General features: G+C 46.4%; 46 protein-coding genes, 13 tRNA genes and 4 rRNA genes. 19 read left to right on the top strand and 44 right to left on the bottom strand.

What is annotated here, in order from left to right; all coding sequences use genetic code 11:
* The first annotated feature begins 117 nt into the window (after positions 1 to 117).
* Positions 118 to 1,077 carry an ABC transporter permease gene (locus ACR1R9_RS00315; RefSeq protein WP_024631474.1) on the top strand — a complete coding sequence of 320 codons (960 nt, stop codon included), beginning with the start codon at positions 118 to 120 and terminating at the stop codon, positions 1,075 to 1,077.
* Positions 1,078 to 1,089: 12 nt separating this feature from the next.
* A complete protein-coding gene (locus ACR1R9_RS00310; protein ID WP_076291187.1) occupies positions 1,090 to 1,968 on the top strand; it encodes a carbohydrate ABC transporter permease in 879 nt (292 codons plus the stop codon).
* A 61-nt stretch (positions 1,969 to 2,029) separates the two neighbouring features.
* Here ACR1R9_RS00310 and ACR1R9_RS00305 read toward each other — a convergent pair whose 3' ends face one another.
* The 6 genes from ACR1R9_RS00305 to ACR1R9_RS00280 all read right to left on the bottom strand — a co-directional run bounded on the left by ACR1R9_RS00305 (position 2,030) and on the right by ACR1R9_RS00280 (position 6,162).
* Complete coding sequence (locus tag ACR1R9_RS00305; RefSeq protein ID WP_076291186.1) at positions 2,030 to 2,212, bottom strand: aspartyl-phosphate phosphatase Spo0E family protein; 183 nt, start codon at positions 2,210 to 2,212, stop codon at positions 2,030 to 2,032.
* Between the two features lie 230 nt (positions 2,213 to 2,442).
* A complete protein-coding gene (locus tag ACR1R9_RS00300) occupies positions 2,443 to 3,459 on the bottom strand; it encodes a hypothetical protein (protein WP_433921944.1) in 1,017 nt (338 codons plus the stop codon).
* 19 nt (positions 3,460 to 3,478) lie between these two features.
* On the bottom strand, positions 3,479 to 4,477 hold the full coding sequence (locus ACR1R9_RS00295) for a hypothetical protein (protein WP_433921945.1): 999 nt from the start codon (positions 4,475 to 4,477) through the stop codon (positions 3,479 to 3,481).
* 25 nt (positions 4,478 to 4,502) lie between these two features.
* Positions 4,503 to 5,423, bottom strand: a complete 921-nt coding sequence (locus ACR1R9_RS00290; protein WP_433921946.1) for a helix-turn-helix transcriptional regulator — start codon at positions 5,421 to 5,423, stop codon at positions 4,503 to 4,505.
* Positions 5,424 to 5,507: 84 nt separating this feature from the next.
* Positions 5,508 to 5,696 carry a hypothetical protein gene (locus ACR1R9_RS00285; RefSeq protein WP_433921947.1) on the bottom strand — a complete coding sequence of 63 codons (189 nt, stop codon included), beginning with the start codon at positions 5,694 to 5,696 and terminating at the stop codon, positions 5,508 to 5,510.
* Between the two features lie 142 nt (positions 5,697 to 5,838).
* Positions 5,839 to 6,162, bottom strand: a complete 324-nt coding sequence (locus ACR1R9_RS00280) for an ArsR/SmtB family transcription factor (RefSeq protein WP_053780179.1) — start codon at positions 6,160 to 6,162, stop codon at positions 5,839 to 5,841.
* Between the two features lie 211 nt (positions 6,163 to 6,373).
* Between ACR1R9_RS00280 and ACR1R9_RS00275 the strand changes: the two genes are divergently transcribed.
* Positions 6,374 to 7,750, top strand: coding sequence for an MFS transporter (locus ACR1R9_RS00275; RefSeq protein WP_310854716.1), 1,377 nt, complete (start codon positions 6,374 to 6,376; stop codon positions 7,748 to 7,750).
* Positions 7,751 to 7,955: 205 nt separating this feature from the next.
* Positions 7,956 to 9,170: a sugar efflux transporter gene (locus ACR1R9_RS00270; RefSeq protein ID WP_433921948.1), complete on the top strand. Its 1,215-nt coding sequence runs from the start codon at positions 7,956 to 7,958 to the stop codon at positions 9,168 to 9,170.
* 127 nt (positions 9,171 to 9,297) lie between these two features.
* On the opposite strand, the gene ACR1R9_RS00265 is transcribed toward ACR1R9_RS00270, so the two are convergent.
* From ACR1R9_RS00265 to ACR1R9_RS00255, 3 genes are all read right to left on the bottom strand, one after another.
* Complete coding sequence (locus ACR1R9_RS00265) at positions 9,298 to 9,747, bottom strand: nuclear transport factor 2 family protein (RefSeq protein WP_433921949.1); 450 nt, start codon at positions 9,745 to 9,747, stop codon at positions 9,298 to 9,300.
* Between the two features lie 325 nt (positions 9,748 to 10,072).
* Complete coding sequence (locus tag ACR1R9_RS00260; protein ID WP_076291179.1) at positions 10,073 to 10,480, bottom strand: Rrf2 family transcriptional regulator; 408 nt, start codon at positions 10,478 to 10,480, stop codon at positions 10,073 to 10,075.
* A gap of 107 nt (positions 10,481 to 10,587) precedes the next feature.
* Positions 10,588 to 11,424, bottom strand: coding sequence for an AraC family transcriptional regulator (locus ACR1R9_RS00255; RefSeq protein WP_072735596.1), 837 nt, complete (start codon positions 11,422 to 11,424; stop codon positions 10,588 to 10,590).
* A gap of 118 nt (positions 11,425 to 11,542) precedes the next feature.
* On the opposite strand from ACR1R9_RS00255, the gene ACR1R9_RS00250 reads away from it, so the two are divergent.
* Together ACR1R9_RS00250 and ACR1R9_RS00245 are read left to right on the top strand one after the other, a co-directional pair.
* Complete coding sequence (locus tag ACR1R9_RS00250) at positions 11,543 to 12,547, top strand: Gfo/Idh/MocA family protein (RefSeq protein ID WP_175381708.1); 1,005 nt, start codon at positions 11,543 to 11,545, stop codon at positions 12,545 to 12,547.
* Positions 12,548 to 12,568: 21 nt separating this feature from the next.
* The gene (locus ACR1R9_RS00245; RefSeq protein ID WP_076291177.1) at positions 12,569 to 13,516 is read left to right on the top strand and encodes an aldo/keto reductase; all 948 of its coding nucleotides are present in this window, start codon (positions 12,569 to 12,571) and stop codon (positions 13,514 to 13,516) included.
* 318 nt (positions 13,517 to 13,834) lie between these two features.
* Here the strand turns inward: ACR1R9_RS00245 and ACR1R9_RS00240 are convergent, their stop codons facing one another.
* Both ACR1R9_RS00240 and ACR1R9_RS00235 read right to left on the bottom strand, forming a co-directional pair.
* Positions 13,835 to 14,854: a Gfo/Idh/MocA family protein gene (locus tag ACR1R9_RS00240; protein ID WP_063567071.1), complete on the bottom strand. Its 1,020-nt coding sequence runs from the start codon at positions 14,852 to 14,854 to the stop codon at positions 13,835 to 13,837.
* Positions 14,855 to 14,881: 27 nt separating this feature from the next.
* Positions 14,882 to 15,658, bottom strand: coding sequence for a sugar phosphate isomerase/epimerase family protein (locus ACR1R9_RS00235; RefSeq protein ID WP_433921950.1), 777 nt, complete (start codon positions 15,656 to 15,658; stop codon positions 14,882 to 14,884).
* A 144-nt stretch (positions 15,659 to 15,802) separates the two neighbouring features.
* On the opposite strand from ACR1R9_RS00235, the gene ACR1R9_RS00230 reads away from it, so the two are divergent.
* The 5 genes from ACR1R9_RS00230 (at position 15,803) to ACR1R9_RS00210 (ending at position 22,273) form a co-directional block, all read left to right on the top strand.
* Entirely contained in the window at positions 15,803 to 16,621 is an 819-nt protein-coding gene (locus tag ACR1R9_RS00230; protein ID WP_076291176.1) for a helix-turn-helix domain-containing protein, read from the top strand.
* Between the two features lie 198 nt (positions 16,622 to 16,819).
* Positions 16,820 to 17,524, top strand: a complete 705-nt coding sequence (locus tag ACR1R9_RS00225) for a response regulator transcription factor (RefSeq protein ID WP_433921951.1) — start codon at positions 16,820 to 16,822, stop codon at positions 17,522 to 17,524.
* Between the two features lie 21 nt (positions 17,525 to 17,545).
* On the top strand, positions 17,546 to 18,988 hold the full coding sequence (locus ACR1R9_RS00220; RefSeq protein ID WP_433921952.1) for a sensor histidine kinase: 1,443 nt from the start codon (positions 17,546 to 17,548) through the stop codon (positions 18,986 to 18,988).
* A 120-nt stretch (positions 18,989 to 19,108) separates the two neighbouring features.
* Positions 19,109 to 19,867 (top strand): ABC transporter ATP-binding protein, encoded by a 759-nt coding sequence (locus ACR1R9_RS00215; RefSeq protein WP_433921953.1) that lies wholly within the window; start codon positions 19,109 to 19,111, stop codon positions 19,865 to 19,867.
* 3 nt (positions 19,868 to 19,870) lie between these two features.
* Positions 19,871 to 22,273, top strand: coding sequence for an ABC transporter permease (locus tag ACR1R9_RS00210; RefSeq protein WP_433921954.1), 2,403 nt, complete (start codon positions 19,871 to 19,873; stop codon positions 22,271 to 22,273).
* Positions 22,274 to 22,329: 56 nt separating this feature from the next.
* Here ACR1R9_RS00210 and ACR1R9_RS00205 read toward each other — a convergent pair whose 3' ends face one another.
* The 5 genes from ACR1R9_RS00205 to ACR1R9_RS00185 all read right to left on the bottom strand — a co-directional run bounded on the left by ACR1R9_RS00205 (position 22,330) and on the right by ACR1R9_RS00185 (position 28,585).
* Positions 22,330 to 23,532 carry a Ger(x)C family spore germination protein gene (locus ACR1R9_RS00205; RefSeq protein ID WP_433921955.1) on the bottom strand — a complete coding sequence of 401 codons (1,203 nt, stop codon included), beginning with the start codon at positions 23,530 to 23,532 and terminating at the stop codon, positions 22,330 to 22,332.
* Positions 23,529 to 24,626 (bottom strand): spore germination protein, encoded by a 1,098-nt coding sequence (locus ACR1R9_RS00200; protein ID WP_433921956.1) that lies wholly within the window; start codon positions 24,624 to 24,626, stop codon positions 23,529 to 23,531. The genes ACR1R9_RS00205 and ACR1R9_RS00200 overlap by 4 nt, the downstream gene beginning before the upstream one ends.
* A 27-nt stretch (positions 24,627 to 24,653) precedes the next feature.
* Entirely contained in the window at positions 24,654 to 26,348 is a 1,695-nt protein-coding gene (locus ACR1R9_RS00195; RefSeq protein WP_099858522.1) for a spore germination protein, read from the bottom strand.
* A 148-nt stretch (positions 26,349 to 26,496) separates the two neighbouring features.
* Positions 26,497 to 27,417 (bottom strand): methyl-accepting chemotaxis protein, encoded by a 921-nt coding sequence (locus tag ACR1R9_RS00190; RefSeq protein WP_326067302.1) that lies wholly within the window; start codon positions 27,415 to 27,417, stop codon positions 26,497 to 26,499.
* Between the two features lie 334 nt (positions 27,418 to 27,751).
* Positions 27,752 to 28,585, bottom strand: a complete 834-nt coding sequence (locus ACR1R9_RS00185; protein WP_433921957.1) for a MurR/RpiR family transcriptional regulator — start codon at positions 28,583 to 28,585, stop codon at positions 27,752 to 27,754.
* A 204-nt stretch (positions 28,586 to 28,789) separates the two neighbouring features.
* Here ACR1R9_RS00185 and ACR1R9_RS00180 point away from each other — a divergent pair, with 204 nt between their 5' ends.
* From ACR1R9_RS00180 to ACR1R9_RS00165, 4 genes are all read left to right on the top strand, one after another.
* The gene (locus tag ACR1R9_RS00180; protein WP_076291167.1) at positions 28,790 to 29,677 is read left to right on the top strand and encodes a cell division protein FtsQ; all 888 of its coding nucleotides are present in this window, start codon (positions 28,790 to 28,792) and stop codon (positions 29,675 to 29,677) included.
* The gene (locus ACR1R9_RS00175; RefSeq protein ID WP_433921958.1) at positions 29,670 to 31,556 is read left to right on the top strand and encodes an ABC transporter ATP-binding protein; all 1,887 of its coding nucleotides are present in this window, start codon (positions 29,670 to 29,672) and stop codon (positions 31,554 to 31,556) included. The genes ACR1R9_RS00180 and ACR1R9_RS00175 overlap by 8 nt, the downstream gene beginning before the upstream one ends.
* A complete protein-coding gene (locus ACR1R9_RS00170) occupies positions 31,531 to 32,358 on the top strand; it encodes an energy-coupling factor transporter transmembrane component T family protein (RefSeq protein ID WP_076291166.1) in 828 nt (275 codons plus the stop codon). The genes ACR1R9_RS00175 and ACR1R9_RS00170 overlap by 26 nt, the downstream gene beginning before the upstream one ends.
* Positions 32,359 to 32,422: 64 nt before the next feature.
* Positions 32,423 to 33,202: a PHP domain-containing protein gene (locus ACR1R9_RS00165; RefSeq protein WP_175381715.1), complete on the top strand. Its 780-nt coding sequence runs from the start codon at positions 32,423 to 32,425 to the stop codon at positions 33,200 to 33,202.
* Between the two features lie 90 nt (positions 33,203 to 33,292).
* Here the strand turns inward: ACR1R9_RS00165 and ACR1R9_RS00160 are convergent, their stop codons facing one another.
* On the bottom strand, positions 33,293 to 33,736 hold the full coding sequence (locus ACR1R9_RS00160; protein WP_433921959.1) for a VOC family protein: 444 nt from the start codon (positions 33,734 to 33,736) through the stop codon (positions 33,293 to 33,295).
* 88 nt (positions 33,737 to 33,824) lie between these two features.
* Here ACR1R9_RS00160 and ACR1R9_RS00155 point away from each other — a divergent pair, with 88 nt between their 5' ends.
* Complete coding sequence (locus ACR1R9_RS00155) at positions 33,825 to 34,829, top strand: helix-turn-helix transcriptional regulator (RefSeq protein WP_326067296.1); 1,005 nt, start codon at positions 33,825 to 33,827, stop codon at positions 34,827 to 34,829.
* A 105-nt stretch (positions 34,830 to 34,934) separates the two neighbouring features.
* On the opposite strand, the gene ACR1R9_RS00150 is transcribed toward ACR1R9_RS00155, so the two are convergent.
* Positions 34,935 to 36,128, bottom strand: a complete 1,194-nt coding sequence (locus ACR1R9_RS00150; RefSeq protein ID WP_433921960.1) for an MFS transporter — start codon at positions 36,126 to 36,128, stop codon at positions 34,935 to 34,937.
* 161 nt (positions 36,129 to 36,289) lie between these two features.
* On the opposite strand from ACR1R9_RS00150, the gene ACR1R9_RS00145 reads away from it, so the two are divergent.
* Complete coding sequence (locus ACR1R9_RS00145) at positions 36,290 to 37,171, top strand: LysR family transcriptional regulator (RefSeq protein WP_076291162.1); 882 nt, start codon at positions 36,290 to 36,292, stop codon at positions 37,169 to 37,171.
* Positions 37,172 to 37,191: 20 nt separating this feature from the next.
* Positions 37,192 to 37,866 carry a VOC family protein gene (locus ACR1R9_RS00140; protein ID WP_076291161.1) on the top strand — a complete coding sequence of 225 codons (675 nt, stop codon included), beginning with the start codon at positions 37,192 to 37,194 and terminating at the stop codon, positions 37,864 to 37,866.
* Positions 37,867 to 37,909: 43 nt separating this feature from the next.
* On the opposite strand, the gene ACR1R9_RS00135 is transcribed toward ACR1R9_RS00140, so the two are convergent.
* Entirely contained in the window at positions 37,910 to 38,275 is a 366-nt protein-coding gene (locus ACR1R9_RS00135; protein ID WP_076291160.1) for a MerR family transcriptional regulator, read from the bottom strand.
* A gap of 129 nt (positions 38,276 to 38,404) precedes the next feature.
* Here ACR1R9_RS00135 and ACR1R9_RS00130 point away from each other — a divergent pair, with 129 nt between their 5' ends.
* Positions 38,405 to 39,055, top strand: coding sequence for a nitroreductase family protein (locus ACR1R9_RS00130; protein WP_076291159.1), 651 nt, complete (start codon positions 38,405 to 38,407; stop codon positions 39,053 to 39,055).
* 428 nt (positions 39,056 to 39,483) lie between these two features.
* Here ACR1R9_RS00130 and glmS read toward each other — a convergent pair whose 3' ends face one another.
* The 25 genes from glmS to ACR1R9_RS00005 all read right to left on the bottom strand — a co-directional run bounded on the left by glmS (position 39,484) and on the right by ACR1R9_RS00005 (position 57,516).
* Positions 39,484 to 41,316 (bottom strand): glutamine--fructose-6-phosphate transaminase (isomerizing), encoded by a 1,833-nt coding sequence (gene glmS / locus ACR1R9_RS00125; RefSeq protein WP_076291158.1) that lies wholly within the window; start codon positions 41,314 to 41,316, stop codon positions 39,484 to 39,486.
* A 244-nt stretch (positions 41,317 to 41,560) separates the two neighbouring features.
* Positions 41,561 to 41,728, bottom strand: a complete 168-nt coding sequence (locus ACR1R9_RS00120; RefSeq protein WP_310854696.1) for a hypothetical protein — start codon at positions 41,726 to 41,728, stop codon at positions 41,561 to 41,563.
* Positions 41,729 to 42,058: 330 nt separating this feature from the next.
* Complete coding sequence (glmM, locus tag ACR1R9_RS00115) at positions 42,059 to 43,399, bottom strand: phosphoglucosamine mutase (RefSeq protein WP_076291156.1); 1,341 nt, start codon at positions 43,397 to 43,399, stop codon at positions 42,059 to 42,061.
* Positions 43,400 to 43,472: 73 nt separating this feature from the next.
* On the bottom strand, positions 43,473 to 44,954 hold the full coding sequence (locus tag ACR1R9_RS00110; protein ID WP_433921963.1) for a CdaR family protein: 1,482 nt from the start codon (positions 44,952 to 44,954) through the stop codon (positions 43,473 to 43,475).
* The gene (cdaA, locus tag ACR1R9_RS00105) at positions 44,947 to 45,786 is read right to left on the bottom strand and encodes a diadenylate cyclase CdaA (protein WP_063567044.1); all 840 of its coding nucleotides are present in this window, start codon (positions 45,784 to 45,786) and stop codon (positions 44,947 to 44,949) included. The genes ACR1R9_RS00110 and cdaA overlap by 8 nt, the downstream gene beginning before the upstream one ends.
* 424 nt (positions 45,787 to 46,210) lie before the next feature.
* Positions 46,211 to 46,825 (bottom strand): zf-HC2 domain-containing protein, encoded by a 615-nt coding sequence (locus ACR1R9_RS00100; protein WP_062329949.1) that lies wholly within the window; start codon positions 46,823 to 46,825, stop codon positions 46,211 to 46,213.
* A 135-nt stretch (positions 46,826 to 46,960) separates the two neighbouring features.
* Positions 46,961 to 47,527 (bottom strand): RNA polymerase sigma factor SigW, encoded by a 567-nt coding sequence (gene sigW, locus ACR1R9_RS00095; RefSeq protein WP_017692117.1) that lies wholly within the window; start codon positions 47,525 to 47,527, stop codon positions 46,961 to 46,963.
* Between the two features lie 255 nt (positions 47,528 to 47,782).
* Positions 47,783 to 50,575 (bottom strand): phosphoenolpyruvate carboxylase, encoded by a 2,793-nt coding sequence (gene ppc, locus ACR1R9_RS00090; RefSeq protein ID WP_076291154.1) that lies wholly within the window; start codon positions 50,573 to 50,575, stop codon positions 47,783 to 47,785.
* A 575-nt stretch (positions 50,576 to 51,150) separates the two neighbouring features.
* Positions 51,151 to 51,221: transfer RNA gene (locus ACR1R9_RS00085), tRNA-Gly, on the bottom strand.
* A 9-nt stretch (positions 51,222 to 51,230) separates the two neighbouring features.
* A tRNA-Pro gene (locus tag ACR1R9_RS00080) sits at positions 51,231 to 51,304 on the bottom strand.
* 16 nt (positions 51,305 to 51,320) lie between these two features.
* Positions 51,321 to 51,397: transfer RNA gene (locus tag ACR1R9_RS00075), tRNA-Arg, on the bottom strand.
* Positions 51,398 to 51,403: 6 nt separating this feature from the next.
* Positions 51,404 to 51,478 (bottom strand) — tRNA-Gly (locus ACR1R9_RS00070).
* An 8-nt stretch (positions 51,479 to 51,486) separates the two neighbouring features.
* A tRNA-Leu gene (locus ACR1R9_RS00065) sits at positions 51,487 to 51,568 on the bottom strand.
* Positions 51,569 to 51,574: 6 nt separating this feature from the next.
* Positions 51,575 to 51,650 (bottom strand) — tRNA-Lys (locus tag ACR1R9_RS00060).
* Positions 51,651 to 51,666: 16 nt separating this feature from the next.
* Positions 51,667 to 51,741, bottom strand: a tRNA-Gln gene (locus ACR1R9_RS00055).
* A 10-nt stretch (positions 51,742 to 51,751) separates the two neighbouring features.
* Positions 51,752 to 51,827 (bottom strand) — tRNA-Val (locus ACR1R9_RS00050).
* Positions 51,828 to 51,951: 124 nt separating this feature from the next.
* Positions 51,952 to 52,023: transfer RNA gene (locus ACR1R9_RS00045), tRNA-Glu, on the bottom strand.
* Between the two features lie 10 nt (positions 52,024 to 52,033).
* A tRNA-Thr gene (locus ACR1R9_RS00040) sits at positions 52,034 to 52,106 on the bottom strand.
* Positions 52,107 to 52,109: 3 nt separating this feature from the next.
* Positions 52,110 to 52,185, bottom strand: a tRNA-Asn gene (locus ACR1R9_RS00035).
* Between the two features lie 84 nt (positions 52,186 to 52,269).
* A 5S ribosomal RNA gene (gene rrf / locus ACR1R9_RS00030) occupies positions 52,270 to 52,386 on the bottom strand.
* 80 nt (positions 52,387 to 52,466) lie between these two features.
* A 23S ribosomal RNA gene (locus tag ACR1R9_RS00025) occupies positions 52,467 to 55,392 on the bottom strand.
* Positions 55,393 to 55,529: 137 nt separating this feature from the next.
* Positions 55,530 to 55,605, bottom strand: a tRNA-Ala gene (locus ACR1R9_RS00020).
* Positions 55,606 to 55,627: 22 nt separating this feature from the next.
* Positions 55,628 to 55,704, bottom strand: a tRNA-Ile gene (locus ACR1R9_RS00015).
* A 37-nt stretch (positions 55,705 to 55,741) separates the two neighbouring features.
* Positions 55,742 to 55,858 (bottom strand): 5S ribosomal RNA (gene rrf, locus ACR1R9_RS00010).
* A gap of 106 nt (positions 55,859 to 55,964) precedes the next feature.
* Positions 55,965 to 57,516: ribosomal RNA gene (locus ACR1R9_RS00005) — 16S ribosomal RNA — on the bottom strand.
* Together the 16S, 23S and 5S rRNA genes with 13 tRNA genes alongside form the textbook arrangement of a ribosomal RNA operon.
* Between the last annotated feature and the right edge of the window lie 155 nt (positions 57,517 to 57,671).

Below are 57,671 nucleotides of genomic sequence, written 5' to 3'. Positions count from 1 at the left end.
TGTTGTTCTATAGCCCGCCCGTTTCCATTGTTATAATTCAGTTGCTCCACTATTTGCAGAGGCTGACTGGCCTCATTATGCAGAGGCTGGACGATATAAAGGAGGGACCTGATGGCTATGGAACAACCACTAACGACCAATACGCCGGTGCGGCAGGCAACACACAATCCACGCAAACGCACCCGCTGGAATTTCAAACGCAATTGGCCGCTGCATCTGATGCTGCTGCCTTCGGTACTGCTCACATTGCTGTTCGCCTATGTGCCTATGGGCGGCATTATTATTGCGTTTCAGGATTTCAAACCATGGCTGGGATTCACCGGCTCCAAATGGGTAGGATGGGATAACTTCCGATTCATGTTCGAATATCCGGATAGTGTTCAAGTCATCTGGAACACAGTACTGATTGCCGCGATGAAGATTGTGGCCGGACTCGTGGCCCCGGTTGTGTTTGCCATTTTGCTGAATGAAGTACGCAATTCCACGTTCAAAAGGTTCTCACAGACGCTGGTATACCTGCCCCACTTCTTGTCTTGGGTTGTACTGGGCGGCATCCTGCTGGACATGCTTTCCCCCGAAGGCGGACTGATTAACCAGGTTCTGGCGGCCGTTGGCATTGAACCGATCTTCTTTTTGGGAGATGGCGACTGGTTCCGTGTAACCGTGGTCATCAGTGATGTATGGAAGGAATTCGGATTTGGTACCATTGTCTTTCTTGCAGCCCTTGCGGGCATTAACCCTGCTCTATACGAAGCTTCCGAAGTTGACGGGGCAACACGGCTTAAGCAGACCCTACACATTACGCTGCCTGCACTCGTGCCGATGATCATTGTGGTGGGAACGCTATCACTGGGGAATATTCTTAATGCTGGATTTGACCAGATTTTCAACCTGTACAATCCACTTGTATATGATAAAGGCGATATTATTGACACGTTTGTTTACCGGATGGGTATTTTGAATGGCAAAATGAGCTTTGCAACTGCGGTTGGTTTGTTTAAATCCTTTGTTGCCATGTTCCTCGTTATTACTGCCTACCGGATGGCTTACAAAATCGCTAATTACCGCATTTTCTAAGGAGGAATTAAGGTGTATCACAAAACGACCGGATACCGTATATTTAACGGCTTCAACCTGTTCTTCATCGCGGCCGTCTCGCTGCTGTGTGTGCTGCCGCTTGTCCACATTCTGGCGGTTTCCTTCAGCGGTAAAGCGGCAGCTTCCGCCAATCTGGTAACGCTCTGGCCGATTGATTTTACAGTCGATGCCTATACCAAAACGTTTGGTAACAGTAACTTTCTCAGCGCGCTCTGGATCTCAGTGCAACGTACCGTGTTCGGAACGCTGCTGAGTATGGTGCTGGTCATCCTGACGGCATATCCTTTGTCCAAAGAAAGTCTGAATTTCAAGGGACGTTCGCTGTATGCGTGGTTTTTCATCTTCACGATGCTGTTCAGTGGCGGTCTGATCCCTTCCTATATCCTGATTCAGAAGCTGGGACTGATCAACACCCTATGGGCTCTGATTTTGCCGGGCGCTGTGGCGGTCTGGAACCTGATTCTCATGATGAACTTCTTCCGTAACGTGCCCAAAGAGCTCGAAGAAGCGGCGTTCATCGATGGTGCCAACCATATCACCACATTGTTCCGCATCTATCTGCCTGTATCCATGCCGGCCATTGCTACGATCTCCCTATTCACCATGGTGGGGCAGTGGAATTCCTGGTTCGACGGGTTGATCTATATGAATGACGCAGCCAAATATCCGCTCGCTACGTTAATGCAGACCATTATCGTGCAACAGGATTTTTCCAATATGAATGTTGATGCGACGCAGCTTCAGAACATGTCGCAGCGTACCGTTAACGCAGCCCAGATCTTTATTGGGGCACTGCCAATCCTGCTCGTGTATCCATTCTTGCAGCGTTTCTTTGTCAAAGGAATTGTGCTTGGGGCTGTTAAAGAATAGGGTTCGTATACTGAACCTGAATACATTCGCATCATTTCATCCCGAGGTTTATAACGCGCTGTTATTTACTTCGGGATGATTTTCCGCGAATGGCATTGTTATATTGATTAATGAGTTCATCCAGAACCATCGATTGACGAATGACCTCCGGATGCCACAGTTCTTTATGAGCGTTTGCAATCTGGTAGAGCCTCTGTCGTGCCTTTTCGATACATTCCTGAATGGTTTCCGGATTATGCACCATACTCCCGCCCCCTGTTGTCCTTCAATATCCTCCATCCAAAAAAGACCATCTATTATAATATTCGGAACAAAGGGAGCTGCACATTACCCCAAAATCGAAATTATGGTTATTTTTTCTTTTCCAGGTTGAAATAAGGACGAGCAATGGACTAAGATGTGGCAAAACACAAATAAATACCGGATAGGCCTATCAGCCTTATCCGGTATTTTTTGTACCCATGCGCTGCCCATTCATCTTAATCCAATATCCTCAAAACGGTTACCAATCGTCTCTGGGAAAGCCAGTTTAATGGAATCAATGGCGCGCTGTTCCGTTTCCCCTGCTTGCTCAATCAGATGGATTACCCTTAACAGATGCCCTGGTTCCTTCGCATCCCAAGCTGTTGAATCCTCAACTTTCTCCATCATCTGAGCATATAGGTCTGAGAGTAACGCGTACGCCTGTACCACATGATTCATCTGACTGGACAAATGCTTAAGCTCTGCAACATAGGAAGCCATATCCTTTCTCGATTGGGCATAATAGCGCAAAACAATGGCAGCTTGATCCGTTTCATATGTACCAGATTGTAGGACATCAGCAATGGCTGCATATGCAGCAGCTCCGCAGGCGTAATCCTGAGGAGGCAGCATGTAATCATGGGTCTCCCATTTGTACACAGCCTGAATTAATGATTCCTTGCACACTTCCCATATGTCTACGGTTGTATGGGATTCAAGCACCTGATAGTACCAGTATGGTGTACTGTTCCGACCAAAAGAATCATAGGGCAGACAAATGACTTCATTTTCTTGACTCTCACAAATGAACAGCATCTGCTCACCATCATCATATCCAGCACAAATAACAAACTGATCATGCCACAGAATAGCGCCCACACCCCGGTCAATAGAAGCCTTGATATCCAGCAGGGCCTGCTTCTGATAGAGCGGAAAGGTCGGCTCGAACGAAAATCCCCCGTGTTGTCCGGTCGTGACGCCAATGAAATCAGAAGCTACAAAGTTCTCGGCCATCCAGTTGTATGCTGAGATCGATTCTGTCGTTAGACGCCGATCCACTACTAATCGAAATACACTTGCGGTCATACCCGCAATCATGTGACGCGGTAAATCCGTCCACTGCTTGTGCATCAGAATGCGATACATCGCATCGATGTATGAGCCTGCACCGCTCCAGGATCGTTGTTCATCTGCCAAATTCTGAGTCTGTGGAAAACGAATCAAATCCGGCAGTATTTTACTCCTCATCACCTTATCCTCCCTCCCCCTACCTTGCTGAATGTGCTCCCCACCGTGGTACAGTGTTGCGTTTACGATCAGGATACTTCGAGGAGATCAAACGAAAATAATCAACAGCCTGCTCTTCCAATGCTTTCGCTTCCAATAAAACCTGTGCCAGCTTCTCTGTGGCGTCTGCCTGCATAATCCTTCTGTTATGTTCCTGAATCATGCATGCCTTCATCTGTATAATCAATGCTCCAAGCTGTTCATAACATGCATAGGCTTGGTCCAGTTCGGGCCATATCCCCCGCACATCCTGCAAATACATCTGAATTTCAGTTCGGGACTGGCAATAGGATTCCAAAATATACGCAGCACCCGATGCATCGTAATCTCCACCCCGAAGGGCTTGCACCCACACATCATAAGCCATTCTACCCGAAACGATATTCCGATCAGGCAGTAGACGATAAGGGATATCCCAATCCTCAATTGCCAATCTCAATGATTCCAACAGCATCTCTTGTTCAGGGATATGTACCTGGTCACCAAAGACCTGACAATACCAAAACCCGGTGAAGTTTAATCCGAAATTGTCATACAGTATAATCTGTGGTTCCTTGCCCCAGCCATCTTGCACGTAAAAGATGCGATCACTGTCATCATACCCATGAATGACACCAAATTCCGGAATCCAGTAGATCACCCCGATGCCTTCATCCAGACTGCGCTTCACCCAATTTACCGCATCCCGCTGGTAATACCCAAATGTGGGATGACGTGTCCGTCCCCCATCCCAGATCGTGAATATCCCCAAGTTATCGATCCCAGGGCGATGAGATTCTCCCCATTGACCATAGGCTGTAACCGACATGGGCAGTAGTCTGCGATGCACTGAAAGTTTGAATGCCATACCCGTATATCCAGCGAGCACATACTTGGAACCCTGAAACAGACCCGCATGGGTCAATACAGCGTGTAGGCTATCCACATACGATTTGGACTCCCGCTTCATGATCAGGTTGTCTAACGCAACTTCAGTCAAAAAAAATCCCCTCTCCATGGTTGTTCTAATTCACGTTGGCTTTGCGCTGTACGGCGAGCCTATCGATTATGCCTTCCGCACTTTGCTGAAGCTTTCGTCTAAGCCACGTTGGAGACAACAGTTCCTCCCACTCGCTAATGAACAAATGCTGTAGGAAAGCATCCGTATCATAAAATTCAATCCAGTGAACCTGATCTTGCTTCTCCCGAATCCGATATCCTTGCCACAGCTCTGTTTGCTGCGCTTCTCTCAGTCTTATCTCAGCGACAAACGGTTTACGGACAGGCAGCGCCTCTTCCCATGCACCCAGCAACCCGTCTGTCTGACACTGAAACGTCTCGTTCGTCATCTGCACATGAATCATGCCCTCCAACCGGATGGCCGTTTGCTGTAAAGGGTCCATTTCATAACCAACCACGTAATCGGCGTTGAACTGGGACAGCATCTTCAATGGACACCAAGTAAATTGCCGTTCTCCGGCATGATCTCTGTAATGGATATGTACTTTGCGGGATTCGGCAATCGCATGGGACAAAATCTCAAAGAACTGAAGCTGCTGCGGATCTGCTTTAAACACAGGAAGCTGACTGCTTCCTGTTTGCTGTTCCTCGAGCGTAAAACGCTCCAGCAAATGCGCCACACGCTTTACCGCATCTGATTGATCATAATTGTAATGCCGATAACGATGCGCCAGATACTTAAGCACCCGCTGTTCTTCTTCCGTCATATATAAATGGGGCAACCGGTAGGTCTGATCCTCGTAACAATACCCCCGATATTTTGCTATATACACCAGAGGGGCACGCAGAGAAATCGCCATATATTCAATATCACGCTGGGCCTGGCGCCGGGATATTTCAAATTCACGTGCAAGCCAGCTGCTGTTTGGAAAACGTCCACTCCGAATCTGCTCGTCAAACCAGTGAATACGATGCATATTACTCATTTCCCCGCCCCCTGGCTCATTCCGTATTTCGTAATTATATTATACCAAAAGACATGGCCCGTTCCGAAGAACAGGCCTGTTATGTTATACGGTTGCCTTATCCACTCTGGACTGCACAGCTTTGGAACATTTTTTGCATACTTTCAAACTCGTACCATCTGTTTTCGTTTGCGAATACAACAATTTAATCCAGGTGCTGCTGCACACCGGGCAAGTTCCTCTTCCTCGGGATGGTAGATTCCACAGGACGCGTCCTCTTTTTGTTTTTGCCAACGTTTGTGAACCTCTTTTCGATATGGTTTGTGTGTTCACCGTTATTATAGAGGACGTGGTACGACATAGAATGTCGCAGCAGTATGGAATATACCAAACATAAAAAAAATGTCCCCTCTTCAACTTGAAGAAAGGACATTATCTAGGAATCATGTATTTCGGACTGAGCTGCCGCTTGTAATAAAGGCTGCAACAGACCAGGAAAACGCACTTCCAGATCCTCGGATCTTAGCGTCAGGAAATGCTGTGTACCTTGTACTCTCACTCGAATGACTCCGGCTTCCCGCAGGGTCCGAATATGGTGTGACATCGTGGATTTCACAACAGGTGCACGAAAATGACTGCATGGCTGTTCACCATTTCTGGCTGCTTCTGTTACGATCCCAAGACGGATGGGATCACTTAAAGCGTACAATACGGAAGAAAGTTCAATATCCTCCACTTGAGGATGGTGCAAAATTTTCATCGTTGTAGTCTCCTTTTTTTCAGACTATCCATTGTATTTTAGCATAAATCCATGATATATTTCTAATGTTCGATACCAATCGAACTTACAAACATATTTCGTTTATGTATCCCCTGCTGCCAAGCATGGGATTCACTCTATACCACATTTTGCAAATGTTACACACCGTTTCTGAAATGTTGCGAAATACACATCAATCTAGGAGGTTTTTATGAACAACACCGCAACTGCATCATCTGGGGAACGGACAGCAGGAATACAGGAAGGGTTAATCGTAAGTCTGCTGGGCTTCACGGTTGTGCTTGTCGTTATGAATACGATGATGTTCAATCTGGCCCTGCCCAAAATTGCAGCTGAATTTATGCTCTCATCCGTCTCTTCTTCCTGGATTGTCACCGGTTATTCCATCGTTTTTGCTATTTCCTCGATCACGTTCTCACGTCTATCGGATTTTGTACCAATTCGTACCCTGTTTACGACCGGTCTTACACTGCTTGGTGCGGCATCCGTTCTTGGTTTCTTCAGTAACCATTTTATCCTTCTGCTCATTGCGCGCCTGATTCAGGCTGCGGGTGCAGCTTCTGTACCAGGGCTAGCTATCGTTCTTATTACTCGTTACATTCCAAGTGACCGCCGGGGGAAATCCATGGCTGTTGTCATGTCGGCCAGCTCACTGGGTCTTGGACTCGGGCCTGTGATCGGTGGCAGTATTACACAGTTCCTCGGATGGCATGATCTGTTTATCGTTACCGGACTAACCTTGTTTCTGATCCCTGTATTTTTCAGACTGCTTCCAAGTGAGATGCCACAAAAGGGTTCATTCGACTTGCTCGGCGCGCTGTTACTGGCGATCGGAACAACCGGCGTCCTGCTATTCCTGACTTCACGTGAATGGGTAACCCTCGTTGTTGGTGCGGCTGCACTCGTCCTGTTCTGGCTACGAATTCGCCGTGCGGCTGATCCCTTTGTGCAACCAGCTCTGTTCAAAAACAAAAAATATATGATGCTCAGCTCACTGGGGATTGTATCGTATATTAACAACTTCTCGACGCTGTTCCTATTGCCGCAAATTTTGGCACATCTGTATGGCCTGACTCCGGCCCAGTCCGGGCTTGTCATCTTCCCGGGTGCAATCGTGTCCATGCTGTTATCCAATCGGATTGGCCGCATGATTGACCGACACGGCAATACACAACTGCTCAAGTTCGCACCATGGTTGCTGCTCGCTGCGGCCGGATTGTTTGCTCTTTTTGCAGACGACAGCATCTATGCCATTATGGCCGTATACATTCTGCTTAGCGTAGGCTTCTCTGCACTGACAACGAGTGTCTCCAATGAGTTGTCGGGCAATCTGACGATGGATCAGGTAGGCGCAGGCATGGGACTGTTCCAGCTTAGCCAGTTCTTCAGTGGAGCATTTAGTGTTGCCGTAACTGGCGTGGCATTGACAGCCATGCAGCAATTGCCACTATCATCGGCTTATACTAATATTTTCTGGGGCATGACTGTGGTTGCTCTGGCATCCATTGTTTTCTCCCAGGTGTATCTGAGAATGCAGTCACGGAAGAAAAACGTTGCTGCACACTAAGCAGGTTATACAGGTTCTTACTTATAATAGATTCTTCATATAAGAAAGCCAGGATTGGACCGATAGAGTCTGGTCTCTGGCTTTTTTGTTTGTTATTAGACTATAAGATATCAATACGTATTACTTTATCTCTGTTATTCTTATATTATAAACAGATCGTATAGATATTTTGTAAATGATAAAATCAAGGGGATGTCTTTTGCACATGAAGCTTCAACAGTTTAATTCACTATTTCGTATCCCTACATACCGGCTGTTTCTCGTTTGTATGTTGTTGCAAGGTATGGCTATTTCAATCAGCGCGCCCTTTCTTGCGGTCTACTTTACAACCCGCCTCGAAGTATCCATCGCAACATTCGGATTATTCACTGCAGTAACACTTATGGCGGGTGTGCTGTTCAGTTCCTGGATCGCCAGACGATCGGATCAACCCGGGGCTCGCAAAAAAATTCTGGTGTCTGCCATGATTTGCAATGCTCTTGCATTTGCCGGGTATCTGTGGATTCACGACTTCACTTTATTATTCATCTATATGACGGTACTGACTGCACTCGGATCTCCCGCCATGCCACAATTGTTCGCAGCTGCAAGAGAAGCGGTTAATTCCGCAACGGACGTCGATCATGCTGTGGCCAATTCAACCCTGCGCTCCGCGTTTTCATTGGGGTTTATTACGGGACCTTTACTCGGAACTTTACTGATTGCCTATATTGGGTACATCGGCATTTTCAGCTCAACGTGTTTTATTTTTTTGATCAATGCGTTATTATTTTTCTTTCTGTTAAAAAAAGCTCCCGAGCCTCCTTCTATCGGTGCATCTTCGGGTGGCATACACATAAAATTGCATCAGGATGCAAGAATCTACATGCCGTTTCTCATTACCACACTTCTGTATATGGCACACTGGATGAATAACCTGAATGCATCTCTGTTCATTATTCACCATCTGGGCGGGGGAACCCGGGAAGTTGGCTGGATCTCCAGTTTATGCGCGGGGCTTGAAATTCCCATTATGCTAGGTTTGGGTCTGCTCGCCTCAAAATATCCCAACCGCTCACTCATGTTATGGGGCTCCCTGATGGGTGTCGCTTATTATGTAATAGTTTTGTTCTCCACGGAACTGTGGCACTTGCTGGCCGGACAACTATTGCTCGCATTCTTTGTCGCCGTTATCTCTGCTATCGGGATCAGTTACATGCAGGATCTGCTTCCGTCCATGCCCGGCTATGCATCAACTCTCTATTCCAATGCTTCCACGTTGGGAAGATTATTTGGTAGTCTGGTCGGGGGATGGACAGCGGGAGTGTGGGGATATCGAAATTCCTATTGGGTATGTCTACTCCTTGTTCTGATTTCATTAGGTATGCTTGTTGTCACACAACAATTATCAAAAGAAAAACGTCAGACACTTTCACTCTAAGCAATCCGCATGCAATCCTGAGTGAAGGTAACAGCTTGAACAAAACAAAACCCCATGAGGACGCAGCTATAGCGCTCTTGGGGTTTTGTTTATCATCGTTTCAATATCATTTATATGAATACAAACACTATTCAAAAAGATCCAGACGTAGACGCTTCAGGCTGGTATGCTGGATGAGCCATTGACCATCGATTTTGACAAACGTTTCATGGTAATGTCCAAATCCGTGAAAGGATTTATTGACATTGCCTTCAGGGAACGTCACCCAATCTTCCATTGGAGAGATGACTTTGGCTTCATTCTTGGATACAAATTCAACTTCGGCGCTATGTACATGATGCACAGTTACGGCAACATCCACCAAATCCCGGAATACTTGAACGATGGTGTCCCGACCTGTTAATACCGGGATTGGATTGCCTTCTGTACTGAAATCAGCTACGGCATCCGGAGCGAACACTTCACCTAATGTATCCCACTGCTTCGTATCAATATAACGGCAATAGCGCGCTTTGGTGTTCCGAATGTTTTCCAGTGCAAGCAGTTGTTCCAGTTCTGTAATGGTTGATTGGCTCATGTGTTGTCCCTCCAGAAATCTAAGATGTAAGCAAATATGTATTAATAAATTTCTTCCTTATTGTACCATTCCACTCATATTAGGTACAATGGCATATTATACGTTTGTATATTAACTATCTTCTCCTATCGTTGAAGCACTCTGATGCTGAGGGTATACCTTGTATTGCTCTCTTCCAGAGTCCTCTGTAGACTTATAACTTCAACTTCAATCCTCATCCGAGTACAGCAAAAAAACCTTCCATCCCCCTTAAGCGGGGAGGAAGGTTTTTAAATTCGCTGTTCAACAGGCGCAGCTATAGGATCAACTGGACCTCCGATTCAGGTTATACGGAATGTGCAGCTTTCATCTGGGCAGCCAGCTCAGACATTTTTTTATTGTGCAAATAACTCTCCATCTCTTCTTCCGCACGGACCATCACCTGCTGAATCAGGCAGCCTTCGTTATGATCCTGCGAGCATTCGAACAAGGAAGCCTGTCCCTCAATGGCATGGATAATCTCCAAAAATGAAGGGTCCGGATTCTTCCGGCTAAGCCGATAACCACCATTGGCACCCGAAGTCGATTCGATCATGCCGGCTTTGACCAGCTTGGTCAATATTTTAGACAAATAGGTTGGAGATACTTTTTGCATCTCAGCTAATTGATGTACACTGACCAGTTGTTCCGGTTCGGTTGCAACCAGGAAAAGCATGGTGTGCAGGGCATAGTTTGTAGCTTTCGAATATTTCATGAGGGCACCTCATTATATACGGATTTAATTTATCTATAATAGACTTGATTGAACGCTCTGTCAAACGTCGAAGATTTCCACAGAATCAACAAACGGACAACATACCTTTAACTGTGGTAAAGCCCGCGATAATCGGTCGGAGTCATGCCTTCATGGGCTAAAAACTGGCGGTTAAAATAACTGGCATTTGGGTACCCCGCCTCCTCTGCGATCTGTCCAATGTTGGCCGTTGGCCGTTCCAGCAACCACTGCTTCGCCATCTGTAACCGCGAACGGGTTATAAATTCCATCGGGGTCATTTCCACGGCACTCTTGAACATTTTGCAAAAGTAATACGAACTCACACCCGCCATATCCGCCCAATCCTGTAACAAAAACGGTTGGCATGCCTCCTGCTGCATCTGTGGAAGCAGTCCAAGGATACGACTCTCAGCCTTGCTTGTGCGTGTGCTTTTTAGTGGAACCGCATGCTGTACGAACTCAGCCAGCACAGCGTAGGTCAGGGTAGATAGCTGGGCAGGACGCAGCATCCGGTTCTGCTCGGCTTCATTTAGTAGGGCCATATGTGCTTCTTCCCATGGAGCCTGCTGCCGCAGCGTCCACAACAGATTGCGGTGCAACCCCCGTTCTATCATATAATCATGCAGCCGTTCACCGTAAAAATGAACCCATCGTACATCCCATGGATCATCTTCGCTGCTGTAATAATGCTGCCGCTGCAGCGGGAAATACAGTACAGCCTGACCCGCACGAAGCTCATGCACTACTCCCTCCACTTCCACGTACCCCTTGCCCGCAGCAACGTAGTGAATATTGAAGTTGTTAAGTGCGCCAGCCTCACGTAATACGGTGTGCTCAGGGTGGTCAACATAAAGTCCAACAGATTCTGGATAACAAAAGTATGGAATATCCTGCAAGGTTAGCAGTACAGTCTGTCTCATCATGGCCCATTCTCTTTTCTAAACAATATTGTGTTAACTCATTTCAATATATTATCATTTTCATTAATCCATCTATTATTTATAATCACAATATACATTCATTCATAGGAGGAAACAACAAATGAATTCAGATCGAAAACTGCGCTGGGGAATTCTTGGTAGCGCTAGCATTGCCGTAGGATCCGTTATTCCAGGTTTGCAGCAATCCGAGTTGAATGAAGTGACTGCCATTGCTAGTCGAGATGAAGAAAAAGCAAAACAAACTGCTGAGAAACTCGGCATTCCTCAAGCTTATGGTAGCTATGAAGCTTTGCTTGCTGACGATTCCATTGATGCGGTCTACATCCCGCTTCCGAACCATCTGCACCGGGAGTGGACACTCCGTGCCGCAGAAGCTGGTAAACATATTTTGTGTGAGAAACCACTGGCACTGACGGAGCAGGAAGCTCAGGAAATGGTGCAAGCCTGCGAAGACGCTGGTGTACATCTGGCTGAAGCTCTCATGTACCGTCATCATCCACGTTATGATCAGATTAAAGATATTATCGCCAGCGGAGAAATTGGTGAGATCCGCGGCATTCATAGTACATTTTCGTTCAATAGTTCAGGCTCAACAGGTAATGTTCGCTTTCGGCGTGATTGGGGCGGCGGCGCGCTGTATGATATCGGCTGTTATTCCATCAGTGCAGCACGCTTGATACTTGGCCAAGAGCCTTCGGCGGCAACCGTCATCGGCATGTTCTCCCCTGAACATGATCATGTGGATATGATGGCTTCCGGCTTGCTTGAGTTCGACAATCATATTGGCGTCACCTTTGACAGCAGCATGTGGGCAGCCTTCCGCAACACACTGGAGGTACTTGGAACAGATGGCATCATCGAGGTTCCTTCTGCCTTTATCAGCAATCGGGATCGCAGCTCCAACTTCTTCGTAACTGTTGACGGTGAGCGTAAGGAGATTGAAGTCCCACAGGTCAATCACTACTCCCTCCAGGGCGACGATATGGCACGAGCTGTGCTTCAAGGTAAAGCTCTGCGCTTCGATCCATCCGATGCTATAGCCAATATGAAAGTACTCGAAGCTTGCCTTCGTTCAGCGGAAGAACGTACACGCATTACACTATAAGAAGAGAGGATGAACTGAATTATGGAATACATTGAAATTGCTGGTGCAGGAAAACCTATCTCCCGATTGATTAAAGGAACCGATTATTTTTACCATGATTCCTATGAAAAAGCAGCTACGAACATGGATGCATTCCTGGCGATTGGCGGTAATACCGTTGACTCCGCGCATATTTATTGTGGCGGGCAAAGTGAAGAAGTGCTCGGACGTTATATGCAGGAACGGGGTAACCGTAACGAGATCGTTATTTTGACCAAAGGTGCGCATCATGACCAGAACGGCCCACGTGTTAATGCTGATGCTATCCGCAGTGACCTTCTTACCAGTCTGGAGCGGCTTCAAACGGAACATGTGGAGCTCTATGCCCTGCATCGGGATGATCCAAACATCCCTGTTGGCGCGATTCTCGAAGCGTTGAATGAACATATTGAATCCGGCAAAATCGGCGCAATCGGCGCCTCCAACTGGACCTGGCAGCGGCTGGAGGAAGCTAACGCATATGCTGCTGCTAACGGTCTGAAAGGTTTTACATTCAGCAGTCCAAATCTCAGTCTCGCCAAAGCGAACGAACCGTTCTGGGCCGGATGTGTATCGGCAGACGAAGAAACACTGGCATGGCATGAACGCACTAAGCTTCCTTTGCTGTCCTGGTCATCCCAGGCTCGTGGCTTCTTTACCGGACGATTCACACCTGAAGTTCGGGACAATGAAGATCTGGTTCGTGTGTTTTACAGTGACGGTAACTGGGAACGTTTGCACCGTGCTGAACAATTGGCCGAGTCGAAAAAGACTTCCCCCATCCAGATTGCTCTCGCTTATGTATTGAATCAGCCGTTTCCAACCTGTGCGTTGATAGGTGCCCAGAATCAGGCAGAATTGCTCTCCTGTGACGAAGGATCACGTATCACCCTATCTCCTGAAGAATTAGCATGGCTGGATCTCGGCAGTGATGTGAAGCCTAGTATCTAATACAGATATATACGCTTTGAATTAAGTGTAAAGATTAAGGGACTGACTCTTCCGCGATGTAGCGGAGTGGTCAGTCCTTTTTGAAATGCCAGTTAACGGTTCAAACATAGTAACTATCTATAAAACAACGAATCGTTGCTCGTTATGCCCCCCATATCGCCAAACACCGGGTTCCGCTGTCCTCTATACGTATTGCTGATTGTCATGAAAAAAGTAATAAAAAGAGACTACCCGCCAGAAATATTTCTCTGGAGGTAAGCCCCTTTTTAATATGAGATAGTCACACTAATTAAAGTAATGATAATGATATCCTTACGATTACAGCTTCACGATCTGACCAGTCTTCTCAGATTCAAATGCTGCCAGAATCACTTGCAGAGAACGCAAACCTTCTTCACCGGAAATGCTTGGAGGTGTTTGCGTTACAATCGATTCTACAAAAGCATCAATAACGCCGCTTGGTACTTGTTTCTCGTTGGTAGACATTGCGCCAACTTTGTATGTTTCAACCGTGCCGTTAGTCAGCTCAACGATAACCTCGTCACCATCTACCGTTCCGATCTTCATCACACCATTTTCACACCACAGAACTGTACTGTTATCTCCTGCTCTGTATTGTGTCCAGCTCGCTACCAGCGTACCGATTGCACCGCTCTTCATGCGAAGCAGGCATGTTGCGTTATCGTCCACTTTGGTGTTTTCCTTGTGCAGTGTGCTGATGAAACCAGCAACTTCGGATACTTCATCATCCAGCAAATAACGGATAAAGTCCGATTTGTGCACGCCCAGGTCACCCATGGCACCCATAATCGCTTCTTCTTTACGGAAGAACCAGCTTTCTGCACCGTCTACGCTCCAGCCTTCCGGACCCGGATGACCAAAGGAAGTACGGAAATTCAGGACTTTACCCAGTTTGCCGGAGTCCAGAATTTCTTTGGCTTTCACGTGTGGAGGCATCAAGCGCTGGTTGTGTCCAACCATCAGATACACACCGTTTTTCTTGGCAGCTTCAATCATTTGCTCGCCTTCTTCGGTAGTAACCGCCATCGGTTTTTCCACCAGTACATGTTTACCGGCATTCGCAGCAGCAATGGCCATCGAGGCATGCAGGTAGTTCGGCGTACAAACGCTGACTGCATCCACTTCTTCGCTTGCAAGCAATTCTTCGTAGCTAGAGTAAGCTTTACCGCCGTAAGTTTCGGCCATCTTCTCCGCACGCTCCACGATCGGATCGGCAAAAGCGACAAGTTCTACGTTCTCATTGGCAGCGTACTCTGGAATATGTCTGCGCTCGGCAATGGCTCCACAGCCGAATACAGCAACTTTAATTTTACTCATGTACAAATGTCTCCTTTGACAAATAAATTAGAATTGGTTCAAGTAATTCTGCTTCAGCCAGTTATGGCTGTTGGCTACGCTTTCAAGCGGTGGATTCTGGCAAACGTCCTGTTCCACGATCAGCCATTCTACACCTGCACTCGTAGCTGCTTCAATAACAGCTGGCAGATTAACGGAACCTTGTCCCAGTTCCAATGTCTTCATTTGGCCCTGTTCGTCTTTACTGAAGTCTTTCAAGTGAAGCAACGGCAGACGACCTGCATATTTGTTGATATACTCAATCGGATTTTGTCCAGCAAATTGTACCCAACATACGTCCATTTCCACTTGAACTGCTTCAAGTGTCGTTTGTACAAACATTGCATCAAAGGCATTTTCGTCGCCAACCTGACCGTGGAATTCGAAATCATGGTTATGATAACCGAAGATCAGACCTTGTTTAGTCGCTTCTGCACCATATTGTTGCAATTCGTTGAACAGTTTGGTCCAGCCTTCTGCATTCTCTGGACGATCTTCAGGCATCAGGTAAGGGCAGATCATATATTGAGCCCCAATAGTTTTGAGGTAGTCGATTTGTTGTTGCAGATCTTCACGCATAGCATGTAATGAAACGTGGCTGCTGAAACCTTTCAGTCCAAGTTCATCCAATAGCGCTTTCATTTCTTCGGCAGGAATGTCACCATATCCGGCGAATTCGACACCTTCATAACCAAGCTCTGCTACCTTGCGCAAAGTTCCACGGAAATCTGCTGCAGTTTCATCACGGAGTGTAAACAATTGCAAACCAATATTAAGTTTTTTCATAATAGATGCACCTCTGCTCTCAAATTTGCTTTCATTGCTCTATCTGGTATCATCCTAACGCAAAACAGGCTAGAATGAACATATACAATATCGTCAGAACATGAACTATCTGATCAAATTTTTAAATTTGGAGGATTACATCTTTTGGAAACCTCAGTACTGATCTGTGACTATTCCTATCACTATAAGGCGTTTAACCATAATATGAAGGGCGAGTTGCAGACTTATCTGTTCCGTCTGCAAACCGAAGGCTCTTGCAAGGTATATGTGCAGGATGAAGAATTTAAGATGACTGGCGGCGATTTACTACTGCTTAAACCCGGAGACGATTATCACCTCGTGGTAGAAGAACCCCATAAGGAGGGCAGGTTATCCAGCGGAGACTATTATTTGTTCTGTGAAGGGGAATGGATTGATAGTTGGTGGAAGCGTCACCATCGATCCACGGTGAGCCACATTGGGCTGGATGATAAATTGGTCAGTCTCTGGCGCAGTATGCTCCTGGAGAAACGCCGTGGACCGCTGGAGGAAAATATAGAACTGAGTGATGCACTGCTGCGCGGTTTGTGTCTGTATATCGATCGGGCCATCAAGGAGAATATCCAGACGGATCGTTCTGTTTCCTCAACACTGAAGCTGAAACGATTCATTGAAGAGCATGCTACTGTCACATTCAAACTCGAAGAAGCCGCCCGCTACGCAGGACTAAGCCTATCTCGTGCGGTGCGATTGTTCAAGGAGCACTATGGCCAAACGATGATCCAGTATGCGATTGAAATTCGACTGAACGCTGCCTTGGAGCGTATGAAGTACAGTGATATGACCTTGGAGCATATTGCCGAAACATGCGGCTTTGCAAGCTATTCCTATTTTCACAGAGTGTTCCGATCCCATTTTGGAATGTCCCCGGCCGAATATCTCAAATCCCAGGCTCATCAATCCATCGATTTAGAGCATTTATAAGTGTAGTTGTGCTCGATCCTCTTCTTTCTTCATGATGAAAGCAGCTGATTTTCAATCGGCTGCTTTCTTTCAAAAAAACCTCTACTAGATCCCATGACTTCACGAAAACAAACCTGTATAGTTAAAATATAGTATTCTTACAGATTCATACATAAGTTAGTCTTATACTCTACCACTCTACTATTTGGAGAGATTTCAATGGAAACTAAACGTAAAATCTTAATTATTGAAGACGAACATGATATTTCGCGCATTTTGCGAGACTATTTGACCAAAAATCAGTATGAAGCCGGAGTGGCCAGCAATGGACAAGACGGGTTGCAGATGATGGACATGTTGCAGCCGGATTATATTATTCTGGACATCATGCTTCCGGATATGGACGGGATCGATGTATGCCGGGAAATTCGGCGGAGAAACAACATTCCCATTCTCATATTGAGTGCACGAGGCAGTGATACCGACAAGGTACTCGGCCTGGGATTTGGGGCGGATGACTATATGACCAAACCCTTCTCCCTGAGCGAATTACTCGCACGAATTAATGCGCACTTTAGACGATATGACAGTTTAACTTTAGCGAGCGAGCGGGACAGAACAGATCTGCTACGTTTGGCTAACCTGGAAATTGACAAGAAAGCCTATAAAGTTAGCCTAGACGGTAACGAGGTTTCTCTTTCCGCCAAGGAATTTGAGCTGCTGCATTATCTGGCGAGCAATAAAAACCAGGTCTTCTCCAAGTCTCAATTGCTGGATGCGATCTGGGGATATGCTGCATACGGAGATGAAAATACGGTGACCGTGTATATTCGCAGACTAAGAGAAAAAATTGAGGCAGACCCTTCCCATCCTGCTGTTCTAAAGACCGTCTGGGGCGTCGGATACAAATTCAATCATGAATAGGCAAAGATTGGAGGAGGCAACTTGTCACTAAACACATGGTCCGCACGATGGCTCAAAACAACATTCTTCCTCCTGATTATTCTGGTCGGATGCAGTCTGGTTTTATTTCTTAATCTGCTTGAAACCAGAAATTCGACTGAGTCTACATTGTCGATCCAGCAAGTTCGTCTCCGGGTTAACCCCATCCTGCTCAACCTGGAGCAGAACATTCATCTCCTGCAGGAAACAAGAGTACGAGAACATCTTCTTTCCATCGTCAAGGAAATTGGGGTTGAGCTTTCCTATGTTGGATTAGATGGGACTATATTGCTGTCCTCTTCTCCCACCTCCGAAGGAAAACAAGTCAATCTGCGATCAGCCCTGCATTATGATCTAAATCATGCCGTACAGGCCACGAACGGAAACGATTCGCTTAACATCGCTTTTCCTGTTATGGATGGTCCCGAAGGAAGCCAGATTGGCAATGCTCTCTTCACGATTCCTAAGTCCATGGTTACGGTGAAAGAAACGGTGATATTCCCTTTCTTTATTTTGGGTACGCTTTTGATCACCTCTATGGTTCTTGGCATTTATCTGGTGTTGATGAAGAGAAAATTTAAGACACAGCTGCTCTCCCCCATTCATCAGTTGAAGCAACATGCTGAATCCATTCTCAAAGGGAAATATAGTGAACCGATACAGTATAACCGCATGGATGAGATGAGCGAACTATACGCCATGTTTGATCTGATGCGTACAGAAATTATGCATTTAAGCGAACTTCGTATCCGGCAGGAAACTGCGCAAAAAGAACTCATTACCAATATTTCTCATGATATCAAAACACCGATTACAACAGTAAAAGCCTACATAGAAGCTATTCTGGAAGGAATATGCTCCGATAAAGAAACTCTGATGGAGTATATGAAAGTCATGCAGACCAATACGGACAAAACAGCCCGTCTTGTCGAGGACCTGCTTGTTCATGCATTGCAGGAGCTGGGGCAGATTTCTGTGGAGCCGTATGAAGTATATAGCAGCCCCGCCTTTGAGCTTATGTTAAAACCGATCGGACATGTTGTTCTAACCAGTGGAATGATCTATGAAGCACCCAAAAACATTCCAAATGTATTAATCCAAATGGACCCTGTTCGAATTGAACAAGTCATATCCAATCTCGTCTCAAACGCTCTTAAGCATACTGCTCCGGGAGACGCCATTCGTATAAACGTAGAGCTAAAAGGTGACCAACTCAATGTTACAATCGCTGATTCAGGTCAGGGAATACGTGCGCAGGACATGCCTTTTGTTTTTGAACGTTATTTTAAAGGCCAGACTTCCTGGTCAAACAGAAACGCTCACGAAGGAACAGGCCTAGGTTTGTCTATCTGCAAAAGCATTATTGAGGCGCACGGAGGACATATCTCCTTTTCAAGCAAAGAAGGACAGGGGACAATCTTTCAGTTTAATCTCCCGATCTGCTGAGGAATAAGAGACTCAGTCTGGCCATATGGTGCCTGTAATACTTTATTCATAATTTGATAAAGCTTCATCAATATCCCTCCTTTAGAATGAACCCTATATTACAATCGGGAGTGATCATACGTGGCGAAAAAAACCATCATTCGTGCACAGAATCTGTGCAAAACGTACAATACAGGCAGTGAACAATATCATGCCATTCGCAACGTCGATCTTGATATTTATGAAGGGGACTTCACAGTCATCATGGGCAATTCCGGCTCAGGCAAATCAACGCTACTCTATCTGATGAGCGGGCTTGACCATGTGACCACCGGCGAAGTCTATTTTCGGGATCAACGTATTGACGCCTATAGTGAACGGGAAATGTCCGACTTCCGTATTCGCAGGATCGGATATATTTATCAGAGCATCAACCTGGTCCCCGACCTTTCCATCAAAGAAAATATCGCTTTGCCGGGGTACATTGCCGGAACTAAGAAAAACGAAGTACAAACAAGAACCGCTCAACTCATGAATGCCATGGATATTGACGGTCAGCGCAATCGACTTCCTTCTCAAACTTCGGGAGGACAGCAGCAAAGGGCCGCCATTGCACGTGCTCTAATTAATTCTCCGGATATTCTCTTTGCCGATGAACCAACTGGAAGCTTGAATTATGAGCATGGCAAAGCCGTGTTGGATATCCTGACGGATATCAACCGAAAAGGACAATCCGTTGTCATGGTTACACATGATATCAAGGCAGCCTGTCGGGCAGACCGGCTTATTTTCATCCGGGATGGTAAGGTTGGCGGCATTATGGAGTTTGAGAAATATGACGAACATCAGATCCAGGATCGGGAATCGATGGTCTTTGCGTTTGTGTCGGGGAAGGAGTAATTTATGGCTGCTATGTTGAAACTGAGCCTCTCCTACCTGAGCAGAAGTAAAATCCAAAACCTATTTATCGCTCTGCTGATTCTTCTTTCTACACTCCTTGTATCTACGGCAGTCATCATCCTGACCAACACAGGCAATCAATTTAAAGATATGCATGATCAAACCAATGGATCTCATCAGATTCTGACGTTTGAGAAAGGGTTGAATGATCCCAACGAAACACATCAATGGTGGGCTGCTCAGGGAGGAATCGAAGTATCTCCATTGCTGACCTATCGCACATTATCAGGCATCGCCTTTAAGGATACGGATATTCCCAACGTATATCTTTACATGCTTAACACCCCTCCACCCCCATGGGGTGTGGATGAACTCATTTTTTCAAACGGAACTTCAAAAGCTATTCCTGAGCGAGGTACGGTCTGGATTCCCACTTCATTGGCTAATGCCTACAATATCTCGGCAGGAGATACGATAGGCTTCAAGACAGGTTCCAGCACACTCGATCTGAAGGTATCTGGCATTGTGGTCGATGTGCCATATGGAGCCCCCTTCACCAACACAGCACGCGTATGGATGAATCCCACAGATTATCAAACGGATTTCGATTCAATCGCGGGTAAAGACAATTATATGATGGGTATCCATTTCAACGATTACAGCACCAATTCAAGCTATTGGGAACGTTATGCGAGCGAGATGAGAACTCCTTTCCTGGAAACCAAGATGGAATTCGAGAGCATCTCCTCTTTCTATCTAATCATCAATCAGATTATTGGATTCATCATGATATTCCTAGGTACTGTTATGCTTGTAATCGCCCTTATTACTATCGGATTCACGATTTCGGATGCCATTCTGGCCAACTATAAAACGATCGGTATTCTCAAGTCACTGGGCCTCACTTCAAGCAGAACCATAGGTACATATGTTATCCAGTACTCCTTTCTATCCGTTGTTGCCATTCTCCCAGGCCTCGCACTGAGCGTGGTGGTATCGAAATTTATCATTAATATCTCCGTGTCTTCCCTTCAGGTAGGCAATCGTCATATTGCGATTAACGGAATTAGTGAAACCATGTTAGTAGGTGTGTGCCTGTTTGCACTGGTAATATTATTCGTCATTCTGTATGCCAAAAAAACACGCAGCATTCAGCCGGTGCTGGCCATCCGCTATGGAATGTCAGAGACGGATCATGCTCGCTTGGCAAACCGAATAAATTCGCCACTAGGTAACTGGATTGGTTTTGCCCAATTGCCTGTAGCCGTGGTCATCGGAATCCGCAATTTGATCAAGAACACCAAAAGTTCTGTATTGATGCTACTGCTGACTACGATGGCTTCATCCGTACTGGTGCTGGGGTATGTTCTATTGACCAGCATCACTGGAATTTATCAGACTGCCGCTCAATGGGGTTATGACAATGCCAATATCGCAGCTGTTGTTGTTAACAAAAATACATTTCCCCAGGCTGAGTTGAAGCAAGTATTAGGAAAAGACTCGAGGATTAGAACTGTGGGTTGGCAAGGAAACATTACCGGAGTAGTTAGTCCAGAGTCTACATCAGAAATGCAGGGCCAATCCACCAGCCTATATCTGAGTGTACTCGACGGAAGTTATCAGGAGCTTGGGTTTGAGACGCTAAAAGGAGATAATCCTCGTCAAGCGAATGAAGTTGCCATTGGTGTAAGTGTCGCTAAGACATTAAATAAAGGACTCGGTGACCTCATAGACCTTTACATTGAGGGAGAAAAACGCACTTTCATCATCACCGGAATCTATCAAGCGATCTCCAACATGTCCGTATCAGGTCGGATTACCATTGATGCCATGAGAACGGTGAACCCGTCTTACGGTGATTTCGATGCCATTTTCATCAATTTAATACATCCAGCTCAAGCAGATGTGGTTGCAGGGGAATTAAATGAGCAATTCAAAGCTTCCGCTTCAGTCGTAACCCAAAAAACACTGCTCGATTCGGTCTATGCAGAAGCCGCTGACATCCTCGTCTATCCCATGAGCTTAATTGGGTTATTGTTTATCCTTGCTACATTCATCATTATTTTCAGTACCTGCCGGATCAGTATCCGCAAAGAAAGCAGAACGTACGGAATCTACAAATCCATTGGCGTGACATCTCGTCGTATTCGATTGTCGGTTGCTTTGGGAATTACGATTTTGTCCGCTATTGGAGCGGTACTGGGTACCGTAGTAGGTGTGTATGTACTACCTATGCTACTTGAGACGGTTCTCTCTAGATATGGCATTGTACATCTTCCACTTATTTTAAATTGGGGAGGCATTATTCTGTTCGCTTTCCTAAGCATTGGCGCAGCAGCTCTTGGCTCCTGGTTATCATCCAGAGATATTCGTGAAGCATCCCCTCGTATGTTGGTTATTGAATAACGTAGGCAAAAGAATAGCATTCCAAGAGGGGGAATTCGGACTTCCCCCTCATTTTTTTAATCCGTCGATGAACCGGAATCTTTAATATTCAACTTCACATCATATGTCACAGGAATTTGACTAAACGTTTCATCCCAATTTTCTTTGACTTTTTTCCACACCTTCGGATGTTTGATCCGTAACTGCTCTCCGAATCCGGCCACTTCCACCCGATAGGTGTTCTGCATTTTGCTCATAACTTGATGTATTTGTTCTTTTATTGTATCAGCAAACTTTACCTCCAATTCCTGAATGTACTTGTCTGTTGAAGGGATTTCTGGAGAACTCCAATCTTCCATGAGTTGGCCCTCTGATTCAATCTTTACATGAAAAGAAATGTTATCACCTTGGATTATTGGAGTAATCTTACTCTTGGTAGACTTGATTTCATAAGTCACCGTATGCCCATTAGGTGGAGCGTACGATTTCACAGCTCCTTCTTGGGCCTCCCCTGTGATCCAGGACAATCCTTCAAGCTCAATCTGGTTAAAAGAGCCGATCCATTTTTTCGTTTCTCCTTTATAGATCTCTGCCCCAGAAAATTTATGTTCCCCCTCAGCTGTAATGACATTCTGCAGCAAAAAGCTTGCTCCTGATTGCATTTTCCCGTCAAGTTTCGCGAGAGATACAGGAGGGAGGATTTTATTGGAACGGTACGAGTTAGCCACCACTCCCTTTAAATAAAAGGCCGGGATTTCCCCAGGTTCTAAGGAGCTAAGTGCTTCGAAGGCTGTTCCATGACTCACCAGAACAAGGGAACTGGGACGGATATCATTATCTCGCAAAATAAAATCAAGTAGCTGCTCCAGGCTATATTTTTTGGTCAACTCATGGGAAACAACAATAACTTTTAAATGATGACCAATGAGCGGACGGTCTCTTCTTAGAGCAAACTGACGAAAGACTTGAAACAGAGAATCTCCAGTTAACCTTTCATTCAAAAAAGCTTGTCCCTCGGAAGCACCGGTACTTTTTTGAGTTTCCTGTTTGGGTGCAATCCGTGGAACAATCTGTACGGTAGTTGTAAAATTGTTGTTTTTGGGATAATGACCTCCTTGTGCATTAATACTCTTTTCAAATTTCGACTCTTCAGCCACGTCCAGTCCCAGACCCACATACACACTTAGATCTTCGATCTCTTTACTACTCCAACACCCTGATGTAAACACTAGCAGCAACAACGTGAACAAAATAGTAAATTGCCTTCTGAACCTGCTCAATTGTACTTTCCTCCTTTTTTTCGGATCATACTCAAAAGAAGAAGCAAAAGTGGTACAACACCAAACAAATATATGGAAACATATCCGACAGCATCGCCTAGCTTAAACGTGTCGTTCGCATTCTCTGGTAGCATAGCAATGATATAAATAATGGGAAGCAAAATGAGCATCCATGACAGCTGCTTTTTCTTAAACAATTGCGAACATCCTAGAGAAGCAGCATAATGGGTAATGGTAAAAGTTGAGAAAATCTGCATAATCCAGATTACAAGCAATAAGGATTCAAAACGTTCAAAGACCAAACCTTCGATTTCAAAGCTGCGCATCAAGTCCAGGGTTGGCCATGTTCTTGTTTTCATACCTTCAATGGATAAGCTGCCAATGACCATCACCAAGGTGATAAAGTAGATGCCCATAGGAATAAGGATTCCCCAGACCATGGCCTTCTTTCCCTTTTCCGGATTTCTCATAAAAGCCATTACTACAAACATGATTTCATAACCTGTATACGCTAAAGTTGTAGGCTTAAGTCCCTTAATAACAGGCATAATCCCCTCTCCCAGCACAGGTCTCAAATTATTAATTTCAAACAGATCGCTGCTCAGAAAAATGGCCAGCACAAAAAGAATTAGCGTAATGGGCAAAATGATCTCATACAAGCGAGCCATGGAGTTGACACCTCCCGAGATCAGATAAAAACCGATCCACATAAACACCATGACAATGGCCCATGCCGGTGTTCCCTCCAATAAATATAAACCGGTGACATCAGCCATCACCCTGATTTCAAAGGCAGAGATCGTAAGGAAATATGCGATGATTATTACTCCCAAGATATAAGCAAACCACTTTCCCGTAATTTCTTCAGTGAATTGGAAAACGGTCTTTCCTGGAAATCGTCGGCACAGGGTTACGAGGATTATACCCATTAACATAACTAACAGACCGGACAATATTATTGAAATCCATACGTCAGGCGTACCTGCAGCCGTCACCGTGGTGCGAGGAAGTGTGAGGATCCCTGCACCCAACATGTAATTGATGATAAAGGCTGCAGCTTGAACTGTCGTCAGTTGGTCTTGTTTACGATTCATGGTTCACCTCCTGAATATCCGATATGCCTACTTTTTGCGATCAGGGTCTTTTGGATGCATCATACTTGGACGCTTCTTCATCATTCCTAAAGGTGCTCGAATAAAGAAATCTTTCCAATCCGACAGGCTGTAAGGCACAGCCGGAGTGACATAAGGTACTCCAAAGCTCTTTAACCGAACGAGATGACTACAGAGCAACAAGAAAAACATGACTACCCCAAACAATCCATAAATCGCCGCACTGAACATTCCTACAAAGCGCAATATACGAAGTGTTATTCCGGCACTATATGTAGGGATGGAGAACGAAGAAATCGCAGTGACTGCCACCACAATAACCAGAAACGGGCTGACAATTCCGGCCTGTACTGCGGCATCCCCAATAATTAGACCACCTACGATACCCATAGCTGGTCCAATTGGCTTTGGTAGACGAATGCCTGCTTCCCGCAAAATTTCAATCGAGGTTTCCATAATCAGCGCCTCAATAACAGATGGGAAAGGCACACCTTGTCTAGTTTGAATAATGGTTAAAGCTAGCTTGGTCGGAATAAGACCCGGATGGAATGAGATAAACGAGATATACAAAGCAGGTCCTAGCAGTGCAATCGTAGCCGCCAAGAAACGAAGCATACGCAGAAACGTCCCCGGAATCCAGCGCTCGTAATAATCTTCGGGAGATTGAAGCAGCATGCTAAAGGTCGATGGCACTATTAATGCAAAGGGTGTCCCGTCCAGTAAAATAGCTACACGCCCCTCTAACAACCCACTGACTACACGGTCGGGCCTCTCTGTATTCTGAATCTGTTGAAAAGGACTCAATTCATCATCTTCAATCAGTTGTTCCACATAACCGGATTCAAGCATGATATCCATGTCCAGGTTCTGGACTCGTTTTTCCACCTCAGTGACCAGATCGGCATTGGCAATATCTGCGATGTACGCAATAACCAGATCCCTCTTAACCCTGGCTCCCACCTGATGTTTGATCATGAACAACTCATTGTTACCTCCGAATTGCCGCAATATTCCGGTATTATCACTTAACCGCTCGGTAAAACCGATTCTTGGCCCGCGAAGCAGTGCCTCAGATACCGGCTCTTCAAGGCTACGACTTTTCCCCTTGGCTGAGCCAACAAGAAGAGCACTGGCCACTCCTTCAACAAATAGAGCATTTTTGCCGTTAAGAACCGCTTGCGCCGCTTGTTGCAGAGTCTCCGCTTCCTGAAGTTCACCAACAGGCAAAAGACTACTTTTTACGTAAGCCTTGAGCTCATATTCATCTTTCGGTTCTTCAAATATAGTCCGCTCTGTATCGGGAACCCCCCTAATCATAAGGGGCGTGAAGATGTGAGTATCTAAACGATCATGATCAACTAACCCTTCCACGAAGATGACAGCTGCGGGTGTATTCGTTCCTCTTATCATAAACTCTCGTATACGTACATCTGAGTTCTGGCCAAACGTTGCTTTTACACTAATCAGATCCTTAGCATAGTCCCCGGTCAGCCTTATATTTGCGTAATTTCCAGTCTCTTCGTCCGAAGAAGAATTGGTTGATGCATCCTGATTTTGTTGATCTTTATTTGAAAAGGTCCCTTTTTTTAAGGATGATCGCAACCACTGATACCCTTTCATGTACAATATCGGTATCAAAAATAATAAAAAGGCCTGTCCCCACATCGGCCACTCCGGCAAATAAGCAAGTATTTTCGACCACATCCGGTTTCACCCCATTATCTAGACTTTCTTGGTAACATTGAGTATTGTTTCCCTGATTGCTCACAATAATTCCCGTTTTTTAGAACAACAAAAAAGCAGATGCCACTACTGGCACCCGCTTCCCTAATGGGGTATGGATTTACCTTGTCTAAACGATTTTGGTTACGTGCTGCGCCTTTTCATCCAGTAGGTGTGCAGACGCCGCAATGGTTGTAAAATCATTCAGCGCTACCTCGATCTGCTGCTGACTTCGCTCCACGTATCCCTCAACCTTCTGTGTTCCGCCAGAGATGTTCGTAATCTCTTTCGTTATCCCATTCACACTATCCCGAATCTCATTAATGGAATTTTCGACCATAGCCGATAGTTTGCGTACTTCCTTTGCTACAACATCGAACCCGCGCCCATATTCGCCCGCATGTGCCGCTTCAATCGCAGCATTCAGGGCCAACAGCTGAGTCTGCGACGCAATTTCGCGGATCGTTTTAACAACTCCCTGAATAGAACGAGCCTGTTCTTGCAAATGACTCAGTGTCGCTCGGTTGTGGGCAGAAACTTCAGATATATATGTGATACTGGACATCAGCTCACGGCTTCGCTCAATGCCGATATCAGCATGTTCGTTCAGATCATGTGACATCGTCTTCAGTTCGTTAACTACAGCTGAAATATTATTTTGACGGTTTGTGATGTTGGTAGCTATTTTGGACACACCCAGAATATTCTGATTCAACTCATCATAGACAGGCATATATGTCGCCTCAAGCCATACGGGATTTCCCTTTGCATCCTTGCGTTCAACCTTGTCCTGGAAGCTGGTGCCGTTAAATATACTGCTCCAAAACGCGCTATAGTCGGGGCTCTTCGCGAATTCGTCAAAGCAAAATTGCTCATGCTGCATGCCGTACATCTCTGCTACGGTATAGCCCATCGTCTGGGCAAAGACTTCATTTACATACGTAACCCGGCGATCCATATCGAATCGAATGATAGCCAGACTTTTCTCCATCGCCTTAATGACCAATGCATCGGTGACAACATCTTTATTTTCTACATCTACTATAGGCAAAGCGATCCCCACTCCCTGACTCTTCCCATGATTAAACCGTTCTCATTTTGGCAGTTCCTGTTGTATCGCAATTATGTATTCAACTGAATAGAGACGACTCTATTATTGTATACTCCAATTGCAGTCAATTGGATCACTCCCAAATCAATTTATAACAATTCGGTTACGGTTTGCCTTTTTATACCCAATAAACTAACTGTCTAAACATTATATTTCATAAACAAATGCTAACACAAAAAGGGACGGTTTAACCGCCCCTAATTATGGTATAACCTTCCATACCTTTGATGTTATCTGTAGTCATCACTGTATATTACGCTACTATTTTCATCCATCAACCTCGCGGCAATTTGTCAGCGTACCGACTCCGCAAATCAGCCAGCCGTTCCAGCTTGGACAGCGCCTGCTCCTTCTGATTCAATCCCACCGCCAGCACCAGCTGCTCCATTAACAGGAGCGGAGTAACCATGGAATGAAATTCGCCAAGTTCCCCTCTGCTGACATAAAAAGATAACTCCGTCGCCAATCCATATAACAAGTCTTCCCGATCTGTTACAAGTACGGCTTTGCTGCCCGTGTCTCTGGCATAATCCAGAATGACTTCTGCTTCAGGCAAGAGTCTTGTAAAACACATCAGCAGCACAACATCCTCCCGCTGCATGTGCATCAGTGATTCCAATAATTCATGACCACCTCCGGCGAGATGGATGACCGTCAATCCGAATCGGGATAGCCGAAAGGACAATAATTCCGCTAAACCAGCGGAGGGCCCTGGAGCATATACGTATACTCTTCGTGCTTCAGCAAGGATGGATGCTGCGTGCTCCAGATCCCCCTGCTTCATATGGGACAACGTCTCCTGCAAATGGCTAACAGAGGCCTCCAGTAACTGAACAGGAAGGCTATCCGTATCCATGCGGGATATGGTTTTATTTAATTTGAGGGCAGGTGTAGTGTCTTCGGATGTACGAAGCCGGATTTTGAACGCTTTGGCATTATCATATCCAACCGCCCGCCAGAAACGGGATACGGTCGCAATACTGACCCCCAGCCTGTCGGCAATCTCCTGTTCCGTCATGAACAGAATCTCTTCCGGATTCCGCTCAACAAAATCAGCAATTTTCAGATGGCCTGGCGATAGCTGTTCTTTATGAGTAAACAAATTCATTCCGTATGCACTCCTTTTCTCGCTCTGCACTCAGTATATCAGTTGAGAGAATAAGAAGTGGGTTATGTATGTAATATTTTTTTCATTAATTTCAGATTGTGTAATAAAAATTACATTTGATTTACAAATGTCTTCTCTCCCGTTAATACTCTGCCCCTAGACTGTGGCTATGATGATCACCAACTTTCAGGGAGGTATGTAACGATGAAGAAGATGACTGAGCGTTATACGCTGACGTCTTCACAGAAAATGATGGTGTTTGTGCTTTCCATGTCACTGTACGGCTTGTCCAACATGTTCACAGAGCTTATTCCCAAGCTCCAGCTTGGACCGATTGAATTGTCTGTTGAGTACTTTGCCTTCATTCCGCTGACACTTTGCATTTTGTTCCACCCCATGATAGCTGCACTTGGTGCGGCTCTTGGCGAAGTGATCTTCGGTGAGCTGATGCTGGGGCAATTTGGCGGACTGGGCGAGCTGGAGAAATTCATTACCTTTGCCTTTGCCATGTATGTCGCAGGACGTATGGTCAGTGATCCTCGCAATCGCAGACAGGTCGGAATTGCAGCCATGACAGGTGTCATCATTCATCAGTTCCTCAGTTCACTGGTGGATATCGGTAAAGTGTGGATTGGTGTAGAGCAGCTGGATGCCGTCCCTGGACTTGCGGAAAGTGTTGTGCTGATCGAAGGGGTTGGCTTTCTGAATGACGTACTGTTCTCAGGCATCCTGTTCGCTTTGCTGCCTACGCTGTATCTCGTCCCACTGCTCTATGGCAAAATTGAACCACTGCTCGGCATCAAACCTCGTAATCCAGGGATGAAATATGAAGGTATCGGCTTCTTCCGTCCGAAACTGATCCTGATTGGTGTGCTGCTGCTTGCACTTGCCTTTGGTGCGGAATCTCTATCCGAAATGGATATCAACTTCGCTGTTTGGGAGACGGACTATGCAGATCAATATGGTTCGGCTTCAATATGGATTAGTATCGGAGCTGCTGCATTGGTTGCCGTGGTGACATTACTGATCATGCGCGCTAAACGGAGCAAAAATAAAACGGTACCCGGTTCGGAGAATCGCCCTTATGCATAATGAAATGTCCACATCAGCTTCTGTTCCCGCATCGGATTCTGCCATTTCCATTCAAAATGTCATCTTTACGTATCCTGGCTCGGAAGAGCCTGTACTGAATGGAGCTTCGCTCGAACTCCCACGAGGTAGTTTTACAGCCATTATCGGGAGCAACGGTTGCGGCAAATCCACCCTCTGCAAGTTGTTTAATGGCCTTATTCCTCAATTCTACACAGGGGACTTCTCCGGTGAAGTTCATGTACTCGGCATGCCTGCCGAAGGCCGAAGTGTTGCAGACCTGTCCAGAAAGATTGGTTACGTCTATCAGGATTTCGACAACCAGCTCGTACGACCCACCGTCTTGGACGAGGCTTGCTTTGCACCACTCAATTACGGACTGCCCAACTATCGGGAGCTCGGTGAACGCGCACTTGCCATGTGTGGTCTGGATGCCATTCATAACCGATACATCTGGGAATTGAGTGGTGGGCAGAAACATCTGCTCGCTCTGGCCGGAGCTCTGTCGCTCGACCCGGATATCCTGATCGTGGATGAACCTGTCTCACAGCTTGACCCGCAGCATGCAAGACTTATCTATGAGTGCCTTTCGAAATTGAATACGGAATATGGCAAGACGATTATCGTCATCGAACACCATACTGAATTTATCGCCAACTTTTGCGCGGATGTGGTACTGATGGACAAAGGCAGAGTCTTGTGGAATCTTCCCGTCAAGGAAGGTTTGAATCGCATTACCGATCTGGAGCGGCTTGGCATTCAGCCTCCTGAGGTGACACGGGCAGCTGTTCAGGCTGCGGAATTATCGCAGGGAGAAAGAACAAATGCGGCCCCCTCAAGTTCAGGACAACGCTTCCCAATTACTGTGGAAGAAGCAAAGGTTTATTTTGCCGAGCACTACCCATCCATGCCATTCGGTTCTTTGCAAAATGAACCTTCATCCTATTCAAACTTGGCACACGACGTTCCCAATCAGATGGTGAATTCCGAGCGCCTAACGATTGCTTCTACTGCTGAACCGTTGATTCCTATCGTTCAGTTTCATCAAACCCGACTACGTTACAGAGGACTGGGCAAAAAAGAACATGAAGTCATTCGTGGTGTTAATATTTCACTCCATGAAGGAGAACGGATTGCCTTGATTGGCAATAATGGTGCCGGCAAATCCTCCTTACTGAAGATGATGGCTGGCATTAGCCTACCTCAGGAAGGCAGTGTCAGTGTTCTGGGCGAAGTTACGCACCGTTCCTCTTTGGAGCAGCTGGCGGGGAAAGTCGCCTATATTTTTCAGAACTCTTCCGAAATGTTTATCGAGGACAGTGTCCGCAAAGAAGTCGCGTATTTCCTGAAGAACCGTCGCATCCCGGATGCTGACCAGCAAATTGCACATGTACTGGAGCGTTTCCGGCTTACTCCGCTGCAAGAGCGGGATGCCCGGCTTCTCAGTGGTGGACAACAGCGGCGTGTCACACTTGCCATCGGTGCAGCCATGAAGCCTTCACTTATGCTGCTGGATGAGCCTACCGCTAATCTGGACCTTGCCACTCGCGAGGAACTGATAGGTGTGCTGGATGAGCTGGATCAGCATGTGCGAACAACCGTCATTGCCACGCATGACATGCAGTTGGTTACCCAGTGGGCAAGTCGCGTTATCGTGCTTCACAATGGTCAGGTGGAAGCAGACGGCACACCTGCCGACGTGTTTGCAGATGAATCCCTTCTGCGCCGCTCCGGACTTGCGCTTACACAGATCATGGAGCTCTCCCACCGTATGGGACTGCCTACACTTTCATCAACAACCGAGGCTTTTGTTGATAGCCTGTTGAATCAATCACTCACCAAGGAGGATATGTATCATGCAGCTTGTCCGCAACTGGTTTGACAAAATATCCATTGAACGCATTCAGCTTGAGCTGATGAATACTGTATATGGCAGCGGACATGCCAGCCTGTCGCGGATTGATCCCCGTGCCATGCTGATCTGGTATCTCTTTTTTGCCATCGTTCCCTGGTTTGTTCATAACGGGACTGTGCTGCTTGGCATGTTTCTATTGATGGTGACGACCACCATACTGTCCAGAGCCGCTCCCTTTATCATTATCATTCTCTGCCTGGGGTTGATCGGTCAGGTCGGGTGGATGTTTATCATCTCACTGTTCTTCGGGGGCAATCTGGAATCTGCATTCCCCCTGCTGCTGCTCACCTTGAAGCTGTCCATCGTCTCGCTAGCGAGTATCACCGTCTTTTCCGGCATGGACCCAGAACGGATTGGTGATGGGTTGCTTGCGCTAGGCATGCCTGCTACGTTCTCTTTCAGCCTCTCTTATGCTTATCGCATATTGCCAGTGCTGTTCGGTGAATTCCGCAACATCATGCTGTCCTACAGACTGCGGGGTCAGGTTCCTTCCCGGCACGGATGGCTCTACTGGCGACTCGTTGTCTACTATATGAAGCTGTTCATTGTGTCTTTCTTCCCGCTAATGCTGGCTACCGCCAAACGTTCCCGCACAACGGTGGAAGCACTGGAGACACGCGGTTTTTCGTACGGCATGAAGCATCCCGAATCCAAACGCCTGAAGCTCGCCCATCTGAAAATCACCTCACGTGACCTCGGATTTCTCGCCGGATCGGCAATCTATGTTGCACTGCTGTTTTGGGTCGGCGGGTATTACGAGATTCTGTAATTCAAAATAAAATGCTGTAACTATTCATACCATTAACCATTCATGGAATAAAGGAGTGTCTTCTATGCGCATTGATCTTCATACTCACGGAAAATTATCCAAAAACTCTGATTTCTCGGTTGATTACTTCACCGAAATGGTCAACGAAGCCAAGGCCAGCGGGCTCGAAGCCCTCGCACTCACTGAACATTTTAACACCCGTAACTTCTACGAAGTCTATGAGACGCTGGATCGTCTCTATCCATACAACGGAGAGTACTACGAGGCAGATGGACTGCGCATTTTTCCCGGCATGGAAGTGGATATTCAGGAGACAGGACATATTTTGCTGGTGGGTCAAAAAGAACATATCCTTGCCGTCCGCAGCGGCCTGGAACCATATACAGCCAAAAATTCATTCATTCCTTTTGCCGAGTTGCTGAATATGGCCGAAGCCTGGCCTTTGCTCAAAATTGGCGCACACCCTTTCCGCGAGTCCACCCCACTGTATCAGTTGGACCGTGATTTGTTGGGACGTTTGGATGCTTTTGATCTGAACGCCAAGGATATGTACCAATACGGCATCGAGACGTGCCGCGGGCAGGTTGAACCATTCGCCCAGTCCCTCGGTAAACCCGTCACTGCCGGAAGCGATACCCACCAGTGTCTGCAATACGGTAGTGTATTCAATGTGCTGGATCGTCCATGTGCATCGGTTGCCGAGCTCAAAGAGCAGATTCTCGCCGGTTCATACAGCATCGAAATATCCAACGATCTTCCTCTCCGTGTCAAAGCCTCCGTTATGCTGAAGAAAGTGATGAAACGTCTTGCCAAGCTGGACGCTACCCGTTTGCAGAAAGTTTAGGGAGTAGAAAACCACAACTTCTAAAGAATTCAAAATGAGCCCAAAGGATATTTATCCTTCAGGCTCATGACGGATTCATTTTTACTGTTATTAAAAATCATGCACCGTCACACAGAGCTGAATCGCAATTCCGAACGGATCACGTACAATCCCATAGCCTGGGCTAAATTCATTTTGTTCGTAAGGCACGAGCACTTTCACGTCCTCATGTTGTACAAGAGAGGTATACAGCTGATCCATCGTACTTTTATCCTTGGATTGAATACATAGCGATGTACTGTTTCCCAGCTGCCAAGGGCGACTCGTATCCATTTCTTCCTCAGCAATCATCAATTTGTTTACCCCGATCTGGAGTACCGAATGTGTAATATATTCATCCTGGCCTTCAGGATACTCAAACCCCGGATTCATTTCCTTCATCTCTTTGTAATTCTTCTTGAATAACACATTAGCCCCCAGGTACTTCTCATAAAAAGCAATGGCTGCCGCAGCATCACCATTCATCGACAGAAACGGGATCACTTCAAAATTCATCTGTATTGCCTCCTTCGTTTGATTGGATTACACTGTTTACTATAACGAAAAAAGGTGCCAATCTATGACACCATTGAGAGGTTTTTTTATGAAAAAATCGGAACGAATGAACCAGATGCTGCGCTTTATAAATCAAAAACAACACTTCACCCTGCAAGATCTCATGCAGGAGTTTCAGATATCCAAGAGAACTGCATTACGAGACATCGCGTCATTGGAGGAAATCGGTGCTCCCATTTATGTCGAATATGGACGTTATGGCGGGTATCGTTTGCTTCAGCAGATGCAGCTGCCCCCCATTTCGTTTAATACGAGTGAGCTTCATGCACTCTACTTTGCGATGCAGGCATTACGCAGCTTTACCAACCTGCCCTTTCAGATCTCTTTTCGTTCCATTCACGAGAAGTTTCTAAGTGCCCTATCCGAAAACCAGAGACAGGATATTGAACAAATCCAGCATCGGGTCTCTTTTCGACACACCGAGCAAATCCGGGATAGTGAGCATTTGGAATTTCTATTAATGGCCGCTGTTCAGAATATAGTGATACAGATTACGTATCAACATATTCGCAGCAGTAGTATTAACCCAGATAACAGCTCAAATCCCGTTAAAACTAAGCCCAGCATACGCACCATTCAGCCCATCGCCCTCTATGCCATGAAAGGCTACTGGTATTGCCAGGCGTATGATCTTGATAAACAGGCCTACCGTGTGTTCAGATGTGACCGAATCACCTCGTCTGAGGTGACAGACATCGAACCTATACCACATATTAATGAACTCAATCTACAGGATACCCACTCGTTATGGAAACCATCAGAGAGCGCTATCCCATTTAAATGTCTGATCAATGAAGCCGGGATTGAGCTGTTCCAGCAAGAACAGTTTCCATCCATGCGGATTATTAACGAATCTGGAACTGATACTGGACAAACTGGATACTCCTATTTAGTCGGGTCGTATGAAGACCATGAGCTTGAGTTCATCATTCGTTATCTCGCAAGCTTCGGCAAGTCCATTAAGATCTTGGAGCCAGATCACCTAAAGGAATCCTTACGACAGCACTATCTGGATTTGCTCGACCACATTTAACTACCGCCAACAACTAACCATTTGCAATGTGTGCCCGCAACAGGAACCAGCATGTAGATGATACCTCCAGAGACCTCTTTGCACATCGATATCCATCTTTTTTCGTCAAACTCTGGACTCTGATTTATCATGAACTGCTGGAGAGCTTTTTTTATTGCCTATCGCCAACTGAACTATGATTTGCAGCACGATGATTATAGCCAGACCATAGAACGCTTGAACAAAGCTGCCCGTGGTATCATGGAGCCAACCGAGCGCCAGTGGACCGAGCGCGCCCAGAATGTAACCGCCCGATTGAGTCATGGCTGACCAGGCGCTTGCTTCCTGAGCGTTATTCGTCTCATCAATGGGCAGCATCAGCGCGATCGGAAACAGTCCCCCGGCACCAATGCCGAGTGGGATCGCAGCCAACCAAGGACTGACGGACAGGTTCAGCATTAAGACGCCTATCAACTCCATTAACGCACATCCAACAAGCCAGAACACACGTCTTTGGTAACGGTGAACGAGCATTGGAATGAATAACGTAGACGGCAATGAAATTAACGTAAATAACGTTTGGATGCTTCCGGCAGTCTCTTTCGTATATCCCTGGCTCTGGATCGCAGGCGCAAGCCATGCAGTCAATGAATAGAAGATCGCTGCCATCAGTCCAAAGAACAACGTCAGCACCCATGCTCGACTATTTTTCACTGGAAGAGCTTCAACGTTCACAGTAGAAATCTGCCCCGATTGTCGATCTTTTCGTGCTACCAAGGCTAATCTCATCCAGACGGGCAAAGCAATGACGGCGATCAATGCCCAAATCGCTAACGATCCCCTCCACGACCCTCTCAGGATATTTTGAAGGGGAACCGATAATCCAACACTAAAGCTGGCCCCCACGACCATTGCTGTAGAGTAAAGCCCCACCATGGCAGCAACTCGCGTAGGGAAGTACTGCTTGATAAAGCTGGACAACAACGGACCAGCCAATGCAATCCCTACACCGGATAGAAATGAAGTAAACATCATCAGAGGCGTTGCACCCACGAACAACCGCAATGCCGTACCCATTCCAATAAGGATTAATGCCAAAACAATTGCGCCCTCATTCCCCCACCTCCTGCTCAGTTTTACGGAAAATGGAGCGAATATACCCATACATAATACGGGAAGCGTAGTTAACAGACTTGCAGTAATTCCGCTAATACCTAGATCACTTTGTAAGGTACTCATTAGTGGTGAAATGGATGTAATGGGTGGTCGCAAATTCAATGAAGCCAGAATAAGCGCCAGAACGATATAAAATAGTTTCACTATGGATCACCTCATGTATTGTTATATAGCTGCATTCACTAATGATCCAGGCTGTAGATCTTTTTGTGGTGCAAGACTAGTATAGAAGTATTAAGATGATTGAACAATACAATAGTTTCTATTAAAATGATTATAAAAACCAATGATATGAGGAGAAGCATATGGAAATTCGCCAAATGGAGAACTTTATCGTCGTTTGTGAGGAACTCCATTTTACACGTGCAGCAGATAAAATCGGCATTTCTCAACCTACCTTGAGTCAACAGATTCGAGCGTTGGAGGATGAGTTGGGCGTTCCCTTGTTCGACCGGGTAGGCAAAAAGATTGTGATGACGCAGGCGGGAACACTATTTCTAGAGCACTGTGTACAAATGGTTCGGCATTTACAGAATACCCAAGATGCATTAGCTGAATTCCGCAATGATCAACGAGGCAAGCTGGTGATTGGTGTCCTACCCTCCGATTTGGACTACCGTCTTACTCCATTACTCGTTAATTTTCATGCCCATTTTCCCAAGGTAAAATTAAAGGTTGTTTCTTCGATTTATGTACTGAATCAAGTGTTGGATAACGAAGTCGACATCGGCATCGAGCTCACTTCCAACTCTGATGACCGTCTTGTCCGCATTCCTTTGTGCAGCGAAGAATATGTACTCGTCGTTTCGGAGAACCACGCTTGGGCTGAACGAAATGAGATTGGAATTAAGGAATTGCGCGATATTCAGACCGTAATGTTTCCGGAAGGATTCACGGGCAGAGAACTGGTTGATGGCTATTGCCGCAAATATGGCTTTACCTTGAATACAATAATGGAGACAAGTTCGGCAACCTCCATTATTAGTCTGGTCAAAGCTAACGTTGGCGGAACAGTGCTGCCATATCCACTGATCAAGGCAATGAATGAACCAACACTACGCAGCATCCGAATTACGGACGATGCCCCTTACCGTCATTTTGAGATCATTCATCGGTCCGACCGTTACCTGACCCAATCTGCCAAAGCATTTATTGAGAAAACCATTGATTATTTTAATCAAGGATAAGTTCAGAGGGAGTGACTTGAATGCAAATAAAAGAGGTTAATTTGTTCACCCATCAAATGGAGGCCATGAAGCAGTTTTACGGTACGTTACTGGAGTTGGAGCTACTGGATGAGAGTGCATCATCCGTATCGTTCCGCACAGGAAATTCGGTCCTTTCATTTCAGCACGCTCCTGATCAGGAAAAGCCCTTCTATCATGTGGCATTTACGATTCCGACAAACCAACTTGCTGAAGCCAAGAAATGGGTTCAAGATCGAAACATTCCTTTGCTTTCCAAGGACGATAAAGATGAGTTCTATTTCCCCTACTGGGACGCAACAGCTATCTATTTCTATGACCCGAGTGGTAATTTGATGGAGTTCATCGCACACCATTCGTTGGATAATGCAGTCGAAGAAACCTTTGATTCTAGGCAGCTACTATGCATTAGCGAGATTGGTCTGCCTGTCGATGATGTACCCGATACCATAAGCAAAATGAATGGGCAGTATCACCTTGAACCCTTTGCCGGAGACGGAAAACAATTTGCCCCCATCGGGGACGCGGAAGGCATGTTTATTGTAATTGACAAAGAGACGCCATGGTTCCCAGACGGACGCAATCCCGGGGTATTCGCCACGGAGGTAAAAGTTGAAACGGGGCAACCCGGTAGTCTACGTATACAGAACGGTCTGTATTCCATTGTTTCGATTTGATGTTAGAGTGTACTGAATAATAAGCTCAATAGGGACGTGAGGCTCAATACTTGCCAAAACCATCCTCACAAGTGATATCCGCCTTAAGAATATCGTACAGATTTTGTTTGGAATTCTCTAATTTTTTCTGTGCCTCTTCAATTTCTGTTATTTTCGCTTGGATAACGCTTGCTTGTTCATTACTTGAAAATCCCTGTTTAGAGATCATAGATTGGATCTCATGGATCGTAAAACCAACAGCTAAACATTGTTTAACTACTTCCAGATGCTGAATAATGCTCTGGGCATATACCCGATAGTTATTTTTATCTCTCAGTATATGTTCATCCGTGATAATACCTATCTTCTCATAATAACGAATAGTGGATATCGGAAGGTTTACACTCTTGGCTACTTCACTAATTTTCATATGGATCGCCCTCGTTTCTTTTTCTTGCTATAAAGTATACTTCATAGTTTACAATCCTCATAGTGAGACGGATTGAGGTAACCCCATAACCCACTCTCACCAATATTAGATATGAGGAGAGATATCCATATGAATACAATTACCGGCCAATTCAACAAAACAAATGATTTTGATACCATCGTCTTGGAGCGCCATTCCGTTAAGGTCTACGACCCTGAAGTCAAAATCAGCCGCCAGGAGATGACAGAGATACTGGCGAAAGCTTCACGTGCCCCTTCGGCGATTAACATGCAACCGTGGCGTTTTCTTGTCATCGACAGTGCTGAAGGCAAAGAGAAGCTTGCACCACTAGCCTCTTTTAACCAGACACAGGCACTAACGTCCTCGGCTGTCATTGCCGTGTTTTACGATGCCAATAACGTTGAATACATGGAAGAGATTTTCAATAAATCAGTGGAACTTGGATACATGCCACAAGACATCATGGATATGCAAATGCAGCAGGTAAAACCTTATTATGCGAACATAAACGCTTCCCAACTACGTGATATTAATCTCATTGACTCAGGTCTCATATCCATGCAACTCATGCTCGTTGCCCGTGCCCATGGCTATGATACGAACCCTATGGCCGGCTATGATAAAGACCAGATCTCTGAAGCCTTCGGACTAGATAAAGAGCGTTTCCAGCCCGTGATGTTGATCTCCATAGGTAAAGCAGCCAAAGATGGCTACCCTTCCTATCGTCTCCCAGTTGAAACGATTACGACTTGGGCGTAACCAATAGTAAATTCTAAAACAAACATGACAATGGAAAACTCTATTTATGAGCATCATTTTTAAACTCATTTCAAATTATCCTGTTGCTCGTGGGTATTACCGTTAGAAACTAAAACTAATCGTGCAGAGAGTCTTTAAGATGTATTATCTCTGGATTAAAGATTTATGTTCATATAACAATGAAAATTAATTATTTCCATTCGAAAAATAGATAAAATTTCTGTTCGACCCCTATAACCAGAGTGCTTACCCTATAAACTTTGCTTCAGTCAAAGGATTTCATAAATGTGCCCTCTACTGATTTCGACATAGGAATTTTAACGTTAGATTCATAATGGAAAGGTTCATAACAAAAAGGGGTCCTAATGACAACTGTCATCAGGACCCTTTTAATATAAACTTATATAATATAAGAAATTAACAATCCCTTACTCTACCGTTACACTTTTCGCCAGGTTACGTGGTTTATCCACATCGTGACCTAGTGCCAGGGAAGCGTAGTATGCCAGTAATTGCAATGCTACAACGGACAGAGCCGGGCTGAGCAGTGGCAACGTCTTAGGAATCGCAAACGCTTGGTCAACGGATTTCAGCAATGGTGCTACGTGCTCTTCGTACGTAATTGCCAGTACGTCTGCGCCACGTGCTTTCACTTCTTTGATGTTGCTCACAGTTTTCTCCAGAACGTTCTCCTGCGTTGCCAAAGCAATGACAGGGATACCGTCCTCGATCAATGCGAGCGTACCATGTTTCAACTCACCCGCAGCATACGCTTCGGAGTGAATATAAGAGATCTCTTTCAGTTTCAACGATCCTTCTTGTGCTACTGCATAGTCCAGACCGCGGCCGATGAAGAAGAGATGTTCATGTTTGGAGATTTGTTCTGCATATCCTTTAATAGCTTCCGCTTGCTCCAGCATGGATTCAACTTGCTCAGGCAATGCTTGCATTGCTGCCAGCGTGTGAGCAATCTCTTCTGCTGTTTGTGTGCCACGAACTTGTGCAAGGTACAGACCCAGCAGGTTGAACGCGATCAATTGCGAAGTGTACGCTTTGGTGGAAGCTACTGCAATTTCCGGTCCTGCCAGTGTTGCAATCACATCGTCTGCATCACGTGCAATGGAGCTACCTACAACGTTAGTGATGGCGAGTACATGTGCACCATTTGACTGTGCTTCACGCAGTGCAGCAAGTGTATCAGCCGTTTCACCAGATTGGCTCACCACGATCACAAGTGTATCTTTGCTTACGATCGGGGAACGATAGCGGTATTCGGAAGCCACATCTGTTTCAACCGGAATACGTACCAATTGCTCAATCACTGTACGTCCAACCAGACCTGCATGGTACGCTGTACCACAAGCGATGATTTGAACGTTACGGATATTTTTAATTTGTTCTTCAGTCATTTTCAACTCAGGAAGTTGAACCTTTTTGCTTTCATTATCGATGCGACCCAGCATGGTATCACGATATGCTTTTGGTTGCTCATGAATTTCTTTCAGCATGAAGTGCTCGAATCCGCCTTTTTCTGCGGTTACAGCATCCCAATCGACACGAATCATTTCCCGAGAAATAAAGTTACCTTCAATCGTCATCAATTCGACAGCATCATGTGTCAACACAGCCATCTCACCATCATTCAGAATGTACACGTTACGTGTATGTTCCAGAATTGCCGGGATGTCGGAACCAATGAAGTTCTCGCCTTCACCAATACCAATAATCAATGGGCTTGCTTGACGCACAGCTACGAGTTTCTCAGGCTCATGCTCTGTCAATACACCCAGTGCGAATGCGCCACGCAACAACGTGATCACTTTTTGCACTGTTTTAACGATATCACCATTGTATTCACGTGCGATCAGGTGAGAAATAACTTCAGTATCTGTCTCGGAAGTGAACGTGTGACCTTGAGCCATCAATTCGTCCTTCAGATCCAGGTAGTTCTCAATAATACCGTTATGCACAACAGAGAACTTCTGGCTTCCATCCGTGTGTGGATGAGAGTTCTCATCAGATGGTTTACCATGAGTTGCCCAACGTGTGTGTCCGATTCCGGCATTACCTACCAGTGGTGCACCATCCAGCTTAGCTTCAAGGTTCGCAAGACGACCAAGAGCTTTCGTGATTTGCAGACCTTCCGGTGTGAATACAGCGATACCTGCAGAATCATAACCACGATACTCGAGTTTCTTCAAGCCTTCGACCAATACCGATTGAGTGTTCTTATTACCAATATATCCAACAATACCGCACATAGTTTATTTCCTCCGTTTGTATATGAATACTGTGTCACGAAGAGAAACAGGCTGGCACGGCATATCGAAAAAATGAAAATGATTGCCTAACGTATCATGAAAACTTTCAATTATTCAATTATCAATGATCAGAGCAGCCTCTTGCCGCTCCGCAGTCATAAGCTGTTATTAGATGCAATCATGAATGTACATCATTTTCCCGTCCGCGCACTGTTCACGCTCTTCGCGCACATTCATTTGAATTTTAGTTGAATCCTGCACCTACCGGCGCGTTGTGTGGACAGTCACCCATCCATTTTCCGCAATCCGGTTTACGGCTCTGGTGCATCACCGGGAGGTCCCCGCCGAACAATCCGAACACCTCCACCTCGTCAGCTTGATTGCCGTCGATCTTGCTCAGTAACATCTTCATGGTTTCAAGATTAGTACTGATCAAAATCCTTCCCGCGCAACTTCAAGCTCTGGCGCTTGTGTAACTAGTACCTTACGATCCTCACTTTCTGTGTCTGAATGACGACTCCACTCATTATATGCACGTCAGGTTCATTTTGCAATGGAGCAAAGTACCTGTGACAATTTCGGCATATTTACCCACAATCCCGACCGGATAAACAGACCCATGGTCTCACTAGGTCGGGACGTAGGAATATGGGTTTGTATGGCATAAACCCTGTTAGATTAAACCTTATGAGACAGTGATTCCCTTGAAACAACCGTGTTTGGAAGGCCTATGGATCAGGTCCTATACCAGTTCTTTTTGCACAACATCTGCAATTTGAGATACGAATTGTTCAAGTTCATCTTTATCTGGTCCTTCCGCCATAACGCGGATCAGGGATTCGGTCCCGGACGCACGAACAAGTACACGTCCATTATCGCCCAGATGCTGCTCTACTGTAGCAATGGCTTGCTCAATCGCGGAATTGCCCTCGTATTTACTCTTATCTTCAACACGCACGTTCACCAATACTTGTGGATACTGGGTCATCAGCGCCTTAAGTTCACTCAGTTTTTTACCGGAAGCCTTCATCGTGTCCACAAGCTGAATCGCTGTCAGCATGCCGTCGCCTGTTGTGTTGTAATCCAAGAAAATAACATGACCGGATTGCTCTCCACCCAGGTTATAACCCCCACGGCGCATTTCTTCCATCACATAACGGTCACCCACAGCAGTCTTAGCTGTTTTCAGTGCCAGTTTCTCCGTTGCTTTGTAGAATCCGATGTTACTCATTACGGTAGATACCACGGTACTGTCTTTCAGCTTGCCTGCACGATTCATCGCATCACCACAGATGCACAGAATGAAGTCACCATCAACCTCAGCTCCTGTCTCATCAATAGCAATCAGACGATCCGCATCCCCGTCAAAAGCAAGGCCCAGATCCGCATTATGTTTCAGCACCTCTTGTTTCAAATGCTCCGGATGAGTTGATCCGCATTGCTCATTGATATTCAGGCCGTTAGGCTCAGCGCCAATGGCAATGACTTCTGCACCAAGTTCTCTGAACAACTTGGGTGCCAGTTCATAAGCTGCTCCGTTAGCACAGTCCAGAACAATTTTGAGTCCTGAGAACGATTCATTTACCGTTGTTTTCAGGTAGTCCAAATAGCGATAACGGGATTCTTCATCCACAGTAACGGTCCCCAAACCACCACCTACTGGGCGCGGCAATTGATCCGTTTCTGCATCCATCAGTTCTTCAATCCGGTTCTCCGTCTCATCGGACAGCTTGAAGCCATCTCCCCCGAAAAATTTAATTCCATTATCCTCAACCGGATTGTGAGAAGCCGAGATCATTACCCCTGCATCGGCTTTCAGCAGACGAGCAATATACGCCACTCCAGGAGTGGATACAACACCCAGACGAATTACATCGGCGCCAATGGACAGCAAACCTGCAACCAGTGCGGATTCCAGCATAAGCCCCGAGATTCGGGTATCCATACCAATAACCACTTTTGGTCTTTCCACACCGCCTGCAAGCACATAACCACCACAACGTCCGATGCTGTAAGCCAGCTCCGCCGTTAATTCTTTATTGGCAACACCTCTTACGCCGTCTGTACCAAAATATTTCCCCATGATCTAACTCCTTCTATTCGCATCATATAAGAGCATAAACGTTATTTTTAAAATTCTGATCTGAACATTTTCTTTACGGATTGGAGCCACTATTACTGCTACCGCTGTTATTGGAGTTACCTCGACTGGTATTCCCCTGCTGGCTCTGCTCCTGATTGTCCGTATTCGATTCTGTTTCTTCTTCTCCAGGAGCAGTTTCGGTATCTCCATTCTCGACTTCGGCTGGTGAAGGATCAGGGCCCAGCGTTCCTTCATCATTCGGATCCTCGCCGGGAGCAACCGTCGTATCATCAGCCTTTTCGCTAATTTTGACGGTAGCGCTCAGATCAACTGATGATTCATCCAGTTTGGCAAAACGAGGCAAGTCAGCCTCAAGCTTTATTTCATGTGTGCCTACCGCAAGTCCAGCAAGATCCGCAGTCAGCTTGATATCATCACTACTTAGACCTTCAAGCATCGTGGAAGAACCTCTAAGCGTAATATTCAAGCCGCCACTTTTGGGAGTCACCAGTGTCCCTTCCAGCCCGTTCCCCGCGTCAGTAAGCGTAATGGGCACGTTCGGAAAGACTTTGGTCGTCTCCTGAAGCTCATCGTAAGGCGATACCGTCACCTTAAGCTGAATCGAACTAGGCTCGATTTTCTCAAAACCGGGAGGCGGCGTCAAGTCCACGTTAACTGTAGACGTTCCTGGCTCATTGAACTGTGTAAGATCAAGGGTTACTTGGTCGTAGGACTGTATACCCGCAAGCGCATCCTCTGTTCCGTAAACCGAGACTTCTTTCACGCTTGGTTCAACCGTGGAGAGCACCATTCCCTCCGGCAGCTGTCCCGAATATTTGATTCTTAAGGGCACAGTTGTATAGGGCTGACTGACCGGAATACGGACTTCAACGGTTTCTGGTGTAACAATCGCATTTTCAATGACCTTGCCTTCGGCATCGTATGCCTGAAGCTTCACTTTTTTCTGCGTTACGTCATCCTTCGCATCCTTCACGCTCACACTGCCCTGAACCTTCGCTACGGCGTCAAGCTGCCCTTCCGGCAGAGTTACCTTAACTGGACCTGAAGGTTCAACAACGGGCGTTCCAGCGTTATATCCGGCGGATGGTTCTCCTTCGGGTACAATATTCACATTGAAGGATTTGGTGCCCAATTTCTCCACGTTGACCGTAACCATGGAAGGCTCCATGCTGACTACCTCAACCCCGGAAGGCAGATCGGGTACTAGCGGTAACGTATTGGACCCATCTTTCACCTGACTAAGATCCACTAGCACCTTATAATCATCATTCGTAAAAATCGAAGTTAACATCGAACGCTGCCCTTTAATCTCCAGACGTACCTCATCCGTACTTAATGAAGTAAGCACATAGGAGTTACTGTCGAGTCCATAAGGCTGAACAGGCACAGTACGCTCCACAACCTTATTAGTTGTCCCTGTCGTGATCGTTGGCGTAGTTGGTACTTCATCCAGATGTATCATGAACCAGAGCAACAAACTCACCGCTAAAGCGAGAATCTTGGCAAAATTGTTGTTATTGAACCATTTATCCATTTTTACGTCCCCCCTTCCGTTTCCAGAAGGTAGTCCAACCATTCTTTTTAGTCAGATTGGATGTTGGACGCAGTTCTTCGTACAGTTTGGCAATCAATGATTCTTCCTTAATATCACGAACAACCTGTCCATTCATCGCAAGCGACACTTGTCCCGTCTCCTCCGAAACAACCAAACAGATCGCATCTGCAACCTCGGTAATCCCAATTGCTGCACGGTGACGCGTTCCTAGCTCTTTGCTAATAAACGGATTCTCGGACAAAGGCAAATAACAGGCTGCCGCCGAAATCTGTTTGCCCTGTATAATGACGGCTCCATCATGGAGCGGTGTATTCGGAATAAAAATGTTAATCATCAGCTCCGAGCTAACCAGAGATTGCATCTGAATGCCGGACTCCGTGTAATCGTTCAGACCTGTTTCTCGTTCAAATACAACCAGTGCACCAATTTTACGTCGTGACAAATAATTTACGGACTTAATAATCTCACCAATTAAAACCGTTAATTCTTCATCACTTGCTGCTGCCGAGCGTCCAAACAGTTTACCTCTACCCAATTGCTCCAGACCTCGGCGCAGTTCCGGTTGAAAGATAATAAAGACCGCAACGACACCAAACGTAAACATCTGGTTCATCAGCCATTTGAGCGTATAAAGGTTTAGCCACGTACTTAGTGCCCAGATCACTACAAGGAACAGAATGCCTTTAAGCAACTGAACTGCACGGGTACCCCGCACAAGCAAAATCAATTTGTACATAATATAGGTAACGATCAATATATCGATAACGTCCTTAATGGACTCTTTCCACGTTAAGTCAGCAAAATAGTTCATAAGCCAGCCCCCGCTATCCCCATTGATGAGTAAACCCTGCTCTCATATTAACCCATTAGGATTTAATTAATCCTTTATCGCATTTGCATAATCCATTCAGACTCACTCTCAGGTACAAAAGTTGGCCAGAAACGAGCACTCTGATCTAACCAGCGTAAAGACGAACAGAATCATTTCCATCTATATTTTGCTGATTGAAAGACGCTCTTTGGATTTATGCAAAAAGCTTATCTATATGTAGTAGTATGTTCTCTTTAGTATCTAGGTTATAACGTTAACGTTCATGTTGCAAGTTACGGGAGTCACAAACTGCGCATAAACAACACAAATCCCATAAATTACAAAGTTATCAGATAAAAAAAGAGTACCCCAGCAATCTGGAGGTACCCTGCTTGGTATATACCATTGAAGAATTTACCCTGTTTTAGCGATAAGCCACTTCATTTACCATATTGGTTATTTTGTACCAGAACCAGTCCAGCGCCTGATCAATACTTTTCACCTGACCGGAAATATGTGCCGTTGAAGCCTGATACAACTGTCCGTCGATGACCGTTAGATTGCCATTTACATCACCGTATACCTGAGCAGTTCCATTCTCTATCGTAAGATCGCCAGCAATGGACTTGCCCTCCGGAACAATAACCGTGTTTCCTTCAATCACGATCTGGTCCAAATTATTTCCCTTAACGACCATTTCGTTATTCTGATTCCAGAAATTCCAGGCGCTAAAGAGCATCACGACCAAAAAGAAGGCTGCCGCCGTCAGCGCGGGATGTCCTTTGACCCATTTGAGCCATACTTGCTGTCTCTTGGGCTGGGGCAGAGCATTCATAATTCGATTGGTCAGCTCATCCGAGGCAGACGGTGAATAGTGTTTCATGGCAAAGAGTAGCATTTCCGTCTGTTCCAACTCTTTAAAGCGCATGCGACAATCCGGACAGGTCACAAGGTGACTTTTCAGTTCAACCTTCTGGGCCGGGGACAACGACTCATCCAAACATTCATGCATTAAAGAGACGGCCGAGTTGCAATCCATATGAGAGCCAATCCTTTCTTAGATCACTTAGTCCTTGCATTGCCAAAAAGCACGCATAAGACTTGCATACATTACATACGCATCCGTTTCGGATATGTTTCAAATAATTTCGCCCAAAATACAGACGTTTTACATTTACAACTTGTATTCCAGTTTTTTACGCAAAAAATCACGGCCCCGATGAACACGAGTCTTAATCGTTGTTACGGGCATACCTGTCACATCACTGATTTCCTGTAGCGACAAGTCCTGTAAATATCTCAAAATCATGACTGATTTATACTTGGCCGGCAAACTGTCAATCGCTTCACGGATTAGTGTCTGTGTTTCAGACAAAAGTGCTTCACTCTCTGGTGTACGATCATCGCTTGGAAGCATTGCATAACCATCAGATCCTTCCTGATCATTCAGCTCTGCATCCAATGAATAAGAAGGTTTCTTCCGCCGTAAGCGGTCAATACACAGATTGGTTGCAATCCGATATATCCAGGTTGAGAACTTCTGGTTCGGATCATACTTCTCCATATTACGAAACACACGTAAAAACGTCTCCTGTACAACGTCCTCAGCTTCATGACGATTGTTCAGCATCCGGTATGCCAGATGAAACAGCTTGTCCTTGTATAATTCAACGATTTCTGCAAAGGCTCGCTGGTCACCCTTCAGTACCAGCTTAACAAGCCTGTTCTCCAAATTGTCCACCCTTATTCCCCCAGACATGCTGATGGGTCTTCCGCCTTCTGATACCCGTCCACACTTGTAATTCACCAATCAAATCGTAAATCAACTTTGGTCAAAAATCAAGACTGTGCCGGAAAATAACCGCCAAAAACAGTAAAAACGGGAACTCCCGAAGGAGTCCCGTTTCATCTCTCACTCAAGCTGAGGAAAGAATTAAGCTTTTACTATCTATATGGCTGGAAAATTCACTTCATATATTGTTAAGCAGGTTAATGATCAGCCCGTATTCCGAAGTCCTGCAGCAATGCCGTTAATTGTAAGCAGCACTTCACGCAGCAACTCTGTGTCATCCTCGCCACGCTCACGCATGTCTCTGAGCTCACTCAGAAGTTGGACCTGCATGTAGGACAAAGGATCGACATATGGATTACGAAGTCGGATCGACTCTTGAATCACCGGTACATCATCCAAAATTTCAGCTTCTCCCGTAATTTTCAGAATCAGCTCTTTGGTAAGTTTGAATTCAGATTCAATCTGACCATAGATGCGATCACGTGCTTCCACATTGGAAGTCATGGCCGAGTATTCCTTCGCAATAACCAGATCTGCTTTGGCAACAGCCATCTGTACCGTATCAATTAGTGTACGGAAGAATGGGAAGTTTTCATACATTTCTTTCAGGACAACCAGATTTTCTTCTTTATCCTGATAGTAACTTTGAAGTCCCGTTCCTGCCGCATACCATGCGGGAAGCAGATAACGACTTTGGGTCCAGGCAAATACCCAAGGGATCGCTCTCAGGTCCTCGAACTTGTCGCTGTTTTTCCGTTTGGATGGACGTGAACCAATATTCAGTTCCCCAACCTCAGGCAGCGGTGTCGATTCCTTGAAGAAAGTAAAGAAGTCTGGATCACGGAAGATGAGATCCTGGTATTTTGTCAGGGATACTTCAGAAATATCTTTGATGATGCTGTCCCACTGACGCTCTGAGTCCGACTCCTGCGGCTCCAGACCGTTTAGTGCAGCTGTAATCAAAGCCGATGTAGCCTGCTCAAGACTGCGGTATGCAATTCCCTGAAGGGAATAACGGGAAGAGATAACCTCACCCTGCTCTGTAATCTTGATGCCCCCACCAATGGTGTGTGGTGGTTGAGCAAGAATACTACGGTTGAGAGGCATACCCCCACGTCCAAGCGCTCCACCTCTACCATGGAAGAACTTCAGTTTAACGCCGTGTTTATTCCCAACAGCGGTGATAGCATTCATCGCCACGCGCAGCTCCCAGTTGGCTGTAACAACTCCGCCATCCTTGTTGCTGTCCGAGTAACCCAACATGATTTCATGCAGTTCATTCCGTCCACTCACACTTGCGCGATATACCGGAAGATTGAACAGCTTCTCCATAATTTCCGAAGCGGCATGAAGATCATCAATCGTTTCAAACAATGGAACCGCTTGAAGCGTAGATACCACTTCACCGTTATGCTCTTTGCGGAACAAACCTACTTCTTTTGCAAATACCATAACCTCAAGCAGATCACTTGCTCCTTGGGTCATACTAATCAGGTAGCTTGTGATACAGCCGGCCCCAAACTCGCTCTGAGCACGTTTGATCGTACGGAATACATCCAGAGTTTCTTTGGTCCCCTCAGTGTATTGGTGATAAGGGGAAGTCAGCGGACGAGGATCATCCAGCAAACGAGCCAGCAAATCGATTTTGCCATCTTCCGTCAAACGAGCATAATCTTCTACGATGTTCATCTTGGCCAAAATCTCCGACATCGCATTTTCATGCTCTTTGCTGTGCTGACGCACATCCAATGCAGCTGTATGGAATCCGAACAGCTCCACTTGACGAATCATTTTACGAATGGTCGTATCTGCTACATAGTCTGCAAAGTGATGACGCAGGCTGCGATCGATAATCATCAGATCATCCATCAGTCCTTGAGCGCTGTCATAGCGGTCAGGCTGTCCTACTTTGTTCTCATCCAGAACATTGTTCAGCTTGGCAATCATATAAGCCAATTTAATGCGATATGGCTCTTTTTCATTCCGCCACATGTCCACTTTTTTCAACGTTACACAACTACGATCTTGCTCAATCGACTGCACCAGCTCATCCGATACGTGAATGATGTTCGTGCTGAAGCTGAGATGTCCCATAAGTTCAATCATAATCCGTTGATACTCACGTAAAGCGAGCTTACGCTGCATCAACAGTGTCTGCCATGTTACATCTGAAGTTACCGAAGGATTTCCATCCCGGTCTCCACCGATCCAGGAACCGAACCGCAAATACGTCGGCACATGCCAGTCATGGTCAGGATAAAATTTATTCAGGCAGCGTTCAAGCTCCTGGTATACATCCGGAAGTACATGGAACAACGTTTCATGAAAGTAATACATTCCGTTCCGTACTTCATCAAGCACAGTCGGTTTACGGTCACGAAGCTCATCAGTCTGCCATAGTGTAATGACTTCATTCAGCAACTTCTCCCGCAACTGTTCACGTTCACGCAACGTCAGCGTAGGATTATCAAGTGACATGACATCTTCGGATATCCGTTTGTGGATGTCCAGTATAACCCGACGCATGGCTTCGGTTGGATGAGCTGTCATCACCAATTCCAGCGATAAATCTTCTAGAATATCCTCTACTTCCGTGTGAGACAGTCCACGTTCCTTCAGATCTTGTACTGCTTTTTCAATCGATCCAGGCTGCACAGCGTCCCCTGCAGAACGTTCATAATCCCGTTTACGCCGGATCCGATGGTTTTGTTCAGCAATATTAACTAATTGAAAATAAATCGCAAAAGCTCGAATCACCTGATGGCGATTTTCTGAGTCTAATTCCTGGATCATCGTTTTGAACTCTGCATAAAGTTCTGGCAAGAACTCTGCACGCAACGATTTGCTCGTTTCCCGAATCTTCTCAACGATATCTAGAAGTTCCGTGCCTCCTTGATGGACAAGAACTTCTCCGAGTATATTGCCCAGGAACCGCACGTCTCGCCGAAGCAGGTTGTTGGATTGGCTTTTGCTGGCGGTTACCATAGTTTCAGTCATGCTTATCCTCCCATCTGATCGTTCCATTCGTACACGTAAATTTGACACCTTCATAACATCATACAATAAAATGGTACGAAAATCTTTATTTTTCTACTAGTAAAAATGGGGATTTACCCTGATTTACAGCACAAAAACACGCTTTATTATTCATTTTCTTGTTCTGCTTCGATTAATGGTCAAATGCTGTCGCATGATACCTTTTTCACGTACTTTTCATTACTCGAATAACTCATACCTATTCTTAATTTTTCATAAATATACAGTTAGACTTGGAATGTTCGTTGCACCTGAATGGATTCGTATCTGCATGATTTCCATTATTACAAACCAGACGAAACATAAAGAAACATGACCGGCAAAGCAAGCTTTTGTATACTTTATCACAGTGACGCAATAAATTAAAGAGTGTTTTTATAATTTTTTGATTCTTATAGCAGAATTTAATGAAGAGGTTTGAGTTATTCTTTCACTTATCAAACGAATATAGGGGAGATTGGTATTATAATGAGGTGTTGTTTCTATAAATAAAAGAAAAGTCCCTGTATATACAGAGACTTTTCAATGAATCATGAAGCGGGTGATGGGAATCGAACCCACGCTATTAGCTTGGAAGGCTAAAGTTCTACCATTGAACTACACCCGCAAATAAAAATCGGGATGACACGATTTGAACATGCGACCCCCTGGTCCCAAACCAGGTGCTCTACCAAGCTGAGCTACATCCCGATATTTATGAAAATAATGGCGCGCCCTGAGAGATTCGAACTCCCGGCCTTTTGATTCGTAGTCAAACGCTCTATCCAGCTGAGCTAAGGGCGCAAATATTGGAGCGGAAGACGGGAATCGAACCCGCGACCCTCGCCTTGGCAAGGCGATGCTCTACCGCTGAGCCACTTCCGCAAAACCTATGCGCGTGGAGGGACTTGAACCCCCACGTCGTGAAACGCTAGATCCTAAGTCTAGTGCGTCTGCCAATTCCGCCACACGCGCATATAATGGTGAGTCATGAAGGGCTCGAACCTTCGACACCCTGATTAAAAGTCAGGTGCTCTACCAACTGAGCTAATGACTCAAACTGAAAAATAAGATGGCTGGGGATATAGGATTTGAACCTATGCATGACGGAGTCAAAGTCCGTTGCCTTACCGCTTGGCTAATCCCCATTAAGTTAAGTGGTGGAGGCTGAGGGGATCGAACCCCCGACCCTCTGCTTGTAAGGCAGATGCTCTCCCAGCTGAGCTAAGCCTCCATATATATGACCCGTAGGGGATACTCTCACTTCGTTCGAGACTGCGAAGCCATTGCTAACGAAGTTTATCCTCCGACGAACCTTTGGGATTCTCATCCCTTTTTTAAGCTAATAAATATAGCTATGACCCGTAGGGGATTCGAACCCCTGTTACCTCCGTGAAAGGGAGGTGTCTTAACCCCTTGACCAACGGGCCCCATTTCCAAAGCTCTCAACCGGGATCGAACCGGTGACCTCATCCTTACCATGGATGCACTCTACCTACTGAGCTATGAGAGCAAATGGCTCCCCGAACAGGGCTCGAACCTGTGACAACTCGATTAACAGTCGAGTGCTCTACCAACTGAGCTATCAGGGAATAATATGCATTTGCAGGGCAAATGCAATTCATCATACAACGTTAACATGCAGAGCCTGTTTTCTATGTAGGATGAAAGAGTTCGCTTGGCGGCGTCCTACTCTCCCAGGACCCTGCGGTCCAAGTACCATCGGCGCTAGAGGGCTTAACGGTCGTGTTCGGGATGGGTACGTGTGGAACCCCTCCGCCATCGCCACCAAACGCATAGCTTAGCTTACATCTCAGAGTTTATTCTCTGAAAACTAGATCCGAAACGAAATGTGCGATTTACAACTTGCATATTGGATAAGCCCTCGACCGATTAGTACTGGTCAGCTCCATGCATTGCTGCACTTCCACCCCCAGCCTATCTACCTCGTCGTCTTCAAGGGGTCTTACATACTGGGAAATCTCATCTTGAGGGGGGCTTCACGCTTAGATGCTTTCAGCGCTTATCCCTTCCGTACATAGCTACCCAGCGGTGCTCCTGGCGGAACAACTGGTACACCAGCGGTACGTCCATCCCGGTCCTCTCGTACTAAGGACAGCTCCTCTCAAATTTCCTACGCCCACGACAGATAGGGACCGAACTGTCTCACGACGTTCTGAACCCAGCTCGCGTACCGCTTTAATGGGCGAACAGCCCAACCCTTGGGACCTACTTCAGCCCCAGGATGCGATGAGCCGACATCGAGGTGCCAAACCTCCCCGTCGATGTGGACTCTTGGGGGAGATAAGCCTGTTATCCCCAGGGTAGCTTTTATCCGTTGAGCGATGGCCCTTCCATGCGGTACCACCGGATCACTAAGCCCGACTTTCGTCCCTGCTCGACTTGTAGGTCTCGCAGTCAAGCTCCCTTATGCCTTTGCACTCTTCGAATGATTTCCAACCATTCTGAGGGAACCTTTGGGCGCCTCCGTTACTCTTTAGGAGGCGACCGCCCCAGTCAAACTGCCCACCTGACACTGTCCCCGCACCGGATTACGGTACCAGGTTAGAACCTAGATACGATCAGGGTGGTATCCCAACGGTGCCTCCACAGAAGCTTGCGCTCCTGCTTCAAAGGCTCCCACCTATCCTGTACAGATCGTACCCAAATTCAATATCAAGCTGCAGTAAAGCTCCATGGGGTCTTTCCGTCTTGTCGCGGGTAACCTGCATCTTCACAGGTATTAAAATTTCACCGGATCTCTCGTTGAGACAGCGCCCAAGTCGTTACGCCATTCGTGCGGGTCAGAATTTACCTGACAAGGAATTTCGCTACCTTAGGACCGTTATAGTTACGGCCGCCGTTTACTGGGGCTTCGGTTCACAGCTTCGGATTGCTCCTAACCGCTCCCCTTAACCTTCCAGCACCGGGCAGGCGTCAGCCCGTATACTTCGCCTTACGGCTTCGCACAGACCTGTGTTTTTGCTAAACAGTCGCTTGGGCCTTTTCACTGCGGCCCCCTCGTGCTATTCACACTACCGGGGCACCCCTTCTCCCGAAGTTACGGGGTCATTTTGCCGAGTTCCTTAACGAGAGTTCTTCCGCGCGCCTTAGAATTCTCTTCTCGCCTACCTGTGTCGGTTTGCGGTACGGGCACCATCACCTGGCTAGAGGCTTTTCTTGGCAGTGTGAGATCATGACCTTCGCTACTATAATTTTCGCTCCCCATTACAGCCCAGCCTTACGATGTGCGGATTTGCCTACACATCAGCCTCACTGCTTAGACGGACATCCATCAGTCCGCGTCACTACCCTGCTGCGTCCCCCCATTGCTCATAACGGCTTACGGTGGTACAGGAATTTCGACCTGTTGTCCTTCGACTACGCCTTTCGGCCTCGCCTTAGGTCCCGACTTACCCTGAGCGGACGAGCCTTCCTCAGGAACCCTTAGGCTTTCGGCGGATCAGATTCTCACTGATCTTTTCGTTACTCATACCGGCATTCTCACTTGTATAATGTCCAGCGCTCCTTACGGTACACCTTCAACCCTTATACAACGCTCCCCTACCCCTGATGCAAAGCATCAAGCCATAGCTTCGGTGGTGTGTTTAGCCCCGTTACATTTTCGGCGCAGAGTCACTCGACCAGTGAGCTATTACGCACTCTTTCAATGGTGGCTGCTTCTAAGCCAACATCCTGGTTGTCTGTGCAACTCCACATCCTTTCCCACTTAACACACACTTGGGGACCTTAGCTGATGGTCTGGGCTGTTTCCCTTTTGACAATGGATCTTAGCACTCACTGTCTGACTCCCGGAAGTAAGTCTATGGCATTCGGAGTTTGACTGAGCTTGGTAACCCTTGCGGGCCCCGCACCCAATCAGTGCTCTACCTCCACGACTCTGTTTTCCGAGGCTAGCCCTAAAGCTATTTCGGGGAGAACCAGCTATCTCCGAGTTCGATTGGAATTTCTCCGCTACCCCCACCTCATCCCCGCACTTTTCAACGTGCGTGGGTTCGGGCCTCCAGTGCGTGTTACCGCACCTTCACCCTGGACAGGGGTAGATCACCCGGTTTCGGGTCTACGTCCACGTACTAATTCGCCCTATTCAGACTCGCTTTCGCTGCGGCTCCGGCTCTTCACCTTAACCTTGCACGGGAACGTAACTCGCCGGTTCATTCTACAAAAGGCACGCCATCACCCCTAAAACGGGCTCTGACTTTTTGTAAGCACACGGTTTCAGGTTCTATTTCACTCCCCTTCCGGGGTGCTTTTCACCTTTCCCTCACGGTACTGCTTCACTATCGGTCGCTAGGAAGTATTTAGCCTTGGCAGATGGTCCTGCCGGATTCATACGGGGTTTCACGTGCCCCGCACTACTCGGGATACATCTCGGAGAGAGCAGACTTTCAAGTACAGGGCTTTTACCTTCTTTGGCGGGCCTTTCCAGACCTCTTCGTTTAACCGGCTCCTTTGTAACTCCATGTGAGATGTCCCACAACCCCAGAGAGCAAGCTCTCTGGTTTGGGCTTCTCCGCGTTCGCTCGCCGCTACTGACGGAATCACTATTGTTTTCTCTTCCTCAAGGTACTTAGATGTTTCAGTTCCCCTGGTATGCCTCTGCATAACCTATGTATTCAGTTATGAGTAACTGGAAATTACCCCAGCTGGGTTTCCCCATTCGGACACCCCCGGATCAAAGCTTGCTTACAGCTCCCCGAGGCAGTTTCGTTGTTCGCCACGTCCTTCATCGGCTCCTAGCGCCTAGGCATCCTCCGTGTGCTCTTAGTAGCTTAACCAATTGCTCCAAGGAGCAAATGCAATCTACCGTTTTTATTGAAACTTGTTTACACAAGTTCAGCTTAAAAAGGAATGTTCTAATTCGCAATTTCGTTTCGATATCTAGTTTTCAAAGAACAAGCTTGTAAAATCTTGTTGGTGGAGCCAAGCGGGATCGAACCGCTGACCTCCTGCTTGCAAGGCAGGCGCTCTCCCAGCTGAGCTATGGCCCCATATTAGATTTTAAGGTATACATGGTGGGCCCTGGTGGACTCGAACCACCGGCCTCACCCTTATCAGAGGTGCGCTCTAACCAACTGAGCTAAGGGCCCACATTATATATCATATTGAAACCCGTAATGGGTTTACGCTTGGCGGCGTTCTACTCTCCCAGGACCCTGCGGTCCAAGTACCATCGACGCTGAAGGGCTTAACGGTCGTGTTCGGGATGGGAACGTGTGGAACCCCTTCGCTATCGCCACCAAACGTTTGAGAGTTTGAGCTCTCAAAACTGAGCAACGAGTGAGTAACTAGCCGACCTGGCTAGATTTTGTATTTGAACGTTTCCGCTACGGGAAACGATTCTCCATAGAAAGGAGGTGATCCAGCCGCACCTTCCGATACGGCTACCTTGTTACGACTTCACCCCAATCATCTATCCCACCTTCGGCGGCTGGCTCCTTGCGGTTACCCCACCGACTTCGGGTGTTATAAACTCTCGTGGTGTGACGGGCGGTGTGTACAAGACCCGGGAACGTATTCACCGCGGCATGCTGATCCGCGATTACTAGCAATTCCGACTTCATGCAGGCGAGTTGCAGCCTGCAATCCGAACTGAGACCGGCTTTTTAGGATTCGTTCCACCTCGCGGCTTCACAGCCCGTTGTACCGGCCATTGTAGTACGTGTGTAGCCCAGGTCATAAGGGGCATGATGATTTGACGTCATCCCCACCTTCCTCCGGTTTGTCACCGGCAGTCACCTTAGAGTGCCCACCCGAAGTGCTGGCAACTAAGATCAAGGGTTGCGCTCGTTGCGGGACTTAACCCAACATCTCACGACACGAGCTGACGACAACCATGCACCACCTGTCTCCTCTGTCCCGAAGGAAAGATACATCTCTGTATCGGTCAGAGGGATGTCAAGACCTGGTAAGGTTCTTCGCGTTGCTTCGAATTAAACCACATACTCCACTGCTTGTGCGGGTCCCCGTCAATTCCTTTGAGTTTCAGTCTTGCGACCGTACTCCCCAGGCGGAGTGCTTAATGTGTTAACTTCGGCACCAAGGGTATCGAAACCCCTAACACCTAGCACTCATCGTTTACGGCGTGGACTACCAGGGTATCTAATCCTGTTTGCTCCCCACGCTTTCGCGCCTCAGCGTCAGTTACAGCCCAGAGAGTCGCCTTCGCCACTGGTGTTCCTCCACATATCTACGCATTTCACCGCTACACGTGGAATTCCACTCTCCTCTTCTGCACTCAAGTCACCCAGTTTCCAGTGCGATCCGGGGTTGAGCCCCGGGATTAAACACCAGACTTAAATGACCGCCTGCGCGCGCTTTACGCCCAATAATTCCGGACAACGCTTGCCCCCTACGTATTACCGCGGCTGCTGGCACGTAGTTAGCCGGGGCTTTCTTCTCAGGTACCGTCACCTTGAGAGCAGTTACTCTCCCAAGCGTTCTTCCCTGGCAACAGAGCTTTACGATCCGAAAACCTTCATCACTCACGCGGCATTGCTCCGTCAGGCTTTCGCCCATTGCGGAAGATTCCCTACTGCTGCCTCCCGTAGGAGTCTGGGCCGTGTCTCAGTCCCAGTGTGGCCGATCACCCTCTCAGGTCGGCTACGCATCGTCGCCTTGGTGAGCCGTTACCCCACCAACTAGCTAATGCGCCGCAGGCCCATCCCCAAGTGACAGATTGCTCCGTCTTTCCAGTTCTCTTCAGGAGAAGAAAACAACTATTCGGTATTAGCTACCGTTTCCGGTAGTTGTCCCAAGCTTGAGGGCAGGTTGCCTACGTGTTACTCACCCGTCCGCCGCTAACCATCAGAGAAGCAAGCTTCTCTTCAAGTCCGCTCGACTTGCATGTATTAGGCATGCCGCCAGCGTTCGTCCTGAGCCAGGATCAAACTCTCCAATAAAGTATTGAAAAGAGCGATAAGCTCATTTTGAAACTGACGAGATTAAAAATCTCATTTGTGCTCCAGTCGATCCAAGCCAAGGCTTGTCTCAAACTTTCGCGTTCATTCTGCAAGCAGAATGTTTACTCACTCGTTGTTCAGTTTTCAAAGATCAA

It is taken from the genome of Paenibacillus taichungensis (assembly GCF_050994985.1).
Taxonomy (GTDB): Bacteria; Bacillota; Bacilli; order Paenibacillales; family Paenibacillaceae; genus Paenibacillus; species Paenibacillus taichungensis.
Note: the sequence above shows the minus strand (reverse complement) of the source record. Positions and strands in the feature narration are given on the sequence as shown.

Bases quoted from the DNA above. Each gene is read 5' to 3' on its own strand.
- ACR1R9_RS00315 (WP_024631474.1), top strand. From the start codon at position 118: ATGGAACAACCACTAACGACCAATACGCCGGTGCGGCAGGCAACACAC.
- ACR1R9_RS00305 (WP_076291186.1), bottom strand. From the start codon at position 2,212: ATGGTGCATAATCCGGAAACCATTCAGGAATGTATCGAAAAGGCACGA.
- ACR1R9_RS00300 (WP_433921944.1), bottom strand. From the start codon at position 3,459: ATGAGGAGTAAAATACTGCCGGATTTGATTCGTTTTCCACAGACTCAG.
- ACR1R9_RS00290 (WP_433921946.1), bottom strand. From the start codon at position 5,423: ATGAGTAATATGCATCGTATTCACTGGTTTGACGAGCAGATTCGGAGT.
- ACR1R9_RS00280 (WP_053780179.1), bottom strand. From the start codon at position 6,162: ATGAAAATTTTGCACCATCCTCAAGTGGAGGATATTGAACTTTCTTCC.
- ACR1R9_RS00275 (WP_310854716.1), top strand. From the start codon at position 6,374: ATGAACAACACCGCAACTGCATCATCTGGGGAACGGACAGCAGGAATA.
- ACR1R9_RS00270 (WP_433921948.1), top strand. From the start codon at position 7,956: ATGAAGCTTCAACAGTTTAATTCACTATTTCGTATCCCTACATACCGG.
- ACR1R9_RS00265 (WP_433921949.1), bottom strand. From the start codon at position 9,747: ATGAGCCAATCAACCATTACAGAACTGGAACAACTGCTTGCACTGGAA.
- ACR1R9_RS00260 (WP_076291179.1), bottom strand. From the start codon at position 10,480: ATGAAATATTCGAAAGCTACAAACTATGCCCTGCACACCATGCTTTTC.
- ACR1R9_RS00255 (WP_072735596.1), bottom strand. From the start codon at position 11,424: ATGATGAGACAGACTGTACTGCTAACCTTGCAGGATATTCCATACTTT.
- ACR1R9_RS00250 (WP_175381708.1), top strand. From the start codon at position 11,543: ATGAATTCAGATCGAAAACTGCGCTGGGGAATTCTTGGTAGCGCTAGC.
- ACR1R9_RS00245 (WP_076291177.1), top strand. From the start codon at position 12,569: ATGGAATACATTGAAATTGCTGGTGCAGGAAAACCTATCTCCCGATTG.
- ACR1R9_RS00240 (WP_063567071.1), bottom strand. From the start codon at position 14,854: ATGAGTAAAATTAAAGTTGCTGTATTCGGCTGTGGAGCCATTGCCGAG.
- ACR1R9_RS00235 (WP_433921950.1), bottom strand. From the start codon at position 15,658: ATGAAAAAACTTAATATTGGTTTGCAATTGTTTACACTCCGTGATGAA.
- ACR1R9_RS00225 (WP_433921951.1), top strand. From the start codon at position 16,820: ATGGAAACTAAACGTAAAATCTTAATTATTGAAGACGAACATGATATT.
- ACR1R9_RS00210 (WP_433921954.1), top strand. From the start codon at position 19,871: ATGGCTGCTATGTTGAAACTGAGCCTCTCCTACCTGAGCAGAAGTAAA.
- ACR1R9_RS00200 (WP_433921956.1), bottom strand. From the start codon at position 24,626: ATGAATCGTAAACAAGACCAACTGACGACAGTTCAAGCTGCAGCCTTT.
- ACR1R9_RS00195 (WP_099858522.1), bottom strand. From the start codon at position 26,348: ATGTGGTCGAAAATACTTGCTTATTTGCCGGAGTGGCCGATGTGGGGA.
- ACR1R9_RS00185 (WP_433921957.1), bottom strand. From the start codon at position 28,585: ATGAATTTGTTTACTCATAAAGAACAGCTATCGCCAGGCCATCTGAAA.
- ACR1R9_RS00180 (WP_076291167.1), top strand. From the start codon at position 28,790: ATGAAGAAGATGACTGAGCGTTATACGCTGACGTCTTCACAGAAAATG.
- ACR1R9_RS00175 (WP_433921958.1), top strand. From the start codon at position 29,670: ATGCATAATGAAATGTCCACATCAGCTTCTGTTCCCGCATCGGATTCT.
- ACR1R9_RS00170 (WP_076291166.1), top strand. From the start codon at position 31,531: ATGCAGCTTGTCCGCAACTGGTTTGACAAAATATCCATTGAACGCATT.
- ACR1R9_RS00165 (WP_175381715.1), top strand. From the start codon at position 32,423: ATGCGCATTGATCTTCATACTCACGGAAAATTATCCAAAAACTCTGAT.
- ACR1R9_RS00160 (WP_433921959.1), bottom strand. From the start codon at position 33,736: ATGAATTTTGAAGTGATCCCGTTTCTGTCGATGAATGGTGATGCTGCG.
- ACR1R9_RS00155 (WP_326067296.1), top strand. From the start codon at position 33,825: ATGAAAAAATCGGAACGAATGAACCAGATGCTGCGCTTTATAAATCAA.
- ACR1R9_RS00145 (WP_076291162.1), top strand. From the start codon at position 36,290: ATGGAAATTCGCCAAATGGAGAACTTTATCGTCGTTTGTGAGGAACTC.
- ACR1R9_RS00140 (WP_076291161.1), top strand. From the start codon at position 37,192: ATGCAAATAAAAGAGGTTAATTTGTTCACCCATCAAATGGAGGCCATG.
- ACR1R9_RS00135 (WP_076291160.1), bottom strand. From the start codon at position 38,275: ATGAAAATTAGTGAAGTAGCCAAGAGTGTAAACCTTCCGATATCCACT.
- ACR1R9_RS00130 (WP_076291159.1), top strand. From the start codon at position 38,405: ATGAATACAATTACCGGCCAATTCAACAAAACAAATGATTTTGATACC.
- glmS (WP_076291158.1), bottom strand. From the start codon at position 41,316: ATGTGCGGTATTGTTGGATATATTGGTAATAAGAACACTCAATCGGTA.
- ACR1R9_RS00120 (WP_310854696.1), bottom strand. From the start codon at position 41,728: ATGAAGATGTTACTGAGCAAGATCGACGGCAATCAAGCTGACGAGGTG.
- glmM (WP_076291156.1), bottom strand. From the start codon at position 43,399: ATGGGGAAATATTTTGGTACAGACGGCGTAAGAGGTGTTGCCAATAAA.
- ACR1R9_RS00110 (WP_433921963.1), bottom strand. From the start codon at position 44,954: ATGGATAAATGGTTCAATAACAACAATTTTGCCAAGATTCTCGCTTTA.
- cdaA (WP_063567044.1), bottom strand. From the start codon at position 45,786: ATGAACTATTTTGCTGACTTAACGTGGAAAGAGTCCATTAAGGACGTT.
- ACR1R9_RS00100 (WP_062329949.1), bottom strand. From the start codon at position 46,825: ATGGATTGCAACTCGGCCGTCTCTTTAATGCATGAATGTTTGGATGAG.
- ppc (WP_076291154.1), bottom strand. From the start codon at position 50,575: ATGACTGAAACTATGGTAACCGCCAGCAAAAGCCAATCCAACAACCTG.